This is a genomic window from Streptococcus sp. CCH8-C6 (assembly GCF_001557225.1).
GTDB lineage: Bacteria > Bacillota > Bacilli > Lactobacillales > Streptococcaceae > Streptococcus > Streptococcus sanguinis_C.
On record NZ_LSJN01000032.1, the window covers coordinates 57,181 to 114,851 of the forward strand.

The 57,671-nt window shown below is 41.9% G+C and carries 52 protein-coding genes (2 of these 52 only partly in view); 46 read left to right on the forward strand and 6 right to left on the reverse strand.

All coding sequences use genetic code 11. The annotated features are described in order from the left end of the window. The 22 genes from AX677_RS03380 to AX677_RS03485 form a co-directional block, all read left to right on the forward strand. On the forward strand, positions 1–665 hold the 3' portion of the coding sequence (locus AX677_RS03380) for a VIT family protein (RefSeq protein WP_004193549.1). The gene continues 25 nt to the left of window position 1, outside the view; 665 of the gene's 690 nt are visible here — the last part of the coding sequence; its start codon lies beyond the left edge, outside the window; it ends in the stop codon at positions 663–665. Positions 666–900: 235 nt separating this feature from the next. After that, on the forward strand, positions 901–2,229 hold the full coding sequence (locus AX677_RS03385; RefSeq protein ID WP_060976169.1) for a hypothetical protein: 1,329 nt from the start codon (positions 901–903) through the stop codon (positions 2,227–2,229). Between the two features lie 199 nt (positions 2,230–2,428). Next, positions 2,429–4,240: a glutamine--fructose-6-phosphate transaminase (isomerizing) gene (gene glmS, locus AX677_RS03390; RefSeq protein WP_060976170.1), complete on the forward strand. Its 1,812-nt coding sequence runs from the start codon at positions 2,429–2,431 to the stop codon at positions 4,238–4,240. Positions 4,241–4,470: 230 nt separating this feature from the next. After that, positions 4,471–5,520 (forward strand): LLM class flavin-dependent oxidoreductase, encoded by a 1,050-nt coding sequence (locus AX677_RS03395; protein WP_060976171.1) that lies wholly within the window; start codon positions 4,471–4,473, stop codon positions 5,518–5,520. Between the two features lie 212 nt (positions 5,521–5,732). Next, the gene (locus tag AX677_RS03400) at positions 5,733–6,779 is read left to right on the forward strand and encodes a uroporphyrinogen decarboxylase family protein (RefSeq protein ID WP_060976172.1); all 1,047 of its coding nucleotides are present in this window, start codon (positions 5,733–5,735) and stop codon (positions 6,777–6,779) included. A 55-nt stretch (positions 6,780–6,834) separates the two neighbouring features. Further along, positions 6,835–7,035: a hypothetical protein gene (locus AX677_RS03405; RefSeq protein WP_002928014.1), complete on the forward strand. Its 201-nt coding sequence runs from the start codon at positions 6,835–6,837 to the stop codon at positions 7,033–7,035. A gap of 88 nt (positions 7,036–7,123) precedes the next feature. Further along, positions 7,124–8,125 (forward strand): uroporphyrinogen decarboxylase family protein, encoded by a 1,002-nt coding sequence (locus tag AX677_RS03410; protein WP_060976173.1) that lies wholly within the window; start codon positions 7,124–7,126, stop codon positions 8,123–8,125. A gap of 15 nt (positions 8,126–8,140) precedes the next feature. Then, complete coding sequence (locus tag AX677_RS03415) at positions 8,141–9,025, forward strand: transporter substrate-binding domain-containing protein (RefSeq protein ID WP_060976174.1); 885 nt, start codon at positions 8,141–8,143, stop codon at positions 9,023–9,025. A gap of 207 nt (positions 9,026–9,232) precedes the next feature. Beyond that, a complete protein-coding gene (locus tag AX677_RS03420) occupies positions 9,233–9,925 on the forward strand; it encodes an amino acid ABC transporter permease (protein WP_060976175.1) in 693 nt (230 codons plus the stop codon). A gap of 3 nt (positions 9,926–9,928) precedes the next feature. Further along, entirely contained in the window at positions 9,929–10,615 is a 687-nt protein-coding gene (locus AX677_RS03425) for an amino acid ABC transporter permease (RefSeq protein ID WP_002908663.1), read from the forward strand. A 12-nt stretch (positions 10,616–10,627) separates the two neighbouring features. Beyond that, a complete protein-coding gene (locus AX677_RS03430) occupies positions 10,628–11,392 on the forward strand; it encodes an amino acid ABC transporter ATP-binding protein (protein ID WP_060976176.1) in 765 nt (254 codons plus the stop codon). Positions 11,393–11,849: 457 nt separating this feature from the next. Next, entirely contained in the window at positions 11,850–13,988 is a 2,139-nt protein-coding gene (locus AX677_RS03435) for an ATP-dependent Clp protease ATP-binding subunit (RefSeq protein ID WP_060976177.1), read from the forward strand. Between the two features lie 261 nt (positions 13,989–14,249). Next, entirely contained in the window at positions 14,250–14,918 is a 669-nt protein-coding gene (locus AX677_RS03440; RefSeq protein ID WP_231730778.1) for a CPBP family glutamic-type intramembrane protease, read from the forward strand. Between the two features lie 421 nt (positions 14,919–15,339). Then, entirely contained in the window at positions 15,340–15,597 is a 258-nt protein-coding gene (locus AX677_RS03450; RefSeq protein WP_002893837.1) for a hypothetical protein, read from the forward strand. A 635-nt stretch (positions 15,598–16,232) separates the two neighbouring features. After that, the gene (tkt, locus tag AX677_RS03455; RefSeq protein ID WP_060976178.1) at positions 16,233–18,209 is read left to right on the forward strand and encodes a transketolase; all 1,977 of its coding nucleotides are present in this window, start codon (positions 16,233–16,235) and stop codon (positions 18,207–18,209) included. A gap of 177 nt (positions 18,210–18,386) precedes the next feature. Continuing rightward, positions 18,387–18,722 carry a preprotein translocase subunit YajC gene (yajC, locus tag AX677_RS03460; RefSeq protein ID WP_060976179.1) on the forward strand — a complete coding sequence of 112 codons (336 nt, stop codon included), beginning with the start codon at positions 18,387–18,389 and terminating at the stop codon, positions 18,720–18,722. A 230-nt stretch (positions 18,723–18,952) separates the two neighbouring features. After that, complete coding sequence (locus tag AX677_RS03465; RefSeq protein ID WP_002902229.1) at positions 18,953–19,702, forward strand: isoprenyl transferase; 750 nt, start codon at positions 18,953–18,955, stop codon at positions 19,700–19,702. Positions 19,703–19,720: 18 nt separating this feature from the next. Continuing rightward, complete coding sequence (locus AX677_RS03470) at positions 19,721–20,524, forward strand: phosphatidate cytidylyltransferase (protein ID WP_002905403.1); 804 nt, start codon at positions 19,721–19,723, stop codon at positions 20,522–20,524. A gap of 11 nt (positions 20,525–20,535) precedes the next feature. Next, positions 20,536–20,703, forward strand: coding sequence for a hypothetical protein (locus tag AX677_RS09500; protein WP_231730779.1), 168 nt, complete (start codon positions 20,536–20,538; stop codon positions 20,701–20,703). Positions 20,704–20,750: 47 nt separating this feature from the next. Beyond that, complete coding sequence (gene rseP, locus AX677_RS03475) at positions 20,751–22,007, forward strand: RIP metalloprotease RseP (RefSeq protein WP_060976180.1); 1,257 nt, start codon at positions 20,751–20,753, stop codon at positions 22,005–22,007. Between the two features lie 65 nt (positions 22,008–22,072). Further along, the gene (locus AX677_RS03480; protein WP_060976181.1) at positions 22,073–23,923 is read left to right on the forward strand and encodes a proline--tRNA ligase; all 1,851 of its coding nucleotides are present in this window, start codon (positions 22,073–22,075) and stop codon (positions 23,921–23,923) included. Positions 23,924–24,013: 90 nt separating this feature from the next. Next, positions 24,014–24,394, forward strand: a complete 381-nt coding sequence (locus AX677_RS03485; protein WP_032905620.1) for a PH domain-containing protein — start codon at positions 24,014–24,016, stop codon at positions 24,392–24,394. A 104-nt stretch (positions 24,395–24,498) separates the two neighbouring features. On the opposite strand, the gene AX677_RS03490 is transcribed toward AX677_RS03485, so the two are convergent. Both AX677_RS03490 and AX677_RS03495 read right to left on the reverse strand, forming a co-directional pair. Then, positions 24,499–24,966 carry a hypothetical protein gene (locus AX677_RS03490; RefSeq protein ID WP_060976182.1) on the reverse strand — a complete coding sequence of 156 codons (468 nt, stop codon included), beginning with the start codon at positions 24,964–24,966 and terminating at the stop codon, positions 24,499–24,501. A gap of 150 nt (positions 24,967–25,116) precedes the next feature. After that, positions 25,117–25,659, reverse strand: a complete 543-nt coding sequence (locus AX677_RS03495) for a hypothetical protein (protein WP_060976183.1) — start codon at positions 25,657–25,659, stop codon at positions 25,117–25,119. Positions 25,660–25,826: 167 nt separating this feature from the next. Here AX677_RS03495 and AX677_RS03500 point away from each other — a divergent pair, with 167 nt between their 5' ends. From AX677_RS03500 to AX677_RS03510, 4 genes are all read left to right on the forward strand, one after another. Continuing rightward, positions 25,827–30,215 (forward strand): PolC-type DNA polymerase III, encoded by a 4,389-nt coding sequence (locus AX677_RS03500; protein WP_060976184.1) that lies wholly within the window; start codon positions 25,827–25,829, stop codon positions 30,213–30,215. A gap of 19 nt (positions 30,216–30,234) precedes the next feature. Next, a complete protein-coding gene (locus tag AX677_RS09405) occupies positions 30,235–30,387 on the forward strand; it encodes a hypothetical protein (RefSeq protein ID WP_000778898.1) in 153 nt (50 codons plus the stop codon). 21 nt (positions 30,388–30,408) lie between these two features. Then, the gene (locus AX677_RS03505; protein WP_060976185.1) at positions 30,409–31,650 is read left to right on the forward strand and encodes an aminopeptidase; all 1,242 of its coding nucleotides are present in this window, start codon (positions 30,409–30,411) and stop codon (positions 31,648–31,650) included. 94 nt (positions 31,651–31,744) lie between these two features. Further along, positions 31,745–31,975 (forward strand): GlsB/YeaQ/YmgE family stress response membrane protein, encoded by a 231-nt coding sequence (locus tag AX677_RS03510; RefSeq protein WP_002908679.1) that lies wholly within the window; start codon positions 31,745–31,747, stop codon positions 31,973–31,975. A 61-nt stretch (positions 31,976–32,036) separates the two neighbouring features. On the opposite strand, the gene def is transcribed toward AX677_RS03510, so the two are convergent. Beyond that, on the reverse strand, positions 32,037–32,669 hold the full coding sequence (gene def, locus AX677_RS03515) for a peptide deformylase (protein ID WP_060976186.1): 633 nt from the start codon (positions 32,667–32,669) through the stop codon (positions 32,037–32,039). A 194-nt stretch (positions 32,670–32,863) separates the two neighbouring features. On the opposite strand from def, the gene AX677_RS03520 reads away from it, so the two are divergent. From AX677_RS03520 to rpsO, 16 genes are all read left to right on the forward strand, one after another. Continuing rightward, a complete protein-coding gene (locus AX677_RS03520) occupies positions 32,864–34,039 on the forward strand; it encodes an MFS transporter (RefSeq protein WP_060976187.1) in 1,176 nt (391 codons plus the stop codon). An 11-nt stretch (positions 34,040–34,050) separates the two neighbouring features. Continuing rightward, on the forward strand, positions 34,051–34,779 hold the full coding sequence (locus AX677_RS03525; RefSeq protein ID WP_060976188.1) for a pseudouridine synthase: 729 nt from the start codon (positions 34,051–34,053) through the stop codon (positions 34,777–34,779). A gap of 125 nt (positions 34,780–34,904) precedes the next feature. Continuing rightward, positions 34,905–37,010, forward strand: coding sequence for a BglG family transcription antiterminator (locus AX677_RS03530; protein ID WP_060976189.1), 2,106 nt, complete (start codon positions 34,905–34,907; stop codon positions 37,008–37,010). After that, on the forward strand, positions 37,003–37,284 hold the full coding sequence (locus AX677_RS03535) for a PTS sugar transporter subunit IIB (protein WP_032908242.1): 282 nt from the start codon (positions 37,003–37,005) through the stop codon (positions 37,282–37,284). The genes AX677_RS03530 and AX677_RS03535 overlap by 8 nt, the downstream gene beginning before the upstream one ends. Positions 37,285–37,307: 23 nt before the next feature. Then, positions 37,308–38,690, forward strand: coding sequence for a PTS ascorbate transporter subunit IIC (locus AX677_RS03540; protein ID WP_060976190.1), 1,383 nt, complete (start codon positions 37,308–37,310; stop codon positions 38,688–38,690). Positions 38,691–38,701: 11 nt separating this feature from the next. After that, entirely contained in the window at positions 38,702–39,421 is a 720-nt protein-coding gene (locus AX677_RS03545) for a transaldolase (RefSeq protein WP_004193448.1), read from the forward strand. 578 nt (positions 39,422–39,999) lie between these two features. Continuing rightward, positions 40,000–41,781 (forward strand): hypothetical protein, encoded by a 1,782-nt coding sequence (locus tag AX677_RS03550; protein ID WP_060976191.1) that lies wholly within the window; start codon positions 40,000–40,002, stop codon positions 41,779–41,781. Between the two features lies 1 nt (position 41,782). After that, positions 41,783–42,682 (forward strand): hypothetical protein, encoded by a 900-nt coding sequence (locus tag AX677_RS03555; protein ID WP_060976192.1) that lies wholly within the window; start codon positions 41,783–41,785, stop codon positions 42,680–42,682. A gap of 9 nt (positions 42,683–42,691) precedes the next feature. Continuing rightward, positions 42,692–44,521: a DUF2194 domain-containing protein gene (locus tag AX677_RS03560; protein ID WP_060976193.1), complete on the forward strand. Its 1,830-nt coding sequence runs from the start codon at positions 42,692–42,694 to the stop codon at positions 44,519–44,521. Positions 44,522–44,541: 20 nt separating this feature from the next. Further along, positions 44,542–45,954 carry a GT4 family glycosyltransferase PelF gene (gene pelF / locus AX677_RS03565; RefSeq protein ID WP_060976194.1) on the forward strand — a complete coding sequence of 471 codons (1,413 nt, stop codon included), beginning with the start codon at positions 44,542–44,544 and terminating at the stop codon, positions 45,952–45,954. After that, the gene (pelG, locus tag AX677_RS03570; protein ID WP_060976195.1) at positions 45,942–47,387 is read left to right on the forward strand and encodes an exopolysaccharide Pel transporter PelG; all 1,446 of its coding nucleotides are present in this window, start codon (positions 45,942–45,944) and stop codon (positions 47,385–47,387) included. Before pelF ends, pelG begins: the two co-directional genes overlap by 13 nt. Continuing rightward, a complete protein-coding gene (locus AX677_RS03575; RefSeq protein ID WP_060976196.1) occupies positions 47,380–49,155 on the forward strand; it encodes a CotH kinase family protein in 1,776 nt (591 codons plus the stop codon). The genes pelG and AX677_RS03575 overlap by 8 nt, the downstream gene beginning before the upstream one ends. Further along, entirely contained in the window at positions 49,142–49,876 is a 735-nt protein-coding gene (locus tag AX677_RS03580) for a polyphosphate polymerase domain-containing protein (RefSeq protein WP_060976197.1), read from the forward strand. Before AX677_RS03575 ends, AX677_RS03580 begins: the two co-directional genes overlap by 14 nt. Positions 49,877–49,894: 18 nt before the next feature. Further along, positions 49,895–50,566 carry a DUF4956 domain-containing protein gene (locus AX677_RS03585; protein WP_060976198.1) on the forward strand — a complete coding sequence of 224 codons (672 nt, stop codon included), beginning with the start codon at positions 49,895–49,897 and terminating at the stop codon, positions 50,564–50,566. Between the two features lie 16 nt (positions 50,567–50,582). Next, a complete protein-coding gene (locus AX677_RS03590; RefSeq protein WP_032907708.1) occupies positions 50,583–51,965 on the forward strand; it encodes a DUF4832 domain-containing protein in 1,383 nt (460 codons plus the stop codon). A gap of 224 nt (positions 51,966–52,189) precedes the next feature. After that, positions 52,190–52,459 carry a 30S ribosomal protein S15 gene (gene rpsO / locus AX677_RS03595; RefSeq protein ID WP_001018251.1) on the forward strand — a complete coding sequence of 90 codons (270 nt, stop codon included), beginning with the start codon at positions 52,190–52,192 and terminating at the stop codon, positions 52,457–52,459. A gap of 499 nt (positions 52,460–52,958) precedes the next feature. On the opposite strand, the gene AX677_RS03600 is transcribed toward rpsO, so the two are convergent. Next, positions 52,959–53,885: an alpha/beta hydrolase gene (locus AX677_RS03600; RefSeq protein WP_060976199.1), complete on the reverse strand. Its 927-nt coding sequence runs from the start codon at positions 53,883–53,885 to the stop codon at positions 52,959–52,961. A gap of 287 nt (positions 53,886–54,172) precedes the next feature. Here AX677_RS03600 and AX677_RS03605 point away from each other — a divergent pair, with 287 nt between their 5' ends. The 4 genes from AX677_RS03605 (at position 54,173) to AX677_RS09505 (ending at position 55,888) form a co-directional block, all read left to right on the forward strand. Continuing rightward, complete coding sequence (locus tag AX677_RS03605; RefSeq protein ID WP_060976200.1) at positions 54,173–54,586, forward strand: YjdF family protein; 414 nt, start codon at positions 54,173–54,175, stop codon at positions 54,584–54,586. A 188-nt stretch (positions 54,587–54,774) separates the two neighbouring features. Beyond that, the gene (locus AX677_RS03610) at positions 54,775–54,996 is read left to right on the forward strand and encodes a DUF4649 family protein (protein WP_002899027.1); all 222 of its coding nucleotides are present in this window, start codon (positions 54,775–54,777) and stop codon (positions 54,994–54,996) included. A gap of 18 nt (positions 54,997–55,014) precedes the next feature. Then, on the forward strand, positions 55,015–55,329 hold the full coding sequence (trxA, locus tag AX677_RS03615; protein ID WP_060976201.1) for a thioredoxin: 315 nt from the start codon (positions 55,015–55,017) through the stop codon (positions 55,327–55,329). Between the two features lie 208 nt (positions 55,330–55,537). Continuing rightward, positions 55,538–55,888 carry a hypothetical protein gene (locus AX677_RS09505; RefSeq protein ID WP_060976202.1) on the forward strand — a complete coding sequence of 117 codons (351 nt, stop codon included), beginning with the start codon at positions 55,538–55,540 and terminating at the stop codon, positions 55,886–55,888. Positions 55,889–56,100: 212 nt separating this feature from the next. Here AX677_RS09505 and AX677_RS03625 read toward each other — a convergent pair whose 3' ends face one another. Together AX677_RS03625 and pepF are read right to left on the reverse strand one after the other, a co-directional pair. Next, positions 56,101–56,958, reverse strand: coding sequence for a hypothetical protein (locus AX677_RS03625; RefSeq protein ID WP_060976203.1), 858 nt, complete (start codon positions 56,956–56,958; stop codon positions 56,101–56,103). Between the two features lie 170 nt (positions 56,959–57,128). Beyond that, positions 57,129–57,671: the end of an oligoendopeptidase F gene (pepF, locus tag AX677_RS03630; protein WP_060976204.1), read on the reverse strand. It continues 1,254 nt past the right edge of the window; only the last 543 of its 1,797 coding nucleotides appear in the window; its start codon lies beyond the right edge, outside the window; the stop codon is at positions 57,129–57,131.

Consider the following 57,671-nt stretch of genomic DNA (forward strand, 5'->3'; position numbering starts at 1 on the left):
ACTTTAGTGGGCGGCTGAATATATTGCGGGCCGGGGTTTTAGGAGCCAATGATGGTATTATTTCCATAGCAGGTGTGGTTATTGGGGTAGCTAGTGCGACGGACAATGTTTGGATGATCTTTCTGTCTGGTTTGGCGGCAGTCTTTGCGGGCGCCTTTTCTATGGCTGGCGGAGAGTATGTATCAGTTTCTACTCAAAAGGATACAGAAGAAGCTGCTGTTGCTAGAGAGCGGGAGTTATTAGAAAAAAATCCAGATATCGCTAGGCAGTCTCTCTATGCTGCCTATGTTCAAAATGGCGAGTGTGAGACTTCTGCCCAGCTCATGACCAATCGGGCCTTTCTTCAGGATCCGTTGGAGGCCTTGGTGGAGGAAAAGTATGGAATCGAGATTGAGGAGTTTACCAATCCTTGGCATGCTGCCGTATCAAGCTTTTTAGCCTTTGCTGTTGGTGCGATTTTTCCTATGATTACCATTATCCTGCTTCCAGCCACTATCCGTATCTGGGCAACCGTTCTGATTGTGGCCTTGGCCCTCTTGGGAACAGGCTATACCAGTGCTAGATTGGGCAAAGCACCGCTCAAAAATGCTATGATTCGCAACCTCGTGATCGGTCTTTTAACCATGGCGGTCACCTATGCAGTAGGACAGGTGTTTGCAATTTAGATAGTAGAAAATATTGAAGCCAGTAGATTTACTGGCTTTTAATTATATAAAAGTTTTAATTATGAAATTATTTTTCTAAAAATAGTCCATAAAAGTTTTTGTTTAGTCTATCATGAATCAATGGATTTTAAAAAGATGCAGGCTCAATAAAGTTTGATTAAGCATTTACAAATATTCATTCATTTGTTAGAATGATATTAATAATGATACTAATAAAATAAAAAGGAGATTTTTTATGAGTGATTCGGTAAATAATGTGAATAATGAAGAATCGGTAGAGAAGGTTGAAAACAAACCTGTCGAGGAAGTAAAATCAACAGATTATAAGCAAGTTCAAGATAATCAGTCTAAAGAAGTGGTAGAAAAGGGAAACACTGAGCCAGTAAAGAATGAGACGGCTGCAAGTCAAGCTCAACAGTTTGATGCCCAACAAGTGGTTGAAAAAGCAAAAGGATTATTTGCAACGAAACGCAAGGAAGTTATTGCGGCTTTGGTAACTTTGGCCGTTATCGTGGGAGCGTTTATAGGTTATAATGTTATTCAATCTCAACCAAAAAGTTTGATTGACATTGTAAAAGTTGAATTTTCAGGTTATGAAGAATCTGGAACTGTGACCTATAATAGTCAGGATGTTGCCGAAAAGGTGGCAGAATTGTCTTACCAAAGAGCGGGTTTTAGTAAAGAACAGGCGGCTGGTTTAGCCAAAAAAGACTCTATTACTTACGCAGAGGTCTCAAGCGATAGCAAGTTTACATCTAAGATAGTTCAAGCAGAAGCTATGATTAATAGTGTTCATTATGAATTTGATAAAACAACTGGTCTAAAAAATGGGGATAAGATTACTTTCACTGTAACAACAAGTTCAAAAAATTCACCATTTAAAGCTGAAAAGAAAACCTTCGAAGTTAAAGACTTGAAAGATTATGAAAAGGTATCAGCAGCTGATTTGCTTAAAGAGACCCCAGTAACCTTCTCAGGATTTAACGGTTATGGTACGATCTCTATTGACAAAAATGATGACGACGAAACTTATTTCGATTTTGAAAATGGTAAACGTCCTACTAACCTCAAAAATGGGGATAAAGTAACGTTAGCCGTTAGCTCAGATTATATCGATACTCTGAAATCTTCAGGGAAAATGGTTGATAGCAAGACTGTTGAAGTGACTGTTGAAGGTTTGAAAGAGTTGAAAGATGTGAAGAATTTTGCTGATCTTTTGAAGAAGAATGAAGATTACAGCAAGTCTGAACACAAAAACGATTCATTTAATACTTATGTTTTGGAATCGCAGGGAAGCTACTTAAAAGTTATTCCTGGTGAGGATAAAACATCAACTGGCAAAATTGCGCTGATTACAGTTTATAAAGTAACTCACACTGGAATTGGTGGATCTACTGATGTACGTTACAAGTACTATGGTTATGAAGCTTACTTATTGAAGGATGGCAATCTAGACCTTGAAACTGCAGAAAAAATTTCTAGTTGGGGGACTCAAGACTATGAAGGGTTGAAGGCAGAGCTTGCAACTGACGGATATAAAGAATATTCGGAGAAATCAAACTAGAAGAAGTTGGGGGAACCCAACTTCTTTTGTATGGCAGAGAAAAAATCGTATCTTATTTTCAACTATACCAATTTCATACTTGACAAAGTAAAAAACTGTGTGTATACTAGCTTTGTTGGAGTTTTTAGACTCCAAGAAGACTATACCAATTTTTAATAAGAAGGGCTGGTTTCTAAGGCTAGAAATCAGAAGTAATGTTATGTGTGGAATTGTCGGAGTTGTCGGAAATCGCAACGCAACTGATATCTTGATGCAGGGCTTGGAAAAGCTGGAATACCGAGGTTATGACTCGGCTGGAATTTTTGTAACAACAGGAAAAACTTCTAGTCTGATCAAGTCGGTCGGTCGTATCGCTGACCTGCATGCTAAAATTGGCATTGATGTTGCTGGGACTACTGGTATCGGACATACTCGTTGGGCTACTCATGGGAAACCAAGTGAAAACAATGCCCATCCTCATACTTCACAGACTGGCCGTTTTGTCTTGGTTCACAACGGTGTGATTGAAAACTACCTTGATATTAAGAATAATTATCTAGCTGGTCATGACTTCAAGGGGCAGACAGATACAGAGATTGCAGTGCACTTGATTGGCAAATTCGCTGAAGAAGAAGGCTTGTCTGTTTTAGAAGCCTTTAAAAAAGCTCTCCATATTATCCGTGGTTCTTATGCCTTTGCTTTGGTGGATTCAGAAGATGCAGATGTTATCTATGTTGCTAAAAATAAATCTCCTCTTCTAGTTGGACTGGGTGATGGCTACAATATGGTCTGCTCAGATGCCATGGCCATGATTCGCGAGACAAATCAGTTTATGGAAATTCATGACCAAGAGCTGGTTATTGTCCGTAAAGACAGTGTGGAAGTGCAGGATTATGACGGGCATACTCTAGAGCGTGAAAGCTATACTGCTGAGCTAGATCTGTCCGATATCGGTAAGGGAACTTATCCATACTATATGCTCAAGGAAATCGATGAGCAGCCAACTGTGATGCGTAAGCTAATCAGCGCTTATACAAATGATAAGGGGCAAGTATCAGTAGATGCAGATATTGTCAAAGCTGTTCAGGAAGCTGACCGTCTCTATATCCTTGCAGCTGGAACTTCTTACCATGCTGGCTATGCTTCTAAGCGTATGCTGGAAGAGCTGACGGATACACCTGTTGAGCTGGGTATTGCTTCTGAGTGGGGTTATGCTATGCCGCTCCTCAGCAAGAAGCCTCTCTTTATCTTTATCAGCCAATCTGGTGAGACAGCTGATAGCCGTCAGGTTTTGGTGAAGGCGAATCAGATGGGTATTCCAAGTTTGACCGTGACCAATGTTCCGGGTTCTACGCTTTCTCGGGAAGCCAATCATACCATGCTGCTGCATGCAGGTCCTGAGATTGCTGTTGCTTCTACTAAAGCCTATACAGCTCAAATCGCTGCTTTGGCTTTCTTGGCTAAAGCTGTTGGTGATGCCAATGCTTCTGAAAAAGCGGCAGCCTTTGACTTGGTTCACGAGCTGTCCATAGTTGCGCAGTCTATTGAGTCCACTTTGTCAGAAAAGGAGTTGATTGACAATAAGGTCCGTGGCCTTCTGGAAACAACTCGCAATGCTTTCTATATAGGCCGTGGTCAAGACTACTATGTGGCGATGGAAGCTAGCTTAAAACTCAAAGAAATTTCTTATATCCAGTGTGAAGGTTTTGCTGCTGGTGAGCTCAAACACGGTACAATCTCTCTGATTGAAGACGAGACACCAGTTTTGGCCCTGCTTTCTGATGAAGTCTTGGCTAGCCATACTCGGGGCAATATTTCAGAAGTCGTAGCTCGTGGAGCCAAAGTTTTGACTATTGCTGAGGAAAATGTGGCTAAGGATGGAGACGATATTGTCTTGAGCCAAGTTCACCCTTACCTGTCACCAATCTCTATGGTGGTACCGACACAGCTCATTGCTTACTTTGCAACCTTGCACCGTGGTCTGGATGTTGACAAACCGCGTAATCTGGCTAAGTCTGTCACTGTAGAATAAGCTTTCTAACGAATCTTGATAATAATACTAAGCCTCAGATTTTTCTGGGGCTTTTGGTATGGTATTTTGGTGACCATGCTCTTTGGAAGTCTCTTTCGACCATGGCAAAGCCATGCTGACGACAGTCATCCTATTTTATACAGATGGACAAATAGGTTGAGCATCATTTTTGCATTTATCACTAATTAGTGATAAAATATTTTTATCTTAAATATCAGGAGGACAAAAACATGGTGGAATTAGGTATTTCTACTTTTGGAGAGACAACGCCGCTGGAGGGGACAGGGCAGACCTATGCTCATGATGAGCGGATTCGGCAGCTGGTAGCAGAGATTGAGTTGGCAGACAAGGTGGGGCTGGATGTGTATGGCATTGGAGAGCATCACAGGGAGGATTTTGCGGTCTCTGCGCCGGAGATTGTGCTGGCGGCTGGTGCGATCAAGACGGAGAAGATTCGCCTGACCAGTGCTGTCAGTGTCCTGTCGAGCTTGGATCCTATCCGAGTCTACCAGCAGTATGCGACGATTGATGCTTTGTCAAATGGCAGAGCAGAGGTCATGGCTGGCCGTGGCTCTTTTATCGAGTCCTTTCCGCTTTTTGGCTATGACTTGAAGGATTATGAAGAGCTTTTTGATGAAAAGCTGGACCTGCTCCTCTATGCTAGTGCCGAGACTCGGCTAAATTGGAAGGGCAAGCTGACGCAGACTATTGAAAATCGGGAAGTCTACCCACGGGCGGTGCAAGAAACATTGCCAGTTTGGGTAGCGACGGGGGGCAATGTCGAGTCCACCATTAAGGTCGCCCAGAAGGGACTGCCAATTGCGTATGCCATTATCGGTGGACAGCCTAAGCGCTTCAAGCCCCTGCTGGATGCCTATCGCCGGATTGGGCAGGAAAGTGGCCACTCAGATGAAAAGTTGAAGATCGCTGCCCACTCTTGGGGCTGGGTCATGGAGGATAATGAGGAGGCGGTCCGGACTTACTTCCATCCGACCAAGCAGGTAGTGGACGCTATCTCTAAGGACCGCCCTCACTGGCGGGAGATGACCTATGAGCAATACCTGGATCAGGTAGGACCAGAGGGGGCCATGTTTGTCGGTAGCCCTGAAAATGTCGCTCAGAAATTGATCAAGATGATAGAGGAGCTGGGACTGGACCGCTTCATGCTGCATCTGACGTTGGGATCGCTTCCGCATGAGCAGGTTCTCCAGTCTATCGAACTCTTTGGCACCAAGGTTGCACCGCTCGTGCGGGAGTATTTTGCAGCTAAGGGTAAGTAAGATTGGAGTAGCAGTCTTTTGATAAAAATTACCTATCTCATCCATAGAAAATATATATGGTACTTATCTAAAAAGGGTACAAAAAATAAGGTTATTCAGCGGAGGCTGAAAAACCTTGAAAAAGCTAGCTTAGTCTAGCTTTTTTATTTTGCTTTGATAAATATTTTTAATCAGGCTGATAGGGAAAATATATTTCCCAGGAGAAAGAGAGGATGGTAAGATATATTACAAATTCAAAGAAGGAGGAAGTAATGGTCAGCAAGAAAGAATTAGTGCTGAGAGCTTTTCGGGGTGAAGAAGTTGACCGCGTACCAGTTGGTTTTTGGTTTCACTTTGTAAGCCAAGAGGAAAAGATGCTGGGCTTAGATAATCCAGTGATTTTCAATAAAAGTGTTGAGGGGCATGCTGCTTATGTTCGAGCTGCACGGCCAGACTTTGTCAAGATTATGAGCGATGGCTTCTTTAAGTATCCCAGCGCGCTTTATTCGGATCATATTGAGTCCATTCGGGACTTGGCTACTATCCAGTCTATCGGTGAGGGTCATCCTTGGATTGAGCAGCAGATTGAGATGGTGAAGGCTGTAAAAGCAAGCAATCCGGAGGACCTCGCTTCCTTCTACAATATCTTTGCGCCAGTCTCCTATCTCAAGCGCTGGTTCCGCCGGGAAGGGTCGCGAGGAGATAGAGAAATTGCAGATTTTCTGGCAGAGGATCCTGAGCTGACAGGACATGTTTTAGATGTCATTGCCACTGATATTGCTATTTTGACTAGACGTATCATTGAGGAAGCGGACATTGAGGGGATTTATCTCAGCACCCAGCAAGTTCAAGACGGCCGGGTAGATGCGACCAGTTATCGTCGTTATATTGAGCCTAGTACGGTCAAGGTTCTGGAAGCGGCAAATGCGGCTGGCGGTCAGAATATTCTCCACATCTGCGGCTTTGAAGGGGCCAGCAATGATTTGGAACTGTTCAAAGACTATCCGGCTCAAGTCTTTAACTGGGCAACCCATCATGAGGGGGTCAGCCTAGCGGAAGGGAGCAAGCTCTTTGGCGGTCAGACTGTTCTGGGCGGCTTTGAAAATGGCAGAGCGGCTCTTCTAAATACGGGCAGTCGTGCAGAGTTAGAGGTTGAGATCAAGCGGCTGCTGGCTGAAACTGGCAGTCAGGGAGTGATTCTAGGTGCTGACTGCACAGTACCAGATGATTTCGAAATAGAAAGACTGGACTGGATTCGTCAGGCAGCTAGTCAGTTCTGACGGACTTGCCAAAGTCCTAGAGAGTGATTTTCAACTCTTTCAAGGAGGAAGATAGATGAATCGGTATCAAAAAAGGCTTGCTGCTCTTGCTCTGATATTCTTGATAATAGGCACCTTTCTGAGCATCAGTCAGATTTATGCTCATCAGTCTTCAGACAAAAAAGAAGATGATTTGCAGGTGCTCAAGAAACTGCCAGAGCAGTCAACAGGCTTGATGCAGCCCAATGATATCGCTGCTCTGCTCTTGTCTGATTAGAATTTTACTTAAAAAGATGAATTAGCCCAATGAAAAAACTAAGAAACAACTCATTGGCGAGATAGGAACAATAGAAAAAGGAGAGAAGATGACTTCAAAAAGAGAATTAGTACTGAAGGCTTTTAGAGGAGAGCCTGTTGACCGAGTGCCAGTTGGTTTCTGGCATCATTTTACCAGCGAGGATGAGTGGCTGGCTGGTTTTGGAAATCAGGCCATTATTGATAAAAATCTGGCTGGTCATCAAGCTTTTCTGGCAGAAGTCGACCCAGACTTTATCAAGTTGATGAGTGATGGTTATTTTTCCTATCCTAATGAACTCTTGAAAAAAGTCCAATCTATCAAGGAGTTAGCAGATATTGAGCCGCTAGGTGCTGACCACCCTTGGATTAGTGAGCAGGTGGAACTGGTTCAGAAGATTAGGGCTGGCTTTACAGAGGACTTGGTCGCTATTTACAATATTTTTGCGCCAGTGACCTACTTCAAATGGTTGGTTGGCAAGGTTGCTGGTGGAGATGATATCATTGCAGATTTCTTGGCGGAGAATGCGGTGCTCACGAAGCGGGTGCTGGATGTGATTGCTAAAGATATTGCGGCTTTGACGGAGCGGATTATCAAGGGAGCTGGAGCGGATGGAATCTACCTCAGCGTTCAGAGCATTCAGGATGCACGGGTGTCAGCAGAAGATTATAAGACTTTTATTGCTCCTAGTGAATTGGCGGTGCTGGAAACAGCCAATGCGGCTGGCGGAGTGAATATCCTGCACATTTGCGGTTACGAAGGCGCGCGAAACGATGTTCATCTTTTCACTGACTATCCAGCTCAGGTCATCAATTGGGCAGTGGGGCCAGAAGGTATCAGCCTAGCGGAGGGCCGGAAATTGTTTGGCGGCCGGACTGTCCTCGGTGGCTTTGAAAATGGCAAGGACGGCCTGCTTTACACGGGCAGCCAAGCGGCTATTCAAGATGAGACCAAGCGGCTGATAGCAGAGGCTGGCAAGGAAGCTTTGATTATCGGGGCTGACTGTACTATTCCAAGCGATATTAAGACAGAGCGGATTCAGTGGGTTCGCCAAGCAGCAAGCTTAGCATAAGAAGGAAACGAGAAAATGAGCAAGAAAAAATGGATTATTGGTGGAGCAGCAGTGATTGCTATTGTAGCTGCGACTTATTTGGGGCGGACCTTGACAGGTGCTTCATCTAGCAAGACAAGCAGCTCTGCATCAGGCGGCGGTAAGGTCACGACTTTGAAAGTGGCACATACACAGAACTATGTTCCTTATGACTTTGTGGATGAAAAAGGTGAGTCAGATGGCTATGAGGTTGCTGTTCTAAAGGCCATTGATGAAAAGCTGCCAGACTATCAGTTTGAATATACTGGTACCAGTGATGAGGATCTCTTAGTCGGTCTGGAATCTGGAAAATACGACATCGGAACCAAGGGAGCATGGTACACTGAAGAGCGGGCGAAGAAGTTCATCATTCCAAAAAGCCCAATCGGCGCTAGCATTATCGGTTTCACTATCCGCAAGGAAGATGCTGAAAAATACAAGACAATTGATGATTTTGCCAAGGAAAAGGGTAAGTTGGTGCCAATCTCTCCGCAGAATGCTCAATGGGCCGTTATCGAAGAGTATAACAAAAAGCATAGCGGTGCTCCTATTGATTTGACTGCAGCAGAGTCCTTCAAGGTTGCTGATGCTTATGCTTGGGTTCTGGAAGGGCGCTACGATGCTTTCTTTGACATCAAGCTGTCTTTTGAAAAAGCTGTGACAGATAAAGAAGGTTCTTACCATCAGTATGCGGATCAACTGACTTGGTTCCCTTACAAGGGGATTCCGACCTATCCCCTGCTTCATAAAAACGAAAAAAATGAAGAATTTGCCAAGGCATATGAGAAGGCAATTAAGGAACTGGAAAAAGACGGAACCTTGGCTAAACTATCTGAAAAGTATTTCGGAGAAGATGTCTTCTCTTATGTGGACAAGGATTAGTTGCTGCTGTCTGCTGATTATGGAAAATCAAAAGGCTGACTGAGAAGCTGGCTGAATATAGAGTTGGTGCCTTCTAAGCTGACCTTGCTGCTGTTTGAAGGAATTTTCAAAGAGAATAGCTAGGCGAGAGCATGACTGCTTCAAGCTGAAAGTTTCCGTCCAAGAGAAGCTTATTCTATCTAATCACTGTCGAAGGAGAATAAAATTATGGTCTCGTATGACTTGTCCCGTGTCTTTGACCTGCTGCCTAGTCTGCTGCAGGCTCTGCCGACCACTTTATGGATTATGTTTGTGACAGCTTTGATTGGCTCCTTGCTGGGTGGTCTGTTGGCTTGGGCTCAGATTGCCGAGGAGCAGTCTTTTGCTAGTCTGGCTAGAGGATACATATTTATCCTTAGGTGTACACCGCCTATCGTCTTGCTTTTCTTGGTTTTTTATGGCATTCCAGAGTTTTTAGAATGGTGGCTGGGGCTGGATATCAATAATTGGTCGCGGACTGTTTTTGTTATCATCACCATGATTTTGCTCTTTGCGGCAATGATTGCGGAAGTCTTCAAGGCAGCCTATCTTGCTGTTCCCAAGGGACAGACCGAGGCAGGTCTCAGTATTGGCTTGACACCAGTGCAGACTTTTCTGCGCATCGTCCTGCCACAGGCGTTTCGCATCGCCCTGCCCAATCTGACTACTGCCCTACTTAACCTCATGCGGGATGCTGCGCTGGCTTATACGATTGGGGCAGTGGATGTCATGGGAGCAGGGCAAAATCTTATCAGTCGTAATCTGGGCAATTATTCCCTAGAAACCTATACAGCGGTGGCCTTGATTTACTGGGGGATTGCCCTAGTGGTTTCATTGGCTTCCCAGCTTCTGGAAAAAAGTCTGACAGTCAAGGAGAGGTAAAGCATGGATTTGAATTATATTGTAAACACCTTTCTGGTTACTTTGAAAGGCATACCAGTAACCCTGATCATTATGGTGGTTGCTATTCTGCTCAGCTTTATTCCGGCTCTGCTTCTAGCTCTGGGGCAGATTTATAAAGTTCGAGGTGTGCGGACCTTTTCGGTGGTTTATCTGGCCTTTATTCGGGCGACGCCGCCCATTTTGCTCATTCTCTTTTTCTACAGTCTTTTTCCTAGTTTACTGAATCAAATTTTTAAAAGTCTGGGCAGTCAGGTAGACGTCTTTAAGTTCAATCCACTTTACTATGCTTTCATCATCTATAGCCTGATGACGACAGGCAGTTTGTCGGAAATACTGCGCTCTGCCATTTTGACGGTGGATAAAGGACAGTTAGAAGCGGCGCAGGCTATTGGTTTAACGAATTTTCAAGCCTATCGGAGAATTGTTTTTCCTCAGGCTCTGCGCTCTGCCCTGCCCAATCTGGCCAATCTGGTTATCAATCTAGTCAAGGGAACCTCGCTGGTATTTGTCATGACGGTCAAGGATATCACAGCCCTGGCTAAGATAGAAGCCTCCCATTCTTACCAGTATTCAGAGTCTTATCTGGTGATTTTTGTTATTTATCTCATTATTTGTGGCTTGATTCAGTGGATGTTTAGGGGCTTGGAAAAGCGCTACGCTCTTGCTTAGGAAGGAAAGATTATGTTAGAAGTAAAACATATCTCCAAACGATTTGGAGAGCACCAGGTGCTGGCAGATGTCAGTCTCAAGGTCAATCAAGGTGACGTTGTAGTTATTCTGGGACCGTCAGGCTCTGGGAAAACAACATTTCTGCGCTGTCTGAATCACTTAGAAAAAGCGGATGGCGGCCAGTTGACTTTGTCTGGTAAGGATTATGATTTGGCTAAGCTCAGCAAAAAGGAGATTTTGGAAATTCGTAGAAAGACGGCCTTTGTCTTCCAGCATTATAATCTCTTTGCCAATAAAACAGCCCTTGAAAATATCTTAGAAGGCTTAGTGATAGCTCGTAAGATACCGAGGGAAGAAGCGCTTAAGATTGCGGAAGAGTCCTTGAATCGCGTGGGCCTCTTGGCCTACAAGGACTATTATCCTTCCCAGCTATCAGGCGGCCAGCAGCAGCGGATTGGGATTGCCCGTGCCATTGCTGTCAAGCCAGATGTCATCCTGCTGGATGAACCAACTTCGGCTCTAGATCCGGAATTGGTTGGTGAAGTTCTCAGCGTCATGAAACAGCTGGCTCAGGAGGGAGTGACCATGGTCGTTGTGACCCACGAGATGAGCTTTGCCCGTGATGTGGCCAACCATGTCATCTTTATGGACGGAGGCCATATCGTCGAAGAAAATCCTCCTCAGGAATTCTTCTCTAGCCCGAAGGAAGAGCGGACCAAACAGTTTCTGTCCCGCATTCTGTCGGATGCCAGCTATAGTGTAGAGTATATGATTTAAAATCTGGATTCTGTCCAGATTTTTATTATAAAAAAGCGTCTTTATAGGGATAAAAAGGGCCTCAATGATAATTTTGATTACATTTGTAAATTTATTTTAAAAAATTATGTAAAATCTATTGACAAATAGATTCTGTCATGATAAAATTACAACTGTAAACAAAAAAGTTTACGTAAATTTAATCAGAAGATATGAATACAGCCGAAAGGTAATTATTTTTGGGAGGATTGAAAATTATGTAAATTTATCTTCTTCTGAAAGAGATTTGATTCAATCATAAAAATAGAGACTGAATCAGTCTTGATTTTTGGAAATGAAATAAGTTATGTAAAATAATAGATAGGAGAAGATCTCTCAAATGAAAATTTATAGTAGATAAGGAAGAGATTTCTTATCTCAAACTTTAGTAAAAACAAAAATTATGTAAAGCAAAATATGAAAAAAGCGAGGTAATGCTATGAACAACAACTACAACAATTTTAATAATATGGATGACCTTTTCAACCAACTTATGGGGCGCATGGGTGGCTACAACAGCGAACACCGGCGCTACTTGATTAATGGTAGAGAGGTCACACCGGAAGAGTTTGCTCAGTACCGGGCTACTGGTAAGCTCCCTGGTCAAGGAACAGGTGAGCAGACTGGACAAGCTACTGCTCAAGGACCTAAGCAAGATGGTATCCTGGCTAAGCTGGGTCGCAATCTGACCCAAGAAGCGCGTGATGGAAAGTTAGATCCAGTCATTGGGCGCAATAAGGAAATCCAAGAAACTGCAGAAATCCTTTCTCGTCGAACCAAGAACAATCCTGTATTGGTCGGAGACGCTGGAGTTGGTAAGACAGCTGTCGTAGAAGGATTGGCTCAGGCTATCGTCAACGGTGATGTGCCAGCGGCTATCAAGAATAAGGAAATTATTTCTGTTGATATTTCCGGTCTGGAAGCTGGGACCCAATATCGTGGTAGCTTTGAAGAAAATATTCAAAATTTAGTCAAGGAAGTCAAGGAAGCCGGCAACATTATCCTCTTCTTTGATGAAATCCATCAAATCCTAGGAGCAGGATCTATCGGTGGAGATAGTGGCTCTAAGGGCATGGCGGATATTCTCAAACCAGCGCTTTCTCGTGGAGAGTTGACCGTCATCGGGGCTACTACTCAGGACGAGTATCGCAATACTATCCTTAAAAATGCTGCTCTGGCTCGCCGTTTCAATGAAGTCAAGGTCAATGCACCGTCTGCCGAAGATACCTATCAGATCCTTCGAGGTATTCGGGACCTGTACGAAAAGCACCACAATGTCATCCTGCCGGATGAAGTGCTGAAAGCTGCTGTGGACTACTCTATTCAGTATATTCCACAACGGAGCCTGCCAGACAAGGCGATTGACCTGGTCGATGTGACTGCTGCGCACTTGGCAGCCCAGCATCCAGTGACTGATGTTCATGCGGTTGAAAATGAGATTGCTGAACAGAAAGACAAACAGGAAGCGGCTGTTGAGAAAGAAGATTATGAAGCAGCTCTGAATGCTAAGACTCGCATTGAAGAGCTAGAAAAGAAAATTCAAAATCACACTGAGGATATGAAGGTGACAGCTACAGTCAACGACGTAGCAGAGTCTGTTGAACGGATGACGGGTGTACCAGTATCTCAGATGGGTGCCAGCGACATTGAGCGCCTCAAGGGCATGAATGACCGTCTCAAAGCTAAAGTTATCGGCCAAGATAAGGCTGTAGAAGCCGTGGCTAGGGCTATCCGCCGTAACCGTGCAGGATTTGATGAAGGCAACCGTCCAATCGGAAGCTTCCTCTTTGTTGGACCAACTGGTGTTGGTAAGACTGAGCTTGCTAAGCAACTAGCTCTAGATATGTTCGGTACTAAAGAGGCCATTATCCGTCTGGATATGTCTGAATACTCTGACCGGACTGCTGTTTCCAAGCTGATTGGTACGACTGCAGGCTATGTCGGCTATGATGACAACAATAATACCCTGACTGAGCGCGTGCGCCGCAATCCTTACTCTATCATTCTCTTGGATGAGATTGAAAAGGCGGATCCACAAGTGATTACCCTTCTCCTTCAAGTTCTGGATGACGGTCGTTTGACAGATGGTCAAGGGAATACAGTCAACTTCAAGAACACGGTCATCATTGCGACTTCCAATGCTGGCTTTGGCTACGAAGCAGGCTTGGAAGAGGATGCTGAAAAGCCTGATTTGATGAATCGACTCAAAGCTTATTTCCGTCCAGAATTCCTCAATCGTTTCAATGCGGTTATTGAGTTCTCTCATCTCAAGAAAGAAGATTTGATGGAGATTGTGAATCTCATGCTGATTGAAGTAAATCAAACCTTGAGCAAGAAAGAAATTGATCTGGCTGTATCTGATGCAGCTAAGGAATTCCTGCGTGATGCAGGTTATGACCAAGTCATGGGTGTTCGTCCGCTCCGCCGTGTCATTGAGCAGCAAATCCGTGACAAGGTGACTGACTTCCACTTGGATAATCTAGATGCAAAGCATTTGACGGCCGATTTGGAAGATGGTGTCTTAGTTATCAAGGAAAAGGGTGCTGCCGCATCTGAAGAAGACAAGCAGGCAGAATAAAGCTTACTAAGTCAACTAAATTTTCAAAGACCTCCTTCTTAGATGAAGGCAGGTCTTTTTTGCTGAGTATGAATTTCAAATAACTCTCCTTTCTGGAAATAAATTAGCGTTTATTCCAAAATATCAACTTGACTCTCCTTAACAGAACCTAAAAGCAAGCAACTTTATAAAGCCAGTATATTAGCCTATCAGGGGGATCAGCTTTATGCAGAAGGATTTAAAACAAGAGAGATGAATAATTTTTGACGAAAGCAGACTGCTATGAAACAGTCCATAACTACAATTAAGCGCAATGTCATTATCTTTGCTACTCTCAGCACTCTATGTGGTTGGATTGGTTATGTTGTTGATAAAGTAACTGGCCAAGCTCATTACGAAAATATCGGAACAGAGATAGGAAGCGGCTCTTTAGGGATGCTGATTTGGCTGGTAAATCCGTTAATCTGTACCATCTTTCTTCGAAGCTTTGGCGGAGACGGCTGGAAAGAGGCGGGGTTTTCCATTAATTTTAAAAATAACAAAAAATTATACCTTGTTAGTTTTTTAGTCTACCCTCTTGTTACGATAATAGTGATATTCTTGGGACTGATGACACAAGGCATCAGAGTGACAGATGTGAAGGTTGAGTTCACGTCCTATCTTGGAATCTTGCTCACACAGATAAGGACTCAATTCATAAAAAATATTTTTGAAGAATCCGTTTGGAGGGCATATCTTACCAATCAATTAATCAAATTAAAATTATCTGACTTAAAACTATATCTACTTATTGGCTTTATCTGGTGGATTTGGCATCTGCCTTACATTATGAAGTTTCTGTCTGAGAGAGAAATCCAAAATACCTTGCCGGTTGGGAGGCTTACATTCTTCCTTATCGGGCGGGATGATAACTGTTGTATGCTGGACGGTCATGTACACAGAGATTTTTAGACTTACTAAGTCTGTCTGGCCGCTGGTAATTATGCATACTATGGAAGATGAGGTTATAAATCCTTTACGATTACTAGGCTTTGTCTCGGTAGAAAAAAATCAAGCTTTCCTCTTCTCGCTATCAGTGGGGATGATTCCGACTATTCTTTATCTACTCATCGGCCTAGCTATACGGAAATGGGGAAAAAAACAGGAGTATGGAAAGGCGAGCTAACAGAGTAAGAAAAGAAGATAATATTAATTCTTTTTTCTATCTTAATAGAGGCAAAAGGCTCTCATAAGTCTATAAAAGTGGGAAAAGTTGACATTTCAACGAATTATGTTCTAATTTTTTTGTACATTTTCAAGTTTTTATATATGTAAATGTCAGAAAAAAGTGTATAATGGATTAGTAAATTAAATTTTAGGAGAGGATTTAATTATGAAAAAGTTGGATATTACAACCATGCCCGACTATAGGAAAGTCGAGGCTGTTGTTCAGTTGTTAGTTAATGGAACCTTAACTAGTTATCGGATTGCGACGGATGCAAACATCAGCAAAATGAGTATCCTGACCTTAACTAAAGGGACCAGTAAGATTAAGAACATTACTTATCAAACTGCGATGGCCTTAATTAATTGGTATGAAGAAAACCATGAAAAATACGGCATCACCATTCATCAAAAGGCCGCAGGATAGTCTAAAACTATGATGTAGCTCAACCCTAACCCAGCTAACCATTTGGATAGCTGGGTTTTTCTATGCCTCTTAGCGATTGCCGGCTCGCAGAGTCGAGCAGAGCTTAGAGGCATAGATGCAGTTTGAGCGTAAGCGAAAACTACGTTCCTCAAAAAATTAATGAGACAAGCCGTGGACGCAGTCGGATTTAGAGGCATTGATGCAGACTGAGCGCAAGCTAAGTCTAGGTTCTACTAATTTCTTAGTAATTGCCTGCTCGTAGAGTCGAGCAGGGCTTAGAGGCATAGATGCAGTTTGAGCGTTAGCGAAACTACGTTCTGCTAAAACTTAATGAAACAAGTCTAAGACTCAATTGAACTTAGTAGCATTCATGCTTACTTAATTATTTTTATCTGTCCTTATGGGCAGATTTTTTTGACAGTCCAAGAGTGAACAGTCGCCTATGTAATTCTTGGTCTTTTTGTTACCGCTTTCACGATTTATAATAAATTTATAAAAAGATGAGATTATCCCTATCTTGCGATATAGGGATAATTTTCTTATAATAGATATGAGACAATTTTTATCGTTTCTACGACCATTGTTTATCCTGTTCTGATGTCAGGACAGATTTTAGTAAAAATAAGGAGAATCCAATGTCACAATTATCAGTTAATGCCATTCGCTTTTTAGGGATTGACGCGATTGAAAAGTCTAAGTCAGGTCACCCTGGCGTAGTCATGGGCGCTGCGCCGATGGCCTATGACTTGTTTACTAAACAACTTCGTATCAATCCAGAAGAGCCAAACTGGATTAACCGCGATCGCTTCGTCCTGTCTGCAGGACATGGTTCTATGCTGCTTTATGCCTTGCTTCATCTGTCTGGCTTTAAAGATGTCAGCATGGAGGAAATCAAAAACTTCCGCCAATGGGGCTCTAAGACACCAGGTCACCCAGAGTTTGGGCACACAGCTGGTGTTGATGCTACTACTGGCCCACTGGGACAGGGTATTTCTACAGCTACTGGATTTGCTCAGGCAGAGCGTTTCTTAGCTGCCAAGTATAATCGTGAAGGCTATCCAATTTTCGACCATTATACTTATGTCATCTGTGGTGATGGCGATTTGATGGAGGGGGTTTCAGCTGAAGCTGCTTCTTATGCTGGCCTGCAAAAGCTGGACAAGCTGGTTGTTCTCTACGATTCAAATGATATCAACCTAGATGGAGAGACCAAGGATTCCTTTACAGAAGATGTTCGTGCCCGCTATGAAGCCTACGGCTGGCATACTGCCTTGGTGGAAGACGGAACAGACCTTGCAGCGATTGATGCAGCTATCAATGCGGCTAAGGCTTCCGGCAAACCATCTTTGATTGAGGTTAAGACGGTTATCGGTTACGGTTCTCCAAACAAGCAAGGCACTAATGCAGTGCACGGTGCGCCTCTGGGAGCAGAAGAAGCGGAAGCTACTCGTAAAGCCTTGGGCTGGGACTATGCGCCATTTGAGATTCCTGAGGAAGTCTATGCTGACTACCGTCAAAATGTAGCAGAGCGCGGTGCAGCGGCATATGATGCTTGGAAACAGCTGGTAGAGGACTACAAGCAAGCTCATCCAGAATTGGCGGCAGAAGTAGCAGCTATCATTGCTGGTCAAGATCCAGTAGAGATTAAGCCAGAAGATTTCCCAGTGCTTGAAAATGGCTTCTCTCAAGCAACCCGTAATTCCAGTCAGGATGCCCTCAATGCAGCAGCTAAGGTGCTTCCAACTTTCCTCGGTGGTTCTGCTGACTTGGCTCACTCCAATATGACCTACATCAAGGAAGACGGTCTGCAGGATGATGCCCATCGTCTTAACCGCAATATCCAATTTGGTGTGCGCGAGTTTGCTATGGGAACAATTCTCAACGGTATGGCGCTTCATGGTGGGCTTCGCGTTTATGGTGGTACCTTCTTCGTCTTCTCAGACTATGTTAAGGCAGCTGTCCGTTTGTCTGCCCTTCAAGGCTTACCAGTGACTTATGTTTTCACGCATGATTCTATTGCAGTTGGTGAAGATGGACCAACTCACGAGCCGATTGAGCATTTGGCTGGTCTGCGTGCCATTCCAAACCTGACTGTTTTCCGTCCAGCAGACGCACGTGAAACTCAGGCAGCTTGGTACTTGGCCCTTAAGAGCCAATCCACTCCGACTGCTCTGGTCTTGACCCGTCAAAATCTGACAGTCGAAGAAGGCACAAACTTTGACAAGGTAGCTAAAGGTGCTTATGTGGTTTACGAAACAGGAGCAGATTTTGACACTATCTTGTTGGCTTCAGGTTCTGAGGTTAATTTGGCTGTTGCAGCTGCTAAAGCACTTGCAGCAGATGGCGCTAAAATTCGTGTGGTCAGCGTGCCATCAACAGAGCTTTTTGATGCTCAAGATGCAGCCTACAAAGAAGAAATTCTGCCAAATGCAGTTCGTCGCCGTGTAGCGATTGAGATGGCAGCTAGCCAGCCTTGGTACAAGTATGTTGGTCTGGACGGTGCAGTTGTCGGAATCGACCAGTTCGGTGCATCTGCTCCAGCAGGCAAGGTGCTGGAAGAATACGGCTTTACAGTTGAACACGTAGCAGAAGTTGTTAAAAATCTTAAATAAAAAGACATAAAATCAGGGTGTTAGTCATCCTGATTTTTGCTTTTTAAAAAATGTGGTTAGGCCAGTCATGCTTCATCCGACTTGAGACGGACTTTACTTGAAAAGTCAGAATCGTCTTGTAAAAATAAGGGAAATCTGCTATAGTAGTTCATATATGACATTCGAAGGAGAAAAGATATGAATCCAATTATGCTTATTGTATTTGCGGTTGTACTGGTAGGGATGACTTATTTCCAGATGCGTGCCCAAAAGAAACAGGCTCAGCAGCGTATGGAAAGTCTTAACAAGCTGCAAAAGGGCTATGAAGTTATTACCATCGGCGGTTTGTATGGAACGATAGATGAAGTAGACACAGACAAGAAAACAGTTGTTCTGGATGTGGACGGTGTTTACCTGACCTTTGAACTGACAGCAATTAAGACCGTACTGCCATTAACTGAGGGGATTCCTGCTGTTGCTGGTGGTGAAGGAAGCGTTGACGTTCCTGAGGAAGAATCAGCGATTGAAGAGTAAAGAAATAAACAGCTTGCGGGCTGTTTTTTTGTTTTGGTTCATGTAGCTAGGAGGTGTTTGATTGCAACTTTATCTGCCTCGCAGTTTGGACAGGCTGGGTGAGTTTGGATTCTCTGGTTGACATTCTGTCTTTATTTTATGCTCTCAGGCTTGAAAAAGCGGATGAATTGCCCACATTCCAAGGATTTATGATATAATGAACTGACAAAACTTTAAATAGGATAAAAAGTATGTTTAGTTTTAAGAAAAAAGAAAAGCTGAACGCACCGCTGAATGTTCCTAAACACATTGCTGTCATTATGGACGGTAACGGCCGCTGGGCCAAAAAAAGGATGCAGCCGCGCGTGTTCGGTCATAAGGCTGGCATGGAAACCCTGCAAAAGGTGACGATTGCTGCCAAGGAAATGGGTGTTCAGGTCTTGACTGTCTATGCCTTCTCAACGGAAAATTGGTCTCGGCCGGAAAAGGAAGTTTCCTTTATCATGAATCTGCCGGTTGAATTTTACGACCGCTATGTGCCGGAGTTGCACAAGAACAATGTTAAAATCCAGATGATTGGTGATACGGCTAAGCTTCCTAAGGCGACATTTGAAGCTTTGGAAAAGGCCGAAAGCCTAACCAAGCTCAATACAGGTTTGATTCTCAATTTTGCCCTGAACTACGGTGGCCGATATGAGATTAATCAGGCGGTTAAACTGATTGCTCAGGATGTTCTGGATGCCAAACTCAGTCCCGGCGACATTACTGAGGAAGTCATTGGCAACTACCTCTATACCAGCAATTTGCCCAAGATGCTGCGCGATCCGGATCTGGTGATTCGGACCAGTGGAGAGCTGCGCCTCAGCAATTTTCTGCCTTGGCAGTCAGCCTACAGTGAGCTGTATTTCACGGACATTCTCTGGCCTGACTTTGATGAGAAGGCTTTGAAGGCTGCAATTGCAGAATACAGCCGTCGGAATCGACGCTTTGGCGGTGTTTAAGGGAGAAAGTAAAAGAGTATGAGTAAAAATTTACAAAAACGTCTAATCTTTGGGGGAATCGCTCTTGCTATTTTTATTCCTCTGGTATTGACAGGAGGCGTCATCTTTCAGATTTTTGTGGGGCTGCTGGCTATGCTTGCGGTGCATGAATTTCTCCAAATGAAAGGTCTGCCGACAGCGACCATCGAAGGTGTCTTAGCCATGCTGGCAGCCTTTGTCCTAACCCTGCCCCTGGAAAACTATCTGAAGTTTCTGCCGGTCGACGGCAATGTCGTGGCCTATGGCTTGGTCGTCTTCCTTCTGTTGATTTCGACTGTTCTAGGTTCCAACTACACCTTTGAAGATGCGGCTTATCCGATTGCGGCTAGTTTTTATGTCGGTCTTGGTTTTAATGCTTTGATTGATGCCCGCTTGATGAATATTGACAAGGTCCTGCTAGCTCTCTTTATCGTCTGGGCTACTGACAGCGGAGCTTATCTGGTCGGGGTGCGTTTCGGTAAAAGGAAGCTGGCGCCGAGAGTTTCTCCTAATAAGACTATTGAAGGAAGCCTGGGCGGCATTCTATCAGCCGTTCTAGTGACTGGAATCTTTATGTTGGTTCGACCGCAAGTGGCGACTCCTTATAATGCTTTTGTCTTTTTGATTCTGGCAGTGCTCTTTAGTATTGCAGGCCAGTTGGGTGATTTGGTCGAAAGCTCAGTCAAGCGTCATTTCGGGGTCAAGGATTCTGGTAAATTCATTCCTGGCCACGGCGGTGTCTTGGATCGCTTTGACAGCCTTCTCTTCGTCTTTCCGCTGATGCATTTCTTCGGCTTGTTCTAAGACAGTCGTGCATGGCTGAAAGCAAGGGATGGCAAGCTTGTCTAACGACCGCACAATCTGAGAAGGAACTAGGATTTGGAGCTCAAAATTTTGAGTTGAGCTTCTACCCTATTTTCAAGAGTGTCAGCTATGCAGGGGCGGGAAGCTCGGTATTTGGCCGTTTTCTGCTCCTTCTTTGATTTAAAAGCAAAAACAAGATTTCTAGGAAAGGTAAAATTAGAAGTCCATGCAGTTTATAACCTTTATTATTATTTTTGGGATCATTGTGGTGGTCCATGAGTTCGGACACTTCTACTTTGCAAAGAAGTCCGGCATTTTGGTCAGAGAGTTCGCTATCGGTATGGGACCCAAGATTTTCTCCCATATTGGCAAGGACGGGACGGCCTATACGATTCGGATTTTACCCTTGGGGGGCTATGTGCGCATGGCCGGCTGGGGGGAAGATTCCACTGACATTAAGGTGGGAACACCGGCTAGTCTGACCTTGGATGCAGAGGGCAAGGTGGTTCGCATCAATCTCTCTGGCAAAAAGGTTGACCAGACAGCTCTGCCCATGAATGTGACTGGCTTTGACTTTGAGGAAAAGCTGGAAATCACTGGTCTTGTTCTTGATGAGCTCAAGACTTATGCAGTAGATCATGATGCAACGATTGTTGAAGAAGACGGCACTGAGGTGCGGATTGCACCGCTGGATGTTCAGTATCAGAATGCTAGTATCTGGGGTCGTCTTATCACCAACTTTGCTGGCCCTATGAATAACTTCATCCTGAGCGTGTTGGTATTTATGCTGCTGGCCTTTATTCAAGGTGGCGTTCGCGATGAAAACAGCAATCATTTCCAAGTTATGGATGGCAGTGCTATAGCAGCTGCTGGGGTTCAAAATAACGACCAAATCCTTAAGATTAATGACTATAAGATTAGCAACTGGGCGGATCTAACCAGTGCTCTGGCGAAAATCACAGGTAAGAGCAAGGAAGCGCCGACCTTGTCTGTTACCTACAAACACGGCAGCGAAACGAAAGAGATTACTGTACAGCCTAAAAAAGACGGCAATCGCTATCTGTTAGGGGTATCCCCAACAGTCAAGACAGGCTTCTGGGACAAGGTCATTGGCGGCTTTACTGCAGCTTGGTCTACCACGGTTCGCATTTTGTCAGCTCTGAAAGATATCATCTTCAACTTCAATATCAATAAGCTGGGCGGTCCGGTCGCTATTTACAATTTCAGCAGCCAGGCAGCAGAGCAAGGCTTGCCAGCAGTCCTCAGCCTTTTGGCCATGCTGTCGCTCAATATCGGTATTTTCAACCTGATTCCCATTCCAGCCTTGGACGGCGGCAAAATCGTCCTCAATATTCTGGAGGCTATCCGCAGAAAACCGCTGAAAAGAGAAACGGAGACCTATATCACTCTGTCTGGAGTGGCTATTATGGTCATCCTGATGATTGCCGTTACCTGGAATGATATTATGAAATTATTCTTCTAAGAGCCTAAAGTTCATAGAGCTATGAAAAAGAAATTATTCAATGAAAGTCAAGGAGTTTTGTTTTTATGAAACAAAGTAAAATGTTAATTCCAACCCTGCGTGAGATGCCTAGCGATGCTCAAGTTATCAGTCACGCTCTGATGCTGCGAGCTGGCTATGTCCGTCAGGTTTCAGCTGGGGTCTATTCTTATCTGCCGTTGGCTAATCGCGTGATTGAAAAAGCCAAAAAAATCATGCGAGAAGAGTTTGACAAGATTGGTGCCGTGGAGATGCTGGCACCTGCCCTGCTCAGTGCAGACCTCTGGCGCGAGTCTGGCCGTTATGAGACCTACGGTGAAGACCTTTATAAGCTGAAAAATCGTGAGAAATCAGACTTTATCCTAGGGCCAACCCACGAGGAAACCTTTACAGCTATCGTCCGTGATTCGGTTAAATCCTATAAACAGCTGCCGCTCAATCTCTATCAGATTCAGCCTAAATACCGCGATGAAAAGCGTCCTCGTAACGGACTCTTGCGGACGCGTGAGTTTATCATGAAAGATGCCTACAGTTTCCACGCTAACTATGACAGCTTGGATGCGGCTTATGATGAATACAAGTCTGCCTATGAGAAAATCTTTACCCGCAGCGAGCTGGATTTCAAAGCTATTATTGGTGATGGTGGTGCCATGGGAGGTAAGGACAGCCAAGAATTCATGGCCATTACGCCAGACCGGACGGATTTGAACCGTTGGGTGGTCTTGGACAAGTCTGTAGCCAGCTTTGATGAAATTCCTGAAGATGTTCAGGAAGCTATTCGGACAGAATTGACCAGCTGGATGGTATCTGGTGAGGATACCATTGCCTACTCCAGTGAGTCCAGCTATGCTGCCAACCTTGAAATGGCGACGGATGAATACAAGCCTGCAGGACGTGTTGTGACTGAGGAAGAAGTTGCCCGCGTTTCCACGCCTGACTGCAAGACCATTGACGAAGTTGCTGCCTTCCTTGGGCTAGATGAAAGCCAGACAATCAAGACCTTGGTTTATATGGCTGACGAGTCTCCTGCCGTAGCACTTTTGGTCGGCAATGACCAGCTTAATGAAGTTAAGCTGAAAAATCATTTGGCAGCGGATTTCTTTGATGTGGCGAGTGAAGATCAAGTCCGTCAGCTCTTGGGAGCAGGTTTTGGATCATTAGGGCCAGTCAATCTGCCAGAAGACGTGAGAATCATCGCTGACCGCAAGGTGCAAGACCTGGCTAACGCTGTAGTTGGCGCTAACGAAGATGGTTATCACTTAACCGGTGTCAATCCAGGGCGTGACTTTACCGCTGAGTATGTGGATATCCGTGAAGTTCGCGAGGGTGAAATTTCGCCAGACGGCCAAGGTGTCCTCAAGTTTGCTCGCGGGATTGAGATTGGGCATATCTTTAAGCTGGGGACTCGCTACTCTGACAGCATGAACGCTAATGTCTTGGACGAAAATGGCCGAGCAGTACCGATGATTATGGGGTGTTACGGTATCGGTGTCAGCCGTCTCCTGTCTGCTGTTATGGAGCAGCATGCCCGTCTCTTTGTCAATAAAACTCCTAAGGGTGAATTCCGCTATGCTTGGGGCATCAACTTCCCGAAAGAGCTGGCACCATTTGATGTGCACTTGATTCCGGTCAATGTCAAGGACGAGGAAGCCTTGACTCTAACAGACCAAATCGAGGCTAACTTGCTAAGTGCTGGTTATGAGGTCTTGGTGGATGATCGCAATGAGCGCGCTGGTGTTAAGTTCAGCGACAGCGATTTGATTGGTCTCCCAATCCGTGTGACAGTTGGTAAGAAAGCTGCAGAAGGCATTGTCGAAGTTAAGATTAAGGCTACTGGCGATACCATTGAAGTCCACGCCGATAATCTGCTAGAAACCTTGTCTATTTTGACAAAATAAAACAAACTGCCAGTTTTGTCTGGCAGTTTTCTTTTGCTAATTGGAGGTGAAAATGCTATAGTAGGAAAAAATAGATTGGAGGACCGAATGATGGGATTATTCAGCGGTTTATTAGGAAATGCCTCTCAGAAAGATATTGAAAAAACAGAAAGACAATTGGAGGATATTCTGACAACAACAGAGAATGTAGAACTGGCTTTTAGCCTCATTCGCGATTTGATTGTCTTTACAGATAAGCGGTTAATCTTGGTCGACAAGCAGGGAATGACTGGCAAAAAGACTTCTTATAAGTCCTTTCCTTATCGCTCTATCAGTCGCTTCTCAGTAGAAACAGCCGGACATTTCGACTTAGATGCTGAGCTGAAAATCTGGGTTTCCAGCGCTCAAGAGCCAGCAGAAGTCCTGCAATTTACAAGCGACCGCAGCGTCATAGCCATTCAAAAGGCTTTGGCAGAAGCGGTTTTAAGATAAGTTAAGGCGGTTTCAACCGCTTTTTTTAACAAACTAAAACTAACCATAGCCTAATAGCTTGGTTAGTTCATAGTTTAAGACTGGTAGTATAGAGAAGTACCCATCTAGTTGTCTTCACTAGGGAAAGATTCACCAAAATGTAACTCAGAGTATGGAGTTTCAAAATTACCTCCGTCATAAGTTACCTTGACTGAAGTTATTCCGAAGTCAACGATGATTGGTTTTGCAGCTGTTATGAAGACGTAGCGATTACCGTTTTGTTTTATATCATAGACTTTTACTGCTCCGTAAATGGAATCGGAAGAATAGATATCTCCATTTTTAGTCGATTTGGTTATTTCAATGGTCTTCTTAGCAGGAGAATAGGATAAATTATAGACTTCTTTTTTTTCGATGCCTTGTGTAATAAAAGTTTCATGGTCATCACTTTTTGCTTGGTAGTGAATAAAATTTTTATCAAAACTTTGCTGAGCGTTGTTCATAACGAGAAATACATTTACTCCCCATGCAGCTAAGCCCAAAATAAGAAGAGAAGCGATACCAATAAAAACAGTTTTTTTAGTTAAGCGCATAAAAGCTCCTTGAAAATCATGCTATTGGAGAAGTGAAAGCCAATAGCTTGCTCTAAAAAATATTTTCTAAGTTTTTTCTTGCTGGCGAACTAAGGACTTGGCTAGCAAGACAGGACAGTTTCTAAAGTAAAAAATAAGTCAGAAAAGATTTCATTCTTCTGTGAATCCTTGAGATAGCAGAAAAGCAAAGAAATCTTCGGGCTTTTCCTTAAGTTTTTTGAATAGGTTATCTTTAGTTGTTTCCCCTAAAGCCGCCATGACTTGTTTTTCTTTTGCTTTGCTGAGATCAAAGTGGGCAACTTGTGCAACGGTTTTCTTGTCCTCTGAAACTTTGATTTCAAGTGTGACTCCATCTAACTTGCTGAATTTATCATAAAAGTCACCAGCTTTTAATTCTTCTTGATAAATGTTGCTGATTTCTTCAGGACTCTTACTTTGTTCGTCCTCTTGAGTTGGTTTCGTAGCCATAAAATCGAAGGCTCGAATCTTATCTTTTTGATAATAAGCGACAATTTTATTATTGTATCCGTTAGGCATGTTGTAAGCAAAAGTCTTGGTTTTTACTTTCTCTTCTTTTTTTGGCTTGCTTTGGCTCTGACTTTGGTTGGGTTTGTTTTCGTGCTTAGTTTGCTTGGGCATACTGCAGGCAGTCAAAGCCAGCAGACAGGCGCTAGCTAGTAAAATTTTCTTCACAGTTAAGACTCCTTTTGATAAATGTTTTTTCTATTATATCATAACTTAGTTTTAAGACAAGAAAACATATAAATATATAGACATCAACAACTTTACTCCGCTCTTTTTCTGTCGAAAAAAGTGCTGATTTATGGTAAAATAGGGTCACTACTGTACGAGGAAATATCATGTCAAACAAGTTTGAAATTTTAATGAATCAGCTGGATATGCCACTGGAAATGAGAAATTCAGAGGCCTTTTTGAATGCAGAAATTGAGAAGGTTCTGGTCCACAAGGTCAGTCGGGTCTGGGAGTTTCATTTTTCTTTTGCGAATATTCTGCCGGTTGAGATTTTTCGGGAATTGCAGAAGCGCTTAGCTCAAGAGTTTTCTAAGACGGGCAATCAAGCTATTTTTGAAATTCACTGTCAGGCTCCTCAGGTGTCGGATGAGCTCTTACAGGCTTATTACCAGCTGGCCTTTGAGGAAGGTCCATGTGCCAGTCATGGCTTTAAAAGCCTGTATCAGGATTTGCGGGTTCATTTGGATGGGGACAAGCTGCTGATTGAGGGGGCTTCGACCATTGATACGGAGCATTTTCGCAAGAATCATCTGCCCAACCTCAGCCAGCAGTTGGTCAAGTACGGCTTTCCTCAGTTGACCTGTCAGGTTCAGCACAGCGATGAGCTGACCCAGCAGCAAGCGGAGAATTTCCAGGCGGAGAATGACAAGATTGTCCAGGCAGCCAATGAAGAGGCGCTCAAAGCCATGGAATCCCTGCAGCAGATGGCACCGCCGCCAGAGGAAAAGCCAGCCTATGACTTCCAAACTCGCAAGGCTGCAGCTAAGCCAAAGCTGGACAAGGCAGAGACTACCCCTATGATTGAAGTTCAGACTGAAGAAAACCGTCTGGTCTTTGAGGGAATGGTCTTTGATCTGGAGCAGAAGGTCACTCGGACCGGCCGGGTCTTGCTCAATTTCAAGATGACAGACTATACTTCCAGCTTCTCCTTGCAGAAATGGATGAAAAATGAAGAAGAAGCCAAGAAGTTTGACATGATTAAGAAAGGTGCCTGGTTGCGCGTGCGGGGAAATGTGGAGATGAACAATTTCACCCGCGACCTGACCATGAATGTGCAGGCTGTGCAGGCTGTTACTCACTATGAGCGCAAGGATCTGATGCCTGAGGGTCAGAAGCGGGTTGAATTTCACGCTCATACCAATATGTCTACTATGGACGCTCTGCCTGAGGTAGAGGAAATCGTTGCAACGGCAGCTAAGTGGGGCCACAAGGCTGTCGCCATTACCGACCATGGCAATGTGCAGAGCTTTCCCCATGGCTACAAGGCTGCAAAGAAGGCTGGTATTCAGCTGATTTACGGTATGGAGGCCAATATTGTAGAAGACCGGGTTCCAATCGTCTACAATGAAGTAGACATGGCGCTGAGCGATGCGACCTATGTAGTCTTTGACGTGGAAACGACGGGGCTTTCGGCGGTCTACAATGACTTGATTCAAGTTGCGGCCAGTAAGATGCATAAGGGCAATATCATCGCTGAGTTTGATGAGTTTATCAATCCTGGGCATCCTCTTTCGGCCTTTACGACGGATCTAACCGGGATTACAGATGAGCATGTCCGCAATGCCAAACCGCTAGAGCAAGTTCTGAAAGAGTTTCAGGAATTTTGCCAGGACAGTGTCCTCGTTGCCCATAATGCCACCTTTGACGTGGGTTTTATGAATGTCAACTATGAGCGGCATGGCTTGCCGAAAATCACTCAGCCAGTTATTGACACGCTGGAATTTGCCCGCAACCTCTATCCAGAGTATAAGCGTCATGGTTTGGGGCCTTTGACCAAGCGTTTCCAGATTGCTCTGGAGCACCACCACATGGCTAACTATGACGCGGAAGCGACTGGCCGCCTCCTCTTTATCTTTATCAAGGATGTGGCTGAAAAGCATGGTGTGACAAATCTCAAGGATTTGAATACGGATCTGGTCGATGAGAATTCTTACAAGAAGGCTCGGGTCAAGCATGCGACCATTTATGTGAAAAATCAGACGGGGCTCAAGAATATTTTCAAGTTAGTCAGTCTGTCCAATACTAAATATTTTGAAGGTGTCCCGCGGATTCCACGAACCGTGCTGGACGCCCATCGTGAAGGCCTGATTCTGGGCTCAGCCTGTTCAGAAGGCGAAGTCTATGATGCTGTTGTCTCTCAGGGGGTGGATGCGGCTGTCGAAGTAGCCAAGTATTATGACTTTATCGAGGTTATGCCGCCGGCTATCTATGAGCCACTGATTGCCAAAGAGCAGATCAAGGACCAAGAAGAACTGCAGACCATTATTCGCAATCTGATTGAGGTCGGAGATCGTTTGGGCAAGCCTGTTCTTGCGACGGGGAACGTCCACTATATCGAGCCGGAAGAAGAAATCTATCGTGAAATTATCGTCCGGAGTCTGGGTCAGGGAGCCATGATTAACCGGACTATTGGTCACGGTGAAAATGCCCGGCCGGCACCGCTTCCTAAGGCTCACTTCCGGACCACCAATGAGATGCTGGACGAATTTGCCTTTCTAGGCGAGGACTTGGCTAAGAAGTTAGTCATCATCAATCCGAATCAGCTGGCAGAGACCTTTGAGCCAGTCGAGGTTGTCAAGGGGGACCTCTATACACCTTTCATTGACAAGGCTGAGGAGACAGTTGCTGAGCTGACCTATCAAAAGGCCTTTGAAATTTATGGCAATCCGCTGCCAGATATCGTAGACTTGCGAATTGAAAAAGAGCTGACTTCTATCCTGGGGAATGGTTTTGCCGTGATTTATCTGGCTTCGCAGATGCTGGTGCAGCGCTCCAATGAGCGGGGCTATCTGGTAGGCTCGCGGGGGTCAGTCGGATCCAGCTTTGTCGCGACCATGATTGGGATTACCGAGGTTAATCCCTTGTCACCCCACTATGTCTGTGGCAAATGCCAATACAGCGAGTTCATCACGGATGGATCTTATGGTTCTGGCTTTGATATGCCGGATAAGGACTGTCCAGAATGTGGTCACAAGCTGAGCAAGAACGGTCAGGATATTCCATTTGAGACCTTCCTTGGATTTGACGGGGACAAGGTACCCGATATTGACTTGAACTTCTCTGGAGAGGATCAGCCAAGCGCCCATTTGGACGTGCGGGATATCTTTGGTTCAGAATACGCCTTTCGGGCTGGGACCGTTGGTACCGTTGCGGCTAAGACGGCCTATGGATTTGTCAAGGGCTACGAGCGCGACTACGGGAAGTTCTACCGGGATGCAGAAGTTGAGCGTCTGGCACAGGGAGCTGCAGGAGTCAAGCGGACGACTGGACAACACCCGGGAGGAATCGTTGTTATCCCTAACTACATGGATGTTTATGACTTTACACCGGTCCAATATCCAGCCGATGATGTGACAGCCGAGTGGCAGACCACCCACTTCAACTTCCACGATATCGATGAAAATGTCCTCAAGCTAGACGTTCTGGGACACGATGATCCGACCATGATTCGGAAGCTTCAGGACTTGTCTGGAATTGATCCTAATGACATTCCTATGGATGATGCCGGTGTCATGGCCCTCTTTTCTGGGACAGACATTCTGGGTGTGACTCAGGAGCAAATCGGCACGCCGACTGGTATGCTGGGGATTCCGGAGTTTGGGACTAATTTTGTACGGGGCATGGTTGATGAGACCCATCCGACAACTTTTGCCGAGCTCTTACAGCTATCTGGTCTCTCTCATGGTACGGACGTTTGGCTGGGTAATGCTCAGGACTTGATCAAGCAAGGGATTGCTGACCTGTCCACCGTTATCGGCTGTCGGGACGACATCATGGTTTACCTCATGCACAAGGGCTTGGATCCTAAGATGGCCTTTACGATCATGGAGCGCGTGCGGAAGGGCCTTTGGCTGAAGATTTCTGAAGAAGAGCGCAATGGCTACATCGCAGCCATGAAGGAAAACAATGTGCCAGAGTGGTACATCGAGTCCTGTGGAAAGATCAAGTACATGTTCCCCAAGGCCCATGCGGCAGCCTACGTTATGATGGCCCTGCGGGTAGCCTACTTCAAGGTGCATCATCCGATTTATTACTACTGTGCCTACTTCTCTATTCGGGCTAAAGCATTTGATATCAAGACCATGAGTGGCGGACTTGATGCCGTCAAACGCCGGATGAACGAAATCGCTGAAAAGCGCAAGAACAACGAAGCCTCCAATGTAGAAATTGACCTTTATACAACCTTGGAAATCGTCAATGAAATGCTGGAGCGGGGTTTCAAATTCGGAAAGTTAGATCTCTACAAGAGCCATGCAACTGAGTTTCTCATCGAAGGAGATACCCTTATTCCACCATTCTCCGCTATGGACGGTCTGGGTGACAACGTTGCCCGCCAAGTAGTCAGAGCGCGCGAAGAAGGCGAATTTCTCTCTAAGACAGAACTCCGCAAACGCGGCGGCCTCTCTAGCACCCTAGTCGAAAAAATGGACGACATGGGTATTCTGGGTAATATGCCAGAGGATAACCAGTTGAGTCTGTTTGATGAATTTTTCTAAAATATAGAAAGAGGTTTTTATGAAACTTACCATTTCCGCTCAGGATAAGCCTGCGCAAAAGGTGTTTGATTACCAGCTGGATCTTGACCCAGATACGATTTTGAAAATGACTGCCTTGATTTGCGGCACAGTGGCAGCGGTTAGCCTACTGTCCCTGTTTAAAGAGAAATAACAAAAGAAAAGGAGAAGCAGCATGGTTCTGCCAAATTTTAAAGAAAACTTAGAAAAATACGCTAAACTATTGGTTGCCAATGGTATCAATGTGCAGCCGGGTCACACGGTGGCGCTCAATATTGATGTGGAGCAGCGTGAGCTGGCTCACTTGATTGTCAAGGAAGCCTATTCTCTGGGTGCTCACGAGGTCATCGTCCAGTGGGCGGATGATTTGACTACGCGGGAGAAATTCCTCCATGCGCCGATGGAGCGCTTGGACAATGTTCCAGACTATAAGGTGGCTGAGATGAACTATCTCCTCGAAAAGAAAGCCAGCCGCTTGGGCGTTCGTTCATCTGATCCGGGGGCTTTGAATGGCGTGGATGCTGAGAAATTATCGGCTTCTGCTAAGGCTATGGGGATAGCCATGAAGCCGATGCGGATTGCAACCCAATCCAATAAAGTCAGCTGGACAGTCGCAGCAGCAGCGGGTACAGAGTGGGCTAAGAAGGTCTTTCCAAATGCAGCCAGCGATGAGGAAGCAGTAGATTTGCTTTGGGATCAGATTTTCAAAACCTGCCGTGTCTATGAGGATGACCCAGTAGCCGCTTGGAAAGCTCATGAAGAAAAACTCAGCTCAAAGGCTAAAGTTTTGAATGAAGAGCAATTCACTGCTCTGCACTACGCAGCTCCTGGAACAGACTTGACATTGGGCTTGCCCAAGAACCATCACTGGGAGTCAGCTGGCAGTCTCAATGCTCAGGGCGAGTATTTCATTGCCAATATGCCTACAGAAGAGGTCTTTACAGCACCCGACTTCCGTCGGGCAGAAGGTTATGTGACTAGCACCAAGCCTCTTAGCTACAATGGCAACATCATCGAGGGCATCAAGGTAACCTTCAAGGATGGACAGATTGTGGATATTACTGCTGAAAAGGGCGACCAGGTTATGAAGGATCTTGTCTTTGAAAATGCGGGTGCGCGTGCTTTAGGTGAGTGTGCCTTGGTGCCAGATCCAAGCCCGATTTCCCAGTCAGGCATTACTTTCTTCAATACTCTCTTTGATGAAAATGCTTCTAACCACTTGGCTATCGGTGCAGCCTATGCGACTAGTGTGGTCGGTGGAGAGAATTTCTCTGAAGAAGAGCTTGAAGCAGCGGGTCTCAACCGCTCGGATGTCCATGTGGACTTTATGATTGGCTCTGATCAGATGGATATTGACGGTATCCGAGAAGACGGCAGCCGTGTAGCAATCTTTAGAAATGGAGACTGGGCAATCTAAGATTTCGAGTTGCCTTAAATGGCGCATTCCATAATGATAGCTTCCACTTGCTTCTTTAGAAGCCTTGCTAGAAATATAGAAAGAAGGGGAATATATGATTGGTAGTATGTTTGTCGGTTTTATTATCGGCCTTATCGCCGGGGCTATTACCAGCCGTGGGGAGCGCATGGGCTGTATCGGAAAAATCCTCTTGGGTTGGTTTGGTTCCTTGATAGGTCAATTTCTTTTTGGTCATTGGGGACCAATGCTGGCTGATACAGCTGTTGTTCCATCAGTGCTAGGAGCAGTTATCCTCTTGGCTATTTTCTGGAGACGGGATAGTTAGATAGAAAAAAATACCTAGATAGTTTCTATCTAGGTATTTTTGATAATGATATATAAGCTATTTACTCAATCACCAACATGCCGTCTTTGACTGCAAATGGGTCTTTTTCATTGATGCGGTCGTAGAACATGATACCGTTGATATGGTCGATTTCATGCTGAACGACAATGGCGTTATAGCCCTTGAGTTTGATACGATGCTTTTGGCCGTCCTTATCAAAGTAATCCACGGTGACTCGTGCATGCCGAACCACGTAGCCTGGTACTTCTCGATCGACTGACAGGCAGCCTTCACCATCAGCTAAGGCTGCATCCTGAACGGAGTGGGCTACAATCTTAGGATTGTACATCAGCGTTTGCAGGCTATAAGCTTCCTTAGGCGGATTGCCCTCTTCGTCCTCAGGGTTGGGAACTAAAACAGCGATGAGCCGTTTAGAAATATCCAGCTGGGGAGCAGCTAGACCAACACCGCCGCGCAGCCCCATTTTTTCTGCCATGACTGGGTCTTGGGAATGCTTGAGAAATTGCATCATCTTCTCGCCCAGAATGATTTCTTGGTCTGATAGAGGGAAGCTGACTTCCTCAGCGATAGCGCGCAGGGTCGGATTGCCCTCGCGGATAATGTCCTTCATATCAATTAAATGGGATGGTTTGGTTAATCGTTCAATAACAGATGTTTTTTCACTCACAGACATGATTCTCTCCTTTTTTCTCTCCTTCATCATAACATAAAACCTGCAAGAAATAAAGGCGGGAGCGGTTTTGACTGGCTGGCAGTGCCTGATTTTGAATGAAGCCACAGCGACCCTTAATATTCCTGACAAAGAAATTGCGTCTTGGCCCAAAAAACTGTATGATAGAGGTAGTGTGAATTTTAAAGGAAAATAGAATGAAAAAATTGATGGAAAAGGTGAGTATCCTCTCGCTTTCTTTGATTCTGACGACGGCTTTTTCGATTTCCAGTGCCCAGTCGGCCATGTTTGCTTTTTATAAAGGGATTCCAGAAAGTTGGGTAGAACTTCTGGTTTCTTTGCCTTCGGCTGGGATTATGCTGATGTTGCTGTTTAATAGGGTCATTGAAGAATACCTGACAGAGCGTCAGATGATTGTGAGCGGGCTTCTGATTTTTTCACTTTGCGGGCTTCTTCCTCTTCTTAATCAGTCTTACTGGCTTATGTTTGTATCTCGGCTTGTCTTTGGGATGGGAATCGGTCTGCTCAATGCCAAGGCTATCTCGATTGTTAGCGAGCGCTACAAGGGACAGGAACGCGTTCGGCTTTTAGGACTGAGAGGGTCGGCAGAAGTAGTCGGGACAGCACTCTTGACTTTTGGAGTCAGTCGACTTCTTCCTCTCGGCTGGCAGGCTGCCTTTCTCGTCTATACCTTTGGACTGGTGGTTTTGGCTCTTTATCTGCTTTTTGTTCCTTATTACAAGGTCTCTGAAAAGCAGCAAGAACAGTCTGAATCGACTCCTAAGCTAAGCAGTCATGATTGGCAGTTAAGTCTAGCTTTTGCCTTTGTGGCGGGGGTTATTGTGCTGACCTATATCGCCATCAATGTGCGGGTGCCGGGGATTGTAGAGAAGTCAGGCATGGGGACAGCCCAGATTGCAGGCGTGATTCTTTCCTTGATGCAGTTGATTGGGATTGCAGCGGGTATCAGCTTTGCTAGTTTGACCCGTCTTTTTGGAGATAAACTGCTGATGCTTTCTGGTCTGGTTTTTGGACTGACTCAAATTATTATTGGCTTCTCACCAAATCTCTTGTCACTTAGCATGGCTACTATTAGCGCCGGTTTTGTCTATAGTGTCGGTCTGACGACCATTTTTTACACCCTGTCAGAGCGTGTTTCCGCCCACCTCCTCAATCAAGCCACTTCTATCGTGATTTTAGGCTGCAGTATAGGAGCCACGGCCACTACATTTGTCCTCAGTTTCATTGGGAGATTCTCTAATGCTCCATCTTTTATCTTCAGCGTTTTGGGGCTGGCTATGATTCTGACCTCGCTCTTTGTCTTTGTTCTAAGATTTAGCAAAGTCAAGAGCGGAATGGCTTCAGGAAGTTAGGAGGTTAGATTATGCGTCTGGATAAATTTTTAGCAGAAAATGGTCTGGGCTCACGCGCTCAGGTCAAGCAGCTCCTAAAGAAAGGGCTGGTTTTGGTCAATGGCAGAGCAGAGAAATCACCTAAGACTCAGATTGATGAGACAGCAGATGAGATTATTGTTTCTGGCCAAAGGCTGACCTATGAGAAATTCGTCTACTACCTTCTGAACAAGCCGCAGGGAGTCATTTCGGCGACAGAAGATGACCGTCATCAGACAGTTCTGGACTTGCTGGATGAGACTGCCCGTCAGAAAGAAGTCTTCCCTGTCGGTCGCTTGGATATTGATACCCACGGCCTGCTCCTTCTGACCAATAATGGCAAGCTAGCCCATGCCATGCTGTCACCTAAAAAGCACATAGAAAAAATCTACCGAGCTCAAGTGGCAGGCCTGATGAACCAAGCAGATGTAGAGCGCTTTGCTGCAGGAATAGAACTGAAAGATTTCACCTGTCAGCCAGCTCATCTCAAGATTTTAGAGCTGGACGAGGCAAAAGAGACTTCTCTCGTAGAAATTACCCTAGCTGAAGGCAAGTTCCACCAGGTCAAGCGCATGGTAGCTGCCTGCGGAAAAGAAGTTACAAATCTTCAGCGCCTCACGATGGGACCCCTACAGTTGGATCCCGCACTAGCTCCTGGAGAATGGCGGAGGTTGACTACTGATGAATTAGAACGTTTAACAATTTTTAAAGTTGAGCTTTAAAATCCAGCACCTAATGAATAGGTGCTGGGTTTTAATTTACGCCGTTTTTGGGATATATTCAAAAATTACAATATATCTTAGGCACAATTCTTTTGATAATTTCCTGATGACAATTGGACTGAATTTTGATTGAAAACGTTAACTATTTTGTTTATACTAATAATATAGGAGGGCTAGAAGTGTTATCAAATGAGCTCATTGAAAAATTTCAGCTTTTATCCAAATATTCAGATTCTTCTCTTGAGGAAATGGAAAAACTTCTAAAAATTAATCGTAAATATCTTATTCTGCAAATTGAAAAAATTAACGATGTTTTAGAATCTTTTCATTTTCCAGTTATTGAGGTGAAAGGAGGACGAATTAGAACTCCGGCAGTACCCTTGAATAGCCTTTTTGAAAAGATATCTCATCATACAGGTGACTATCTTTTTCATGAAGAGCGCTTAGAAATGATTGTGCTTTATATTCTGTTGGCTCAGCACTTTGTATCCAATCAGCATTTACAGAATCTATTGCAGATGAGCAGAAATTCAGTCCTGTCGGATATAAAAAGGCTTAAGCAACATTTACTTTCTTATCAGATAGAACTGTCTTATACTCGTAAACAGGGATATTTTTTAGCAGGAAAAACAAAAAAGCTCATTTATCTATTAGAGAAGACATTGAGTGAGCTTTTGTCAATAGCGAGTGGGCGCTGGGTACTTCGATATTTGCTTGAAGATTGTGGTCTAGAGCTTAATGATGGGGAAGTTGCAGACAGACTCGTTTTACTCGGAAAAAAGTATAACATTCATTTTTTGTCTGAAAAAACGAAAGAAGTAAGCTGTCTTATCGCTATTTTAAAAGCGGGGAGTTTAAAAATATGTCCTGACGATGATATTGTCTTAGGAGAGATATATACAAATTCTTTGTTTGATTTATGTGAAGAACTATTACAAACTTACCCAGAGTTGGCAGGCAAAAAGAATTTTATCTTTTCTCGCTTGCTAGGTTGTACAGAAGGAAATCTTCAAGTTTTTTCTGACCAAAGGGTATTTGAGTTGATGGAAGATATAATAGAACAGGTCAAAGCTCATACAGGAGCAGATTTTTCTCAATCTCCTCAATTTCGTCAAAATTTATACTCGCATCTTTATCCAGCGTATTATCGCCTGTTATTTGATATTCCTTTAATAAATCCATTGAAAGAACAGATTAAAGCAGATTTTGGCTCACTCTACTATTTGGTAAAACGAAGTCTTATTCCTTTAGAAGAATACGTAGGCAAACTATTAAGTGATGATGAGGTAGCTTACTTCACGATTCATTTTGGTGGATATTTAGAGGGAGAGTATAAGAAAGATAGTATACAAACTTTAAGGGCTTTGAGTATCTGTCCAAATGGAGTGAGTTCTTCCCTGATTCTTCAGGCGGAATTAAAGCATCTTTTTCCAAATATGATGTTTAAGCCTGTTCACCAGCTTGATGAAGCTAAAAAGATAGACATTGAAGAATATGACCTTGCTTTTTCAACAGTTCCGTTTGAATCAGAAAGACCAGTCTATATACTGCAGCCTGTTATGAAGGCTGTTGAAAAGACCATGTTAAAACGCAGAGTCATCAGTCAATTTTCTTGGATTGAAACTCAAGGAATTTCCTTAGACGGGTTGATAGAAATTATAGAGCGACATACAACGATTCATCACTATCCTGAGCTAATGAGAGAACTATCGAATTACTTGATAGGCTGGCAACAAGGTCAGACGAGAGGAGGATATGGTTTGACAGAATTATTAAAAAAAGAATTTATTCAACAGACTAATCAGGTCAAGGATTGGAAAGAAGCTATTTCTTTGGCAGCCGCACCTTTGCTGAGGGGAAATTATATTGAGCAGTCTTATATTGAAGGAATGATTGCTTCTGTGGAGAAGTTAGGAGCCTATATTGTACTAGCACCGAAAGTCGCTGTTCCTCACGCTGCTCCTGATTTGGGGGTAAACAAGTTAGGAATGAGTTTGCTGCAGGTGGCAGAGCCAGTTGATTTTGATGTAAAAGGAGATGAGGAAAAACAAGTTCAGTTGATTTTTGTACTTGCCGCCATTGATTCAACTGCGCATTTGAAAGCTTTACAAGAGCTTGCTATGATTTTAGATGACGATGAGTCCATAGAACAGTTAATTGCAGCAGAAAATCCAGATGAAATAATGGAAATCATTACCGAAACAATAAAGAATGGAGAAAAAGATGATTAAAATTGTCACAGTTTGTGGAAATGGTATTGGCAGCAGCTTACTTCTTCGGATGAAAGTAGAAGCCATTGCCAAAGATTTAGGAATAGAAGTAGAAGCAGAATCTTGTGATTCTAATGCAGCGGTCGGAAAGGGAGCAGACCTATATGTGACAGTGAAAGAATTTCAAGATATCTTTCCTGAGGGAACAAAGGTTTGTATCGTTAAGAGCTATACTAATCGCAAAAAAATCGAAGCAGACCTTGTTCCTGTATTAGAAGAAATGAGAAATCAATAAGAAGAAAGAATGGAGGTTCAGCCATGAATGGTATACTCACGCTGTTTCAAAATATCTTAAGTGAACCAGCCTTTTTAATGGGACTGATAGCTTTTGTTGGTTTAGTAGCTCTTCGAACTCCAAGTCATAAAGTTTTGACTGGAACACTAGGGCCGATTCTAGGGTATTTAATGTTAGCCGCTGGAGCAGGAGTTATTCAAAATAATTTATCTCCTTTAGCTAGTTTGATTGAAAAAGGGTTTGGTATTACAGGTGTTGTTCCCAATAATGAAGCTGTAACATCAGTTGCTCAGAAAATACTGGGTGTTGAGACGATGACAATTCTCATTGTTGGCTTATTGCTAAATTTATTATTTGCTCGTTTTACTCGCTTTAAATACATCTTTTTAACAGGGCATCATAGTTTCTTTATGGCTTGTTTATTGTCAGCCGTTTTAGGAGCAATTGGCTTTAAAGGAGCTGCCATGATTGCAGTAGGAGGATTTATATTAGGTGCTTGGTCAGCTATTTCTCCAGCTATTGGACAGAAATATACTCTTCAGGTAACGGACGGAGACGAGATTGCAATGGGACATTTTGGCAGTCTGGGTTACTATCTCTCAGCCTGGATTGGATCTAAGGTAGGAAAAGGCAGCACCAGTACAGAGGAGTTGAAAATTTCAGAAAAATGGAGCTTTCTTCGCAATACTACAATATCAACAGGTATTGTCATGGTTGTCTTTTATCTAATAGCAACAATTGCTTGTCTGATTCGTAGTCCTAAAACAGTTGAAGAGTTAGCAGCTGGTAAGAATCCTTTTATATTTGCTATCGTCAGTGGTCTAACTTTTGCGGTTGGTGTCGCTATTGTATATGCAGGGGTGCGGATGATACTTGCTGATTTGATTCCTGCTTTTCAAGGTATCGCCACTAAGCTTATTCCGAATGCTGTACCAGCTGTGGACTGTGCTGTATTCTTCCCTTATGCGCCTACAGCAGTTATTATTGGTTTTGCCTTTAGCTTTTTAGGTGGACTGATTGGTATGTTCATTCTGGGAGCAATAGGTGGTGTGCTGATTATTCCCGGTATGGTTCCTCACTTTTTCTGTGGTGCAACAGCGGGAATCTATGGCAATGCAACTGGAGGACGGAAGGGAGCTGTTTTAGGTTCTTTTGTAAACGGCCTATTCTTAGCCTTTTTACCTGCAGCGGTTTTGCCAGTATTAGGTGAACTAGGTTTTGCAAATACGACCTTTGGTGATTTTGACTTTGGTGTATTTGGTATTTTGTTAGGTCGCGTAGGAGATTCTGTTGGTCAAGTTGGTATTTATGTGGTAGTAGCAGTTCTAGCAGTTATATTGCTTTTACCAAATTTCCTCAGTAAATCAGATACAGCACTGAATAATGTTTGCGACGAAGAAGAATAAGAGGGCGAATAATGGCACGAAAATTATCTATTAAAGTTTATTCAGATGGCGCAGTTTTGGAAACTATGCTAAAGGATCTAAATTCTGGTTTGGTATCGGGATTTACCACTAATCCTAGCTTAATGAAGAAAGCAGGTATCACCAGCTATGTAGGATTCGCTAAAGAAGTATTAAAGGATATTAAGGAATTTCCCGTTTCTTTTGAGGTGTTTGCTGATGACATTGAAACAATGGAAAAAGAAGCAGAAAAAATAGCCTCACTGGGAGAGAATGTTTATGTAAAAATACCTGTGACAAATTCTAAAGGGGAATCAACTGTTGATTTAATGAAACGTCTAGCAGCAAAAGGTGTTAAAATCAATGCTACAGCTATTTTCACTCTTGAACAAGTTCGCGAGGTAGTTGGAGCTTTGAAGGCAGGTACTCCAGGGATAGTGTCAGTTTTTGCTGGACGTATCGCAGATACGGGTGTGGATCCTGTGCCGATTATGAAAGAAGCACTGTCTATTTGTCGTCAAAAAGACGGAGTAGAGTTGTTGTGGGCTAGTCCGCGCGAAACCTATAATATTTATCAAGCGGATGAGTTAGGGGTTGATATTATTACCTGTACCTCAGATTTGATTCAAAAATTATCGTTAAATGGTAAAGATTTGACAGAATATTCCCTAGAAACAGTTCAGATGTTTTTGAAAGATAGTACTAGTCTTGGTTTTAAAATCTTAGATGCTTGATTTAATATTTTAAAATCCTAACCTTAAACCCCAGTTCTTAATGAAGTAGTACTGGGGTTTTAATTTGTTTATTTGACCGAGGCAGAAATGGTTTCTTTGAGGTTGAATTATAAATATTATATTTTAAATTTTAATGAATTCTTTGGGATTGAGAAGCATAACTCAAATTCAAGGATATTTTTTATCTATAATTTCTGAGGACGGCAAGATTATTTGTTTTCAATAAAAATGCTTATAATTTATAGTTTTAAACTTGATTTAGCTTATGTAAACGGTATTCATTAAAGGGTTTTTGTGGTATAATTATGGTATATCCATAGGGGTGTTTGAAGCTATTTTTATTTAAAATTATAAGGAAAAAGAATTTTTTAGACACGATGACAGCCTGTTTTGATACTTAATTTTATCAAATTACTAAGCTTTGTACATTTTATGTGGATTTTGGGCTGATATGCTTGCTATTTTCCCTAATTAGTTATATGATTTTAAGTTGAGTGTAGAGAAATACGATACATAAAAGTATTTTAAACATAAATCTTGTTTTTAAAATGGGAAAATGATATTTAAAGGAGAAGAAAGTGAAAACTTTACTATTCGGAAACACAGGTTACATATCTAAAGAATTTATTGAGGAAGCTTTCCCAAATAGTGACGTTTATATTTTTGGAGATACGCACTTAACCAAGCTAAAAAAGGTGACTGTTTTTAAACAATCTGCGTCAATTGGTATCTCTGAAATCTTAGAAAATTATCATTTTGATCAAATTTTGTATCTCTCAAATTATTTGACCTATAAAAATCAACAGATTGGTGAGTTGGAAAGATTGCAAGATTTCCTGAAAAATACTACGAAGTTATCTTGGTCAAATATTCTATATGTCACAGGACCGGAAATTATTAATCTCCCTCAGGATTTGGAAAGAGCAGCAGAGAATCTTTGCTTACATTGGGCAAGTACATACAGTGGTTCTCTGAAAATTATTCGGAGCCCCTATGTCTATTCTGCAAAACAACCAGAGGATTATTTCTATGGTTTAATGGACAATCTTCGGCGAAATCAGCCAATCAGTTTTGATGAGCAACCAGACGAAGTACTGAATTTCATTAATTCAGAAGATTTAGCGGAGCTTGTATATAAGGTATTTAATAGTTGGACGGATGAGGCTGAAATTTTGACAATAGCTAATCCTTTTCAAGATACTTTCAAACTTTTAGCAAGCAAATTACAGGATTTAACTCTGACACGTAGTTCGATTACTTTCCAGCCATCCAATAAGTTATCTCCTGTATATCAATCAATAGACAAAAATAATCTGCGCGGTCGGTATGGATGGTTTATCCATTATTCTATCGTAGATGATTTATCAGATCTGTATGATCAATTTATTAGTGAAGGAAAGCCGTTGAGAAGGCTTGAATTTCGTAGTTTGAAAAGAAATGTTTATAAACTACGTTCTCACAGTGATTTTCAAAAAATCGCGGAAGTCTTCCTTGCTTTTATAGTTTCAGAAGTCTTAAGTTTAGTCGTAACAAGGTTCAATCAACTAGGAATGATTGATGTAAGGCTCTTATTTGTAACTCTAATTAGTACTATTTTTGGTACGGTTTACGGTATATTTGCTGGTGTTCTATCTGTTTTAGGATTGTTTACGATGAGTCTAGTGGCAGGTAATAAATGGCAATCTATTATTTATAATACTGATAGATGGCTTCCATTTGCTGCATATATTTTTGTAGCGCTTATTTGTGGTATTATCCAAATGAAATATCAGGATGAGAAAGAATTACTGGAAAAAGAAAATCAATTGTTGAATGAACAGAATGAATTCTTAACACTTTCATATGAAGATGCGACTCACGATAGAGATGTGCTAGTTCAAAAGGTTGTTAGTAGTCATCATGGTAGCAGTCAACTTTATGATGTTTTCAAACGCTTAAACAAGAGAACGGTTGAAGAGATCATTGTTGAAGCTGAAAGAATTATTGGAGAAGAATTTTCAACTGACACAGTGCATTTTTATCCTCTATCACAGTTCTCTGATTTTAAATTAGAGTTGTATCCTCAGTTAAACGAAGGATTGGAAAATGAATCCGTTTGGATTAATAGGAAATTACTCCCAGATTATCCTACTATTGCTGTTGAGATGAAGAGTGCTTCGGGCCTACGCTATCTTATATGGATTGAAGATGTTGCTTATGATAAGTTGACCTTAACAAGACTTCATTTCTTGCAAATGGTTAATGAATTAACAGCTTCTATGGTGGACAAAGCTGGTTATTATCAAGTCTTCTCTAATATGAAGAAGAACCCCGGTTTGGCGGCACATATTAGTCCAAGTGAAATCAGACAAGGAAACTAAAATGGAGTGGATGATTACTAGTTTTTTCGTACTTTTATACGTGGCTCTATCTATGCATTCGTTTGTTTCTTTAAAGAAAAAACGAATTCAGTTACCTATGTTTTACATTATTTTCCCCATTTGCCTACCGTTTTTAGGCTATATCATGCTTTGGGGGTTGAATCTTTCTTTAAATAAAGAGGAGACTGACATCTCTCTGGATCAAAAGGATCCAGATGAATGGTTTGAGGTAGATGATACTCAAAAAATGAGTAGAGTTGAGAGCGCTTATAATCATGTTGAAGAAGTCATTCCATTAGAAGAAGCTCTAGTTTTGAAAGATAAGGAAGTTTCTCGGTGGATGCTAATGGAAATCGTCAGTCGGGCACCAGCTAAATTTATCGATTTATTATTCTTAGCTCGGCAGGATGATGATACTGAGGTTGTCCATTATGCAACAACCTTGATTGCAGAAATTTCTCGACAATATGATATTCGATTGCAGGCATTGGAAAAAAAACACCAAGATAATCCGACTGATTATCGTGTTCTAGCGGAATATTGTGCTGTATTAGAAGCATATTTGCAAAAGGATTTGGTAACTAAGAGGATGGGAGAATTATTGCGAAAAGATTATTCTAATCTCTTAGAAAAGAAACTTCATCAAAAAGAGCAGCTTTCTGATTATATAAAACTGATAGAGAATGATTTTTTGCTTAAGCGTTATGAGCGAGTTAAAGAATATCTGGACTTCGTTTCTCAAAAGTGGCCTCACCAAGAAGCTATTTATATGCTTTATTTAAGATATTATTTTGAAACAAGCCAGGGAGAAAGGTTAGAAGAATTGGTAGAAATAATCCAAAATGGTTCTATTTATCTTTCTAAAGAGAATCGTGAACGTCTCGCTTTCTGGCAATCGTAGGTTTTTGTGATGACAAAGAAAAAAAGAAAACTATTATATTCGAAAGAATCTATTATTGTAATTGTTATCTTTCTTTTGCTATCTGCTGTTTTGTGGATTCAAAAGAGTGGCGAGCAATATACAGTTACTTCAGAAAAGGATACTTATCTTAAAGATGTTCCTTCATCCAACGCGGTTTTTGACAGCTTAGCTAAGGATAGCCTAATTCTTTATGATGAAAGTAATGACACAAGCCGACGAGCGAAAGAGCAATTTTCTCAAATCCTTAAAGATATGAGAATGGGTTATCAGATAGTTGATATTTCAAAAGAGACCATACCAAATTTTTCTGACTATAAAAAGGTAGTTGTACTTCTGAGCGATTTGGAAAGTTTAGGAGATAAAGCTATTGAAATGACCGACTGGGTTGAGCAAGGGGGCAATGTTCTTTTTGCTGTAACTCTGGCTAAAGATAGTCGATTGGCTGAAATAGAACAAAAATTAGGCGTGGCAAATTCAAGCTTTGAGAATGCTTATGTTAAGAAAATTTTTATCGATAAAGATTTTATGATTGGTGGAGGAAAGAGTTATTCCATTGATGGTGCTTTCCATTCTGCTTGGGCAGTTACACTCTCATCTGATGCCAAGGTTCATGCTTGGACTGATGATGAGGCAAAAACACCTTTGATTTGGGAAAAAAAGCATGGCCAAGGGAAATTTGTTATTGATAATTTTGGAATTTATGAAAGAGCAGTGCGTGGTTTGTATGCGGCTTCTTATAGTTTGATGACGTCTGTGACAGCTTATCCAGTTATCAATGGAACTGCTTTCTACCTTGATGATTTTCCTTCACCAGTTCCTGCAGGAGATGCTACTTATATTAAGCGAGATTATAATATGAGTATCTCTGATTTTTATACCAATATCTGGTGGCCTGATTTGCTAAAGTTATCCGAAAAATACGGAGTTAAGTATACAGGTGGTGTTATCGAAAATTATGAGGATGATACCTCAGGTAATGTTCATAGTCAAAAAGATATAGATCGTTTTAAATATTTTGGGAAATCACTTTTAGCTAATGGAGGAGAAATAAGCTATCATGGTTATAATCATCAACCCTTGACCCCTAAAGGAGTTGATTATGGAGATGAGTTTCCTACCTATAAAACTTGGAAAGATAAGAAAGCTATGTCTTCTTCGATAAGTGAGTTACTTCGCTTTACGAAAGAGCTTTTTCCAAAAGGAGAGAAATCTATCTATATTCCTCCTTCAAATGTTTTGTCTAAAGAAGGAAGAGAAGTTTTACGAGAAAACTTTCCAGAAATTAAAAGTATTGCAAGTAATTATTTTCCAGGGAAATTTACTTACTCTCAGGAGTTTGAAGTCGCAGATGATGGTTTGATTGAGCAACCCCGGATTGTTTCAGGTGCTTCGTGGGATGCCTATTCAGATTTAACTGTGTTTTCTGAACTTAATATGCACTATGTTACAACTCATTTCCTTCATCCAGATGATGTTATGGATGAAGATAGAGGTGCAAAATTAGGCTGGTCAAAACTTTATACAGATTTTACTAATGAAATTGAAACATTGTATAAGATTGCTCCAAATATTAGGCGTTTGACTGGTTCTGAAATGGCGGGTTCTATCCAACGTTATGCTATACTGACCATTAATCAAAGCAAAACAGATTCTGGATTGGAATTAGAACTAGGGAATTTCCATAGCCAAGCTTATGTGATGCTTCGATTTAATGAAGGTCAACCAGGTAAAGTGACGGGTGGAGATTTAGAACATTTAACAGGAAATCTCTATATTCTACACGCTACGTCTGATAAAATATCTATTGAGGTCAAATAAATATAGAAAAGAAAGTAAAAATGAGAATTTGTTTGGTTTTAGAAGGATCATATCCCTATGTTCATGGTGGTGTCTCTACATGGATGCATCAATATATAACTGAAATGAAAGAGCATGAATTTATTGTATGGGTGATCGGAGCAAATGAATCTAAGAAAGGAAAATTTGTCTATGAGTTACCCCAAAATGTAGTTGAGATTCGAGAAGTCTTTCTAGATAGTCTAGCTGGAACTGAAATAAGAAAAAGCAGCGCTGAAGATTTAACTAGTGAAGAATATGAATCTTTAAGACAGTTGGTCTTCTGTGCTAAACCAGATTGGTCCTTAATCTTTAACATGCTTCAAGATGGAAAAATCCAACGAGATAGTTTTTTGGCTAGTGAAGATTTTTTCCATATGATTCAGGAATTGTGTGCAGAAAGATACGCTATGCAGCCAATGTCTGATGTCTTTCATACCATTCGCTCGATGCTGTTTCCTCTGTTGACCCTTCTTTCTAGTGAAATACCGATTGCAGATGCTTATCATGCCATTTCGACAGGTTATGGTGGTATCTTGGCGACATTGGCAAGCGTTCGAACAGGTAAGCCCCTTCTTTTAACAGAGCATGGGATTTATACACGGGAGCGCGAGGAAGAAATTATTCGTGCAGATTGGATTTTGCCGTCTATGCGAAAACAATGGATTGATTTTTTCTATACTCTTTCAGATGCAATTTATTCAAAAGCGGACTGTATTACTAGTCTATTCTCAAAAGCCAGAGAAACTCAGATAGATATGGGCTGCGATCCGGAAAAGTGTCGAGTCATTTCAAATGGAATTGACTATGAGTCTTTCTCTGCGATTCCTTTTGAAAGTGATGGTTTCATCAATGTTGGTGCAGCTGTCCGAATGGCTCCTATCAAAGATATTAAAACCATGATTTATTCTTTCTATGAGGTATCCGTCCAAATGCCTAATGTTCGCCTCTATGTCATGGGGGGTGTTGATGACAAAGGCTACGCTAGTGAATGTTATGACCTGGTTCGAAAACTGAAGTTAGACAATCTGATTTTTACCGGCCGGGTTAATGTCAAAGAATATCTTAAAAAGATGGATTTTATGATTTTAACCAGTATTTCTGAAGGACAACCTCTCTCTGTTTTAGAATCAATGGCAGCAGGAAAAGCGTGTGTAACGACAGACGTAGGTTGCTGTAGAGAATTGCTTGAGGGGAGAGAAGATGATAGTTTGGGTCTTGCAGGATACTGTGTCCCTCCTACTGATTTAAATGGTTTAGCAGATGCAATGCTATCTATGGCTTCTTCAGAAGAGAGGAGGATGGCAATGGGAAGAATTGCGAAAAAACGCATTGAACAGTTTTACCAGTATGGTCAAATGATTGATCAATATAGAAAAATGTACAAGGAGTATGTGAAGGGATGGCAGGATTAGGTTTTGAGCTAAGAAAGGTATATAATAAGGGAAATTTCCTTGCCAAACAAAAAGCATATGGCTATGCAGGCATAATCTATGTGGGGCCTATGATTCTTGGGATTCTACTTATCCTTGCTGTTGTATATCTTAGCGTATTTGGACGTTTTGATAATGTTGAGCGTGACCATCTTTTGGGGCTGATTTCCTACTCAATTCTGGCTTCTTTGGCTATAACTAATATATTTTCCATGGTAGTAACTCGCTATGTTTCGGACATGCTCTATGAAGAAAAGTTTGAAAAAATTCTGCCCTCGTACTTTTCTTCAGGAGCTATGATGTTGGGAATTGGGCTTGTGTCCTATGGCTTATTCTTATTTTTATCTGGAATTCCTTTGCTGGAGATTTTCTTAAATCTTCTTTTGTTTAGTGAACTATGCTTAATTTGGCATGCAGTTAATTATTTAACAGCTGTAAAAGACTATCGTAGTATCTTAAAAACATTTGCAGCAGCTATTTTGATTATGCTTGGAACAGGTTTCGTTTCCATATATTTATCTATTCCATATGGTCTGTTGTTGAGCACTTGTATTGCCTATGCTTATATTTTGGTTCAAATGATTCGAATTATGTATCGTTATTTTCCGAAAAGTTATGAGGCTAATTTCGAGTTCTTGATTTGGTTTGATGAATATTTTAATCTTTTTAAGGTTGGTATCTATCTGTTTATAGGACTCTTTGCACATATCGTTATTAACTGGTTTGGACCATTGAGTAAGGGGATAGGAGGACTTTTTCGTACAGCTCCTGTTTATGATGTATCAGCCATGTTGGCTTATCTTGTTACTTTAGTTTCTACTGTAAGTTTTGTTGTCTCATTAGAGGTTGTATTCTATCCAAAATTCAGGAAATATTATCAATTATACGATGGAGTAGGAAGTGTCGATAGAATCAATCAGACGGAAGTAGACATGCTTCGGACTCTTAGAAATGAATTAAAGTATTTATCTTGGAAACAACTTTTAGCAACCTTGCTAGCGATGTTTGTTGGGATTGTCTTGTTGGCTGTTTTACCACTCGGATTTAATAGTCAGATGAAAGGCTATTTTCAGACCTTGTGTTTGGGCTATGGGCTTTATGCGGTAGGAAATATTAATTTACTGTTGTTGCTCTATTTTGTTGACTATGAGGGGGCTAAAAATTGTAGTAAGTGGTTTGCTGGAATTTCAGTTATATTTAGTATTTTAACTCAATTTATAGATACTTCTTTCATTGGTTATGGGTTTTTGTTAGCTTCATTGGTTTTATATTTCACCACAAGTGCTCGTCTGGCTGAATATACCAAAGACCTTCCTTATCGAGTCTTAGGAAGTCAAGATATCATCGTATATGAAGAAACTGGATTCTTTACTAGACTTTATAATACTTTAGAAGCGAGGAGAAACGATGGATAATAAATGGGGTAAATTTTTACTAGTCTTTGGCTTGATGTCCCTCGCATTTATTCTTTTGGCTGTGTTTGATAATGGAGGTGGCAATGGAAACGAGAAGGTAACTCGAAAGGTCAAAAAAGAAAAGGTGCAAAACATTAATGATTTGCATCTTTATGATAAGGAAACCTTGTATAACCAAGGGGATCCGGATGTGATCGCCATGTATTTGACTGTTAGACGGGGGAATACTGTTGAAAATACTAATCATTCCTGGAGTGAAGTCAATCAGTATTCGGCTTATGACTATGAAAAAATGGGAATTAAACGTTACCAGGTAGAAGGACTTTTACAAGTTGGGAATGAAAAGGGGCCTGAATCAGGGCAGTTCGGCTTTGGTGAAGAGGTTCCCAATGCTACTGTTCAAATTAGAGGACAAAGTTCCAGTCGAGCTAGCCAAAAAAATTACAAGATAGAAATCAAAAGAAGTAAGGGAAGATGGGAAGGCCAGCGGACTATTAACCTAAATAAGCATCCCTATGACTATCTTCGATTTCGAAATAAACTAGCTTTTAAGCTGACAGAAAGTATTCCACAAATTGTAGGACTTCGTACTCAATTCGTCCATCTCTATGTTAAAGATGAGACAGGTGAACAGTCCAAAGAGTTTGAAGATTATGGGATTTACACTCAAGTTGAGCAATTAAACAAGACCGCTCTCGAAGCTCATGGACTTGATCAAAGCGGTCACCTCTATAAGATTAATAATTTCGAATTTTTTAGAGAGCCGGATGTCATTAGAAAAGAAGATGATCCGAAATTTGATAAGAAAAAATTTGAATCTCGTTTAGAGGTTAAAGGAGACAATGATCATACCAAGCTGATTGACATGTTAGATAAGCTAAATGACGAATCAGTGTCTAGTGATGAATTTCTAGAACAGTATTTTGATGCACAAAATGTTCAATATTGGATGGCCTTTCAAATCTTGATGGGCAATATTGACAGTCAAAATCGGAATATGTTTCTTTATAGCCCTAAGAACGGGACGCGCTGGTATATTTTGCCTTGGGACTTGGATGATTCTTTACACAAAAGCGAGTATGAAATCCGAAAACCAAGTGCTTTAGGAGAGAATTCTTGGCAGTATGGAGTTAGCAATTACTGGGGAAATCATTTATTTCAGCGCTTGCTTAAATCAGAACGATTCCGAACAGGTTTAGAGAGGACTGTTGATGAATTATATAAGAATCAGCTGAGTCCGCAGAATATTGGTGATTTAAGTAAGGAATATGCAAAAATAGTAAAACCATATTTGTCGCGTATGCCAGATTTAGGGCATCTATATTTTAACGAAGACCAGTATAATCAGATTCTAGCTGCTCTTCCTAAGGAAGTTGAGACGAACTATCATGCTTATAAGAAGAGCCTACAATCACCTCAACCGTTTTATATTGATCAACCAAAAGTCGAAGGAAAGAAACTTATCTTAAAATGGCTACCATCTTATGATTTTAATAATCAGCAGATAACCTATCATGTAGAATTAGCTAAGGATCCAAGCTTCAAAGAAAAAATATTGGATAAAAAAGAGATTTCAGAGCTCAGTATTGAGACAGATCGCTTACCTAAAGGTCAATACTTTATAAGAGTGTTTGCAAAGAATGAAACTGGCAATTCTCAAGCAGCCTTTGATTATTATCGTACAGATACCACGAAGGAATTTGGGGTTTCAGGATTCTATGTTATGGAAGACGGGGGAATAAAGGTTGACACTTATGAAAACAGATAAAAAAGAGCAATTTCGTCATGAGGCGAAGTATCTCATCGGTTTAAAAGAAAAAGCCTTATTAACACAACGTTTTGAGTCCATTCTTAATTTAGATAAACATGCCCAAAATGGAGGATATACTATCCGAAGCCTTTATTTCGATGACTACTGGAATAGTAGTTATGAAGAGAAGGATGCAGGGATTTTGATGCGAAAAAAATACCGTATCAGAATCTATAATTTTAGTGATCGTAGCATCAAGCTAGAAAGAAAGAAAAAATTTGAGAATTATATCTATAAGGAAGCAGCGCCTTTAACACGAGAAGAGGTAGAGAAAATTATTGAAGGTGACTATGGATTTTTACTTCATAGTCCCTATCCTCTTTGTAGGGATTTTTATTTTGAATGTATGACAAATGTTATGCGTCCCCGCGTAATCGTTGATTATGAACGTGAGCCATGGGTCTATGACGCTGGTACTGTTCGACTGACTTTTGATTCGGATGTACGAGCTGCTGTTGGTAGTTTGGATATATTTGATTCCAACTTGCCAACTATCCCAGTTCTTCCCCCAGGCAAGCTAGTTTTTGAAGTGAAATATACGGAGTTGCAACCACAGATTATCAAAGATATTATTCCACCTCAGGCTTCAGAATTTATTGCGGTATCAAAATACGTCCTTTGCTATGAAAAGACAAGATATTTGCATGATTTTGAATACTGGTATGATACAGATTATTAGGAGAGATTGGAGAGAAGAATGAGTGTTCAAGATATGATTAAAAAATCAATACTAAAATCGGAGAATTTTACTTCCCAAAATGCTGTAAAAATTCTTGCCACTCTATTATTAGCAATCGCTTTAGGAGCATTTATCTATTTTGTTTATCAGAGATTTTTCACTGGAGTTGTCTATTCTAGAAGTTTCGCAATGACCTTGATTGGGATGTCTATTCTAACGGCTATGGTAACTTTGGCAATTAGTACCAACGTGGTTATCTCTTTGGGTATGGTTGGTGCCCTTTCCATTGTACGTTACCGGACGGCTGTAAAAGATCCCATGGACTTGCTCTATTTGTTCTGGGCCATTACCACAGGAATAACCGTTGGTGCTGGTATGTACATCTTGGCTATTGTGACAGCAGCAGTCATTTTTGGAATGCTATTAATTTTTAGTCGGATGCAGCACCAAGGAAAGGTTTACATTGTCATCATTCATTACCAAGGTGATGAAACAGGTGATCGCATCATTCAATCCTTTGGTAAAATAAAATACTTTGTGAAATCAAAGACACTTCGGGGTGATACTATTGAAATGGCAGTTGAAGTCCTCTGTAAGAAGGAAGATTTCACTTTTGTAGAGAGAATTCGAAATCTTGAACGGGTTTCAGACGTGACGCTTATCCAGTATAATGGTGAGTATCACGGTTAACATGATTGGAAATGGAATGAATAAAAAATTGAGATATAGTTTAATTTTTGTAGTAGTAGCTACTATTTGCGGTGCTCTTCATATTACTTCTTTTAATAAAAAACAGGTGGATCGTGCTTTTACATATTCCACTGAAGTCCTTCCTAATCCCTTGATGGGCTATGCTCCATCAGCAGAAGAAGAAGAACTTCCAGAAGATGTTCAGCTTGTATATATGGATGTTACGTGGAAAGAACTAGAGGCTCAAAAAGGTGTTTATAATTGGGAAAAGATAGAAGAAAGTAATCAAATTGAACGTTGGAAAAAAGAGGGAAAATATATTGTCTTACGATTTGTATTAGACTACCCTTCAGATACTCCCCACGAAGATATCCCTTCTTGGCTGATAAAAGAAATGTCTGATCCCGGGGATCGCTACGCTTCTGAATATGGTAAGGGTTTTTCTCCTAACTATTCAGATAAAAACTTGATATCCTATTATCAAAAGGCTGTTGCCGCCATGGGGGAAAGGTGGGCTAAAAGTGGGCAAATTGCCTTTATTCAGCTTGGAGTTCTTGGTCACTGGGGTGAATGGCATATCAATGAGGAAGCGAATATCCGGAAATTACCAGAAGCAGAAACTCGAGAGAAGTTTATTACTCCATGGATTCAAGCTTTTCCAAAAGCCAATATTTTAATGCGTCGCCCCTTTGCAGCTGCTAAAAAGCATGGATTCGGACTGTATAACGATATGGTTGGAGAAGAGGAAAGCAGAGAAGTTTGGTTAGGTTGGGTTCGATCTGGTGGAGACTATGACCAAGAAGATGCTAAAAACGGGCTAGTTGCGATGCCTAATGCTTGGCAAACGTCACCTATTGGTGGTGAATTTACTAGTGCAGTAAGCATGGAGGCTATTTTAAAGAAAAATTTATCCCAAACGGTTAAAGAAGTTCGACAGTCCCATACAACTTTCTTAGGACCAAAAGTAGCTGAAATCATTGATGAAAAAGATGATAAGGGCTATAAAGAAGTTTTGAAAAATATGGGATATAGATTATGGGTCCCTTCGGTATCTTTAAAACCAGAAAGTGAAAAGACCCAGCTGACCGTTACCTTGTCAAACAAAGGAGTGGCTCCTTTTTATCGTAATTGGGAAACGAAGATTTATGTTTATAATAAAACAGGCAGGGTTGTGGAGACAAAGAAACTGCCAGTTGATTTAACTAAGATGTTACCTGGTAAAGAAGAGAAAGTTGAATTATCACTGTCAACCGTAGGAATAACAGATAATGATAAAGGTTATAGGGTTGCTATAGGGATAGTTTCTCCTTTGACAAACCAACCATCAATACGTTTTGCCAATAAAGGTCAGGAGAATAAAACTGTTTTAACATTATATGATTCAGCAGTAGATAGATAAAAAGAAGTGAAACGGTTGTTTCACTTCTTTTTTCGTCCTGTTACTTATATAATATGAGAATGCAAGATTAGATAGTAGCTAATAGGATATTTAGGAGAGAATCATTTGACAAAGGTAGACCTTCTTGGTAGAATAAGTATGTCGTAAAGACAAATAACTTCTTCTTGGTTGCAGGCCATGCCAAACCTGCCACTCGGATGAAGCGTAAAGAAAAGGAGTATATCATGGCAATCTCAAAAGAGAAAAAAAATGAAATCATTGCACAATACGCACGTCACGAAGGTGACACTGGTTCAGTAGAGGTACAAGTTGCTGTCCTTACTTGGGAAATTAACCACCTCAACGAACACATCAAACAACACAAAAAAGACCACGCTACTTACCGTGGTTTGATGAAGAAAATCGGTCGCCGTCGTAACCTCTTGGCTTACCTTCGTAAGAACGACGTTAACCGTTACCGTGAGTTAATCAACTCTCTTGGACTTCGTCGCTAATCTTGCGTCTAAAACGTTTCTATACTTCGTTGATTTCGCCTCGATGTACCATTAGTACAATCTTCGCCTCGTCGCCTAGTTTATAAACGTTTTATCCAGCAAGAATCATGATGCTAAGGGCGTTACAAATCCGTATGAAAATAGGGGAATGACACCGTGTTCGATGAACACAAGGAGTTTCATCTTTTTCACAAGAATTTTAGCCCGAGCTCAATTGTCTCTCTGATTTCAGAGGGCTTTTTTGTTTTATTAACTCGCTTAGGCCATGTTCAATTGAATACACAAAGTTGAAACTACTCCAATAAAGAGTAGTTTTTCTTTTTCTCTAGGATTGTAACCTAATCTCAAATCAGTTTTCAGGGTTTTGGAGTACGATTATTCGTCTTTCCCCTAAATTCATTTTAAGCTCTTCAAATATCATTTCCTATTCTAATTCTTCTAATTTCTCCAAACAAAAAGCTCTTCTATGATTTTAGAAGAACTTTTTCTATCAGCGACTTTACTCTTTCAAGAATTTTTGGATTGCAGGAGCGGCAGTGATAGCAAATCTTTCGTCGATGCGATGCTCCCCACCTTCCACAGTGACCAGCTCTGCATTTGGAATGGTCTGGCTCGCTTCGGCCGCATACTGGTAGGGCACGACTGCATCATCAGTGCCGTGGATAATGAGGGTCGGAGCGGTGATTTTGGCCTGCTCTGCCTGGATGTCAATGTCTAAGGCATCGATTAGATAAATCTTGCCCAGAGTAGTATTGTGGTGTGTCAGGCTATCGGGAAGTTGATCGAAGTCTGGGCTCCCTAGCTCACGATAGGTCTCTTTGGCATCGTCAAAAAGAACGAAAGCTGGAAAGATAAGCAGGAGTTTGTGTACGCGGTCCGGATAAGCAGCAGCATAGAGACTGGCAACGACACCGCCTTGGCTAGCGCCGAATAAGCTCATTTTGCTCTTGTCTACAAAGGTCTCGGAACGAAGCTTTTCCATGACTTGGGTCAAGTCTGCGAGTTCGGTCTTGACCGACATATTCAGCATATCTTGTCCACCGCTCTTCGATTGGCGACTGCCACCGTAGAAATCAAAGCTGTAAACCAGATAACCTTGCTTTGCCAACAGCTGGCTATACATTTCATATTGCTCAAGGGTGTTGTTCAATCCATGTGCGATAACAATAGTCGGCATTCTTTTACTCTTGTAGTCAGAAGGAGCAGTAATCTTTCCGTAGAGCTGCTTGTCGTCGTATGAAACACTGTACTCTTCAGACACGATGTCATCAGTAGGAGTCGGTTGATTGTCGGTTTTCTCGCTAGAAGCTGTCTGTGTAGTTCCTAGCTTAGGAGGAGTAGAGTTCAGTTTGGTCTGGGAGTGCCAGAAGAACAGAGCCAGTCCTGTCAAGATCAAGACTGCTAAGAAAGTCCAAATATACTTCATAGTTCTCTCCTTTCAGTATTTGTAGTATTATAGCGGAAATGAATGTATTTTACAAGAAGAGAGCTTTCTTGTTTTTTGATTTTTCTGCCTTTCATACAAGAAAATCCAATTCATTTATCCAAGCGAGATTTCGATAACCTTGAATTTTTTAGAAAATCTTGCTAGACTGTAGCTACTAAGATAAAAACACAGTTCTGGTTGGTAGTCCAGACGCAAAAATCCATTTTTTTTCAGTAACCTTCCTCCTTGGTTGTCCATTCTTAGGGATTTTTAAAGGAGGTGCTGTCATGGATAAGATTTCAATGACGCTGACAGTTTATTTTGAAGAGGGATTTTGGCACGGTCTTTTCGAGCAGGAACATGCTCAATCTTATAGAGTTTGCCGAGTCACCTTTGGTGCAGAGCCTAGCACGCAGGAATTGTTGGATTTTCTAAACCGTTATTATCATCGGTTGCAATTTAGTCCTAGCATCAGGGTAAAGGAGAAGGCTAAGTCCATCAGTCCCAAACGCTTGCAGAGACAGGCTAAAAAAGAGCAGCTGGCTTCACGTTCTTCAAAGTCTCAGGAAGCGCTGAAGCTGCAATTTGAAGAGCAAAAGAAAATCGCTCGAGTCAAGCGCAAGCAGCAGAAAGAACTGGCTAAGCAAAGGAAATTCGAACTCAAACAGCAAAAACGGTTGGAAAAGCACAAGGGGCATTGAGCCTGGTTTTTCTTATTTATATGGGAAAGTCTTCCGATGGGAGGCTTTTTTGTTTGTCAGGCAATCGGTGAGTGGCTTGAAAAGCGAAGTGATTTCTCCAAGTCGTTTCATTTGACAGATGTAACAAAAGATATTACAATATAATCATAAAATAAAAATTACAAGCGTAGTTTTAAAAAGGAGAAGTTATGATTGAAATTACATATTTGGATGCTGTCAAGCAGGAGCGGAAGATGACCTTTGAGTCTTATCAGGAGTTTGAGCAATCCCAGCAAGCCTGCTTGATTGGAGTGGCAGATTATTACCCAGTTAAAAAATTGACTTATAAAGGTCATGATTTGAACTACCAGGGCACTTATGGAGATGTCTTCTTTTTCCTGATGAAGCAGGATTTGACAAAGTTTGACTAAGAATAAAGGAGAAAAATAATGGTAAAAGCAATCACAGATGCGACATTTGAGCAAGAAACAAAAGATGGATTAGTGCTCATTGACTTTTGGGCTACTTGGTGCGGACCTTGTCGGATGCAGGGGCCAATCCTTGACAAGCTCTCAGAGGAACTTTCCGAAGATGAGCTCAAGATTGTTAAGATGGATGTGGACGAAAATCCAGCTACAGCACGCGCTTTTGGCATCATGTCTATCCCGACCTTGCTCTTTAAAAAAGATGGTCAAGCCGTCAAGCAGGTAGCGGGCGTTCATACTGCCCAGCAGATTAAAGCCATTGTGGCGGAGTTGGGATAAAGTAAGATTACGGTTATATAGATCTGTTTTAAAATGAGACTGCTCTTGTTTGGAGTAGTCTTTTTTATTTCGATTATAACAATAATGAGTCAATTTAAAATTTTTATTTAAAAATGCATATTTTAAGGTATAATAAGTAGAGGTAAATTTTTTTCCAAAGGGTCGCGCTAGAGAACTAGGTTATTTAAAACACGATGGGAATGTGGTGATGATTATTATTGAGTTTTTAAAATATATTTTATTTATCTTTATGATTTTTACACCATTTGTTGCTCCAGCGGTTTTGTGTTTTTTTGTAGGCTGGATGATTCCTAGAGAGCAGATAACGCAAAAAAGAATCATACTAGTATTGGCTTTGTTGATTCCTGTTTTACTTTTAATTTCGTATTTTGCTCCTCAGATATTAGGTCTGGTTTTTTGGAGTCTGATTTGGTTTTTCATCGGGTTGCTGCGAATGAAGAATTATACTAAGTCACAGTACTGGACAAGATGGCTTATATTGATAGGTTGCTTTGCTATCTATATTTTGCTCTACCTGCACTTATTCAGATCTTTTTAAATTTTTTATATAGATTAAAAATCAGCTTGAAGATTTGCTTCAAGCTGATTTTGTTTTTTTATTGCCTCAACTCCTCGCTGTAGGTAATAATCTAATCTACAGTATCAGATAGGAATTGGATGGTGTCGCGCAGTGGTTTGTCATTTTCTACATACTGTCTTGAGGATAAAAGAGGTGAAAGGAAAATTCTTTCTTATTCATCTCTTTTTATATTATTCTTTACTTGTGTGTCGCTTTCCAGAGGCAATTGCATCTGCTTCTGTCATGGGCACGACTTTGTCAAAACGTGTATTGGATGGCATGTTCTCCATGCTATACCAATATACATCCGCAGTTCCGTTTCGAGCGACATAAACCGTTCTTGTTTGTTGTTGTTCCGCTGCCTGTCTCTCTGCTTCTTGGCGTTCTTGCTCTGCAAGGCGTGCTTCTTCAGCCCGCTGGTTAATTGCATTTTGAACTCGTCCGATGCGATCCGTCAAGTTCGATTTTGTAGTTGGATCTGCAATGCGTTCGACTGCTGCCTGTGCCGGAGAAATATTTTCTGCAATCTGATTATTTTCAAGCTGTTGGACAGCCTGATTGGCTTCCTCAACAATTTTCTTAGTCTCCGCTTCTTTACGTGCTTGTTCTTCGCGAGCTTTTTTCTCTTCTTCCTGCTTTTGTTTCTGAGCTTCCTTTAACTCTTTTTCTTTACGTTCTTTCTCTTGTTTTTCTTTTTCTTTTTCTTTTTTACTGCTAGATGCTGTAGAGCTACTAGTTTGTGATGACGATGAGCTAGTTGAGGAACTATTCGATGTAAATTTTGTTACCTGGCTTTGTTCTGTCTGCTCTTTAATAACATCAGGGGTTAACTTCCCTACTGCATAGGTTCCTAATATTCCGACAATAGTGACAGCAATGGCGATATTGCGCTTTTGAATATTCGGTTTTCGTTTAGTGAAACGCCAAATGCCAAAGCATCCTCCTAGGAACATCAATGGCATGGTGATTGGTGCAAGAATGATGACGAAGAGAACTGCCAGAACAAGTAATATTTTCTTCAAGGTCGGCTTTTCAAAAATTTTTTTCATATTAAAACTCCCTTCGGATATTTATCCAAGGACATCATATCACAAAAAGGAAGCGTTTTCAATAGATATTTTTGTAAAAATTTAAAATATAGATTTTTTTAAAATTTTCTAAAGGGATTCAAAAATCAGACCCAGATGAATAATCTGAGTCTGATTCTAAAGATATGGACTTATTCCCCCAACTCCTCGCTGTAGGCAATAATCTGATCAACTGTGTCAGACAAGAACTGGATAGTATCGCGGAGTGGTTTGTCTGTCGAAATATCTGCTCCGATAATCATAGCTGACTCAAGCGGAGTCTTGCTTCCGCCAGATTTGAGCAGTTCAAGCCAGTCACGGGCACCATTTTCGTCATTTTTCAGATGTAGGTAGCCGGCGGTAGAGATGACCAGACCTGCGGAGTAAGTATAGCTGTAGAGTCCCATGTAGTAGTGGGCTTGGCGCATCCAAGTTAAGGCAGCATCGTCGTCGATTTCAACGGCATCGCCCCAGAATTCTGTCAAGACTTCTTTCATGATAGCGTTGAGTTTGCTTGCACCGAAAGTTCCGCCTTCTTCAATCAAAGTATAGACCTTGCGTTGGAAGGCAGCTTCTAGCAAGTGGGTGATGAAGTTGTGGAAGTAAGTATCCGTCAGACGGTGAGCCAGGGCAAATCGTTTTTGGCGAGGGTTATCAAATTGGCGCTCCAGATAATCGCTGAGCAGGAGCTCATT

Excerpts from the sequence above, each read along its gene's own strand:
- AX677_RS03385 (WP_060976169.1), top strand. The coding sequence starts at position 901 with ATGAGTGATTCGGTAAATAATGTGAATAATGAAGAATCGGTAGAGAAG.
- glmS (WP_060976170.1), top strand. The coding sequence starts at position 2,429 with ATGTGTGGAATTGTCGGAGTTGTCGGAAATCGCAACGCAACTGATATC.
- AX677_RS03395 (WP_060976171.1), top strand. The coding sequence starts at position 4,471 with ATGGTGGAATTAGGTATTTCTACTTTTGGAGAGACAACGCCGCTGGAG.
- AX677_RS03400 (WP_060976172.1), top strand. The coding sequence starts at position 5,733 with ATGGTAAGATATATTACAAATTCAAAGAAGGAGGAAGTAATGGTCAGC.
- AX677_RS03405 (WP_002928014.1), top strand. The coding sequence starts at position 6,835 with ATGAATCGGTATCAAAAAAGGCTTGCTGCTCTTGCTCTGATATTCTTG.
- AX677_RS03410 (WP_060976173.1), top strand. The coding sequence starts at position 7,124 with ATGACTTCAAAAAGAGAATTAGTACTGAAGGCTTTTAGAGGAGAGCCT.
- AX677_RS03415 (WP_060976174.1), top strand. The coding sequence starts at position 8,141 with ATGAGCAAGAAAAAATGGATTATTGGTGGAGCAGCAGTGATTGCTATT.
- AX677_RS03420 (WP_060976175.1), top strand. The coding sequence starts at position 9,233 with ATGGTCTCGTATGACTTGTCCCGTGTCTTTGACCTGCTGCCTAGTCTG.
- AX677_RS03425 (WP_002908663.1), top strand. The coding sequence starts at position 9,929 with ATGGATTTGAATTATATTGTAAACACCTTTCTGGTTACTTTGAAAGGC.
- AX677_RS03430 (WP_060976176.1), top strand. The coding sequence starts at position 10,628 with ATGTTAGAAGTAAAACATATCTCCAAACGATTTGGAGAGCACCAGGTG.
- AX677_RS03435 (WP_060976177.1), top strand. The coding sequence starts at position 11,850 with ATGAACAACAACTACAACAATTTTAATAATATGGATGACCTTTTCAAC.
- AX677_RS03440 (WP_231730778.1), top strand. The coding sequence starts at position 14,250 with ATGAAACAGTCCATAACTACAATTAAGCGCAATGTCATTATCTTTGCT.
- AX677_RS03450 (WP_002893837.1), top strand. The coding sequence starts at position 15,340 with ATGAAAAAGTTGGATATTACAACCATGCCCGACTATAGGAAAGTCGAG.
- tkt (WP_060976178.1), top strand. The coding sequence starts at position 16,233 with ATGTCACAATTATCAGTTAATGCCATTCGCTTTTTAGGGATTGACGCG.
- yajC (WP_060976179.1), top strand. The coding sequence starts at position 18,387 with ATGAATCCAATTATGCTTATTGTATTTGCGGTTGTACTGGTAGGGATG.
- AX677_RS03465 (WP_002902229.1), top strand. The coding sequence starts at position 18,953 with ATGTTTAGTTTTAAGAAAAAAGAAAAGCTGAACGCACCGCTGAATGTT.
- AX677_RS03470 (WP_002905403.1), top strand. The coding sequence starts at position 19,721 with ATGAGTAAAAATTTACAAAAACGTCTAATCTTTGGGGGAATCGCTCTT.
- AX677_RS09500 (WP_231730779.1), top strand. The coding sequence starts at position 20,536 with ATGGCTGAAAGCAAGGGATGGCAAGCTTGTCTAACGACCGCACAATCT.
- rseP (WP_060976180.1), top strand. The coding sequence starts at position 20,751 with ATGCAGTTTATAACCTTTATTATTATTTTTGGGATCATTGTGGTGGTC.
- AX677_RS03480 (WP_060976181.1), top strand. The coding sequence starts at position 22,073 with ATGAAACAAAGTAAAATGTTAATTCCAACCCTGCGTGAGATGCCTAGC.
- AX677_RS03485 (WP_032905620.1), top strand. The coding sequence starts at position 24,014 with ATGGGATTATTCAGCGGTTTATTAGGAAATGCCTCTCAGAAAGATATT.
- AX677_RS03490 (WP_060976182.1), bottom strand. The coding sequence starts at position 24,966 with ATGCGCTTAACTAAAAAAACTGTTTTTATTGGTATCGCTTCTCTTCTT.
- AX677_RS03500 (WP_060976184.1), top strand. The coding sequence starts at position 25,827 with ATGTCAAACAAGTTTGAAATTTTAATGAATCAGCTGGATATGCCACTG.
- AX677_RS09405 (WP_000778898.1), top strand. The coding sequence starts at position 30,235 with ATGAAACTTACCATTTCCGCTCAGGATAAGCCTGCGCAAAAGGTGTTT.
- AX677_RS03505 (WP_060976185.1), top strand. The coding sequence starts at position 30,409 with ATGGTTCTGCCAAATTTTAAAGAAAACTTAGAAAAATACGCTAAACTA.
- AX677_RS03510 (WP_002908679.1), top strand. The coding sequence starts at position 31,745 with ATGATTGGTAGTATGTTTGTCGGTTTTATTATCGGCCTTATCGCCGGG.
- def (WP_060976186.1), bottom strand. The coding sequence starts at position 32,669 with ATGTCTGTGAGTGAAAAAACATCTGTTATTGAACGATTAACCAAACCA.
- AX677_RS03520 (WP_060976187.1), top strand. The coding sequence starts at position 32,864 with ATGAAAAAATTGATGGAAAAGGTGAGTATCCTCTCGCTTTCTTTGATT.
- AX677_RS03525 (WP_060976188.1), top strand. The coding sequence starts at position 34,051 with ATGCGTCTGGATAAATTTTTAGCAGAAAATGGTCTGGGCTCACGCGCT.
- AX677_RS03535 (WP_032908242.1), top strand. The coding sequence starts at position 37,003 with ATGATTAAAATTGTCACAGTTTGTGGAAATGGTATTGGCAGCAGCTTA.
- AX677_RS03540 (WP_060976190.1), top strand. The coding sequence starts at position 37,308 with ATGAATGGTATACTCACGCTGTTTCAAAATATCTTAAGTGAACCAGCC.
- AX677_RS03545 (WP_004193448.1), top strand. The coding sequence starts at position 38,702 with ATGGCACGAAAATTATCTATTAAAGTTTATTCAGATGGCGCAGTTTTG.
- AX677_RS03555 (WP_060976192.1), top strand. The coding sequence starts at position 41,783 with ATGGAGTGGATGATTACTAGTTTTTTCGTACTTTTATACGTGGCTCTA.
- AX677_RS03560 (WP_060976193.1), top strand. The coding sequence starts at position 42,692 with ATGACAAAGAAAAAAAGAAAACTATTATATTCGAAAGAATCTATTATT.
- pelF (WP_060976194.1), top strand. The coding sequence starts at position 44,542 with ATGAGAATTTGTTTGGTTTTAGAAGGATCATATCCCTATGTTCATGGT.
- pelG (WP_060976195.1), top strand. The coding sequence starts at position 45,942 with ATGGCAGGATTAGGTTTTGAGCTAAGAAAGGTATATAATAAGGGAAAT.
- AX677_RS03575 (WP_060976196.1), top strand. The coding sequence starts at position 47,380 with ATGGATAATAAATGGGGTAAATTTTTACTAGTCTTTGGCTTGATGTCC.
- AX677_RS03580 (WP_060976197.1), top strand. The coding sequence starts at position 49,142 with ATGAAAACAGATAAAAAAGAGCAATTTCGTCATGAGGCGAAGTATCTC.
- AX677_RS03585 (WP_060976198.1), top strand. The coding sequence starts at position 49,895 with ATGAGTGTTCAAGATATGATTAAAAAATCAATACTAAAATCGGAGAAT.
- AX677_RS03590 (WP_032907708.1), top strand. The coding sequence starts at position 50,583 with ATGAATAAAAAATTGAGATATAGTTTAATTTTTGTAGTAGTAGCTACT.
- rpsO (WP_001018251.1), top strand. The coding sequence starts at position 52,190 with ATGGCAATCTCAAAAGAGAAAAAAAATGAAATCATTGCACAATACGCA.
- AX677_RS03600 (WP_060976199.1), bottom strand. The coding sequence starts at position 53,885 with ATGAAGTATATTTGGACTTTCTTAGCAGTCTTGATCTTGACAGGACTG.
- AX677_RS03605 (WP_060976200.1), top strand. The coding sequence starts at position 54,173 with ATGGATAAGATTTCAATGACGCTGACAGTTTATTTTGAAGAGGGATTT.
- AX677_RS03610 (WP_002899027.1), top strand. The coding sequence starts at position 54,775 with ATGATTGAAATTACATATTTGGATGCTGTCAAGCAGGAGCGGAAGATG.
- trxA (WP_060976201.1), top strand. The coding sequence starts at position 55,015 with ATGGTAAAAGCAATCACAGATGCGACATTTGAGCAAGAAACAAAAGAT.
- AX677_RS09505 (WP_060976202.1), top strand. The coding sequence starts at position 55,538 with ATGATTATTATTGAGTTTTTAAAATATATTTTATTTATCTTTATGATT.
- AX677_RS03625 (WP_060976203.1), bottom strand. The coding sequence starts at position 56,958 with ATGAAAAAAATTTTTGAAAAGCCGACCTTGAAGAAAATATTACTTGTT.